Annotated in this window: 55 protein-coding genes (2 of these 55 only partly in view); 28 read left to right on the top strand and 27 right to left on the bottom strand. The window is 72.6% G+C overall.

What is annotated here, in order from left to right; all coding sequences use genetic code 11:
• From AB0K05_RS36575 to AB0K05_RS36565, 3 genes are all read right to left on the bottom strand, one after another.
• Positions 1 to 193: the 5' end (the start) of an alpha/beta hydrolase gene (locus AB0K05_RS36575; protein ID WP_364235465.1), read on the bottom strand. 584 nt of this gene lie to the left of the window's left edge; only the first 193 of its 777 coding nucleotides appear in the window; the start codon lies at positions 191 to 193; its stop codon lies beyond the left edge, outside the window.
• A gap of 411 nt (positions 194 to 604) precedes the next feature.
• Positions 605 to 1,402 carry a hypothetical protein gene (locus tag AB0K05_RS36570; protein ID WP_271276546.1) on the bottom strand — a complete coding sequence of 266 codons (798 nt, stop codon included), beginning with the start codon at positions 1,400 to 1,402 and terminating at the stop codon, positions 605 to 607.
• Between the two features lie 52 nt (positions 1,403 to 1,454).
• Entirely contained in the window at positions 1,455 to 1,670 is a 216-nt protein-coding gene (locus tag AB0K05_RS36565) for a hypothetical protein (RefSeq protein ID WP_271276545.1), read from the bottom strand.
• A 281-nt stretch (positions 1,671 to 1,951) separates the two neighbouring features.
• Between AB0K05_RS36565 and AB0K05_RS36560 the strand changes: the two genes are divergently transcribed.
• Positions 1,952 to 2,458, top strand: coding sequence for a hypothetical protein (locus tag AB0K05_RS36560; protein ID WP_271276544.1), 507 nt, complete (start codon positions 1,952 to 1,954; stop codon positions 2,456 to 2,458).
• Between the two features lie 556 nt (positions 2,459 to 3,014).
• Here the strand turns inward: AB0K05_RS36560 and AB0K05_RS36555 are convergent.
• A complete protein-coding gene (locus AB0K05_RS36555; RefSeq protein WP_364235461.1) occupies positions 3,015 to 3,560 on the bottom strand; it encodes an alpha-ketoglutarate-dependent dioxygenase AlkB in 546 nt (181 codons plus the stop codon).
• Positions 3,561 to 3,776: 216 nt separating this feature from the next.
• On the opposite strand from AB0K05_RS36555, the gene AB0K05_RS36550 reads away from it, so the two are divergent.
• Entirely contained in the window at positions 3,777 to 4,979 is a 1,203-nt protein-coding gene (locus AB0K05_RS36550) for a serine/threonine-protein kinase (protein ID WP_364235459.1), read from the top strand.
• Positions 4,980 to 5,041: 62 nt separating this feature from the next.
• On the opposite strand, the gene AB0K05_RS36545 is transcribed toward AB0K05_RS36550, so the two are convergent.
• From AB0K05_RS36545 to AB0K05_RS36530, 4 genes are all read right to left on the bottom strand, one after another.
• On the bottom strand, positions 5,042 to 5,440 hold the full coding sequence (locus AB0K05_RS36545; protein ID WP_364235457.1) for a hypothetical protein: 399 nt from the start codon (positions 5,438 to 5,440) through the stop codon (positions 5,042 to 5,044).
• Positions 5,441 to 5,627: 187 nt separating this feature from the next.
• Entirely contained in the window at positions 5,628 to 6,092 is a 465-nt protein-coding gene (locus AB0K05_RS36540; RefSeq protein WP_364235454.1) for a VOC family protein, read from the bottom strand.
• Positions 6,093 to 6,251: 159 nt separating this feature from the next.
• Positions 6,252 to 6,917: a lytic polysaccharide monooxygenase gene (locus AB0K05_RS36535; RefSeq protein ID WP_364235452.1), complete on the bottom strand. Its 666-nt coding sequence runs from the start codon at positions 6,915 to 6,917 to the stop codon at positions 6,252 to 6,254.
• Between the two features lie 180 nt (positions 6,918 to 7,097).
• The gene (locus AB0K05_RS36530) at positions 7,098 to 7,424 is read right to left on the bottom strand and encodes a DUF6285 domain-containing protein (protein ID WP_364235449.1); all 327 of its coding nucleotides are present in this window, start codon (positions 7,422 to 7,424) and stop codon (positions 7,098 to 7,100) included.
• Positions 7,425 to 7,470: 46 nt separating this feature from the next.
• On the opposite strand from AB0K05_RS36530, the gene AB0K05_RS36525 reads away from it, so the two are divergent.
• From AB0K05_RS36525 to AB0K05_RS36500, 6 genes are all read left to right on the top strand, one after another.
• Positions 7,471 to 8,652 carry an acyl-CoA dehydrogenase family protein gene (locus AB0K05_RS36525; protein WP_148032001.1) on the top strand — a complete coding sequence of 394 codons (1,182 nt, stop codon included), beginning with the start codon at positions 7,471 to 7,473 and terminating at the stop codon, positions 8,650 to 8,652.
• Positions 8,649 to 9,602, top strand: coding sequence for a phosphotransferase family protein (locus AB0K05_RS36520; RefSeq protein WP_364235445.1), 954 nt, complete (start codon positions 8,649 to 8,651; stop codon positions 9,600 to 9,602). Before AB0K05_RS36525 ends, AB0K05_RS36520 begins: the two co-directional genes overlap by 4 nt.
• A gap of 27 nt (positions 9,603 to 9,629) precedes the next feature.
• Positions 9,630 to 10,349 (top strand): ABC transporter ATP-binding protein, encoded by a 720-nt coding sequence (locus AB0K05_RS36515; RefSeq protein ID WP_364235442.1) that lies wholly within the window; start codon positions 9,630 to 9,632, stop codon positions 10,347 to 10,349.
• Positions 10,346 to 11,167 (top strand): ABC transporter permease, encoded by an 822-nt coding sequence (locus AB0K05_RS36510; RefSeq protein ID WP_148032004.1) that lies wholly within the window; start codon positions 10,346 to 10,348, stop codon positions 11,165 to 11,167. Before AB0K05_RS36515 ends, AB0K05_RS36510 begins: the two co-directional genes overlap by 4 nt.
• Positions 11,168 to 11,199: 32 nt before the next feature.
• Complete coding sequence (locus AB0K05_RS36505) at positions 11,200 to 11,892, top strand: class I SAM-dependent methyltransferase (protein ID WP_271277448.1); 693 nt, start codon at positions 11,200 to 11,202, stop codon at positions 11,890 to 11,892.
• A gap of 88 nt (positions 11,893 to 11,980) precedes the next feature.
• On the top strand, positions 11,981 to 13,393 hold the full coding sequence (locus AB0K05_RS36500) for an NAD(P)/FAD-dependent oxidoreductase (RefSeq protein WP_271277447.1): 1,413 nt from the start codon (positions 11,981 to 11,983) through the stop codon (positions 13,391 to 13,393).
• Here AB0K05_RS36500 and AB0K05_RS36495 read toward each other — a convergent pair.
• The 3 genes from AB0K05_RS36495 to AB0K05_RS36485 are packed head-to-tail and all read right to left on the bottom strand — an operon-like array spanning position 13,381 to position 16,690.
• On the bottom strand, positions 13,381 to 14,034 hold the full coding sequence (locus AB0K05_RS36495; RefSeq protein ID WP_148032007.1) for a TetR/AcrR family transcriptional regulator: 654 nt from the start codon (positions 14,032 to 14,034) through the stop codon (positions 13,381 to 13,383). The genes AB0K05_RS36500 and AB0K05_RS36495 overlap by 13 nt on opposite strands.
• Before the next feature lie 37 nt (positions 14,035 to 14,071).
• The gene (locus AB0K05_RS36490) at positions 14,072 to 15,835 is read right to left on the bottom strand and encodes a TIM barrel protein (RefSeq protein ID WP_364235438.1); all 1,764 of its coding nucleotides are present in this window, start codon (positions 15,833 to 15,835) and stop codon (positions 14,072 to 14,074) included.
• A 12-nt stretch (positions 15,836 to 15,847) separates the two neighbouring features.
• The gene (locus tag AB0K05_RS36485; protein ID WP_364235435.1) at positions 15,848 to 16,690 is read right to left on the bottom strand and encodes a shikimate dehydrogenase; all 843 of its coding nucleotides are present in this window, start codon (positions 16,688 to 16,690) and stop codon (positions 15,848 to 15,850) included.
• A gap of 195 nt (positions 16,691 to 16,885) precedes the next feature.
• Between AB0K05_RS36485 and AB0K05_RS36480 the strand changes: the two genes are divergently transcribed.
• From AB0K05_RS36480 to AB0K05_RS36460, 5 genes are all read left to right on the top strand, one after another.
• The gene (locus AB0K05_RS36480) at positions 16,886 to 18,229 is read left to right on the top strand and encodes an MFS transporter (RefSeq protein WP_219544367.1); all 1,344 of its coding nucleotides are present in this window, start codon (positions 16,886 to 16,888) and stop codon (positions 18,227 to 18,229) included.
• Positions 18,230 to 18,334: 105 nt separating this feature from the next.
• Positions 18,335 to 19,120, top strand: a complete 786-nt coding sequence (locus AB0K05_RS36475) for a hypothetical protein (protein WP_364235431.1) — start codon at positions 18,335 to 18,337, stop codon at positions 19,118 to 19,120.
• Positions 19,117 to 20,214 carry a hypothetical protein gene (locus tag AB0K05_RS36470; RefSeq protein ID WP_148032011.1) on the top strand — a complete coding sequence of 366 codons (1,098 nt, stop codon included), beginning with the start codon at positions 19,117 to 19,119 and terminating at the stop codon, positions 20,212 to 20,214. Before AB0K05_RS36475 ends, AB0K05_RS36470 begins: the two co-directional genes overlap by 4 nt.
• On the top strand, positions 20,211 to 21,638 hold the full coding sequence (locus tag AB0K05_RS36465) for a hypothetical protein (RefSeq protein WP_364235428.1): 1,428 nt from the start codon (positions 20,211 to 20,213) through the stop codon (positions 21,636 to 21,638). Before AB0K05_RS36470 ends, AB0K05_RS36465 begins: the two co-directional genes overlap by 4 nt.
• Positions 21,635 to 22,918 carry an AAA family ATPase gene (locus AB0K05_RS36460; RefSeq protein WP_364235425.1) on the top strand — a complete coding sequence of 428 codons (1,284 nt, stop codon included), beginning with the start codon at positions 21,635 to 21,637 and terminating at the stop codon, positions 22,916 to 22,918. The genes AB0K05_RS36465 and AB0K05_RS36460 overlap by 4 nt, the downstream gene beginning before the upstream one ends.
• Here the strand turns inward: AB0K05_RS36460 and AB0K05_RS36455 are convergent.
• On the bottom strand, positions 22,915 to 23,853 hold the full coding sequence (locus tag AB0K05_RS36455; protein WP_364235421.1) for a GNAT family N-acetyltransferase: 939 nt from the start codon (positions 23,851 to 23,853) through the stop codon (positions 22,915 to 22,917). The genes AB0K05_RS36460 and AB0K05_RS36455 overlap by 4 nt on opposite strands.
• Positions 23,854 to 23,918: 65 nt before the next feature.
• On the opposite strand from AB0K05_RS36455, the gene AB0K05_RS36450 reads away from it, so the two are divergent.
• The gene (locus AB0K05_RS36450) at positions 23,919 to 24,239 is read left to right on the top strand and encodes an STAS domain-containing protein (protein ID WP_271279209.1); all 321 of its coding nucleotides are present in this window, start codon (positions 23,919 to 23,921) and stop codon (positions 24,237 to 24,239) included.
• A 72-nt stretch (positions 24,240 to 24,311) separates the two neighbouring features.
• Positions 24,312 to 24,743: an ATP-binding protein gene (locus AB0K05_RS36445; RefSeq protein WP_148032014.1), complete on the top strand. Its 432-nt coding sequence runs from the start codon at positions 24,312 to 24,314 to the stop codon at positions 24,741 to 24,743.
• A 5-nt stretch (positions 24,744 to 24,748) separates the two neighbouring features.
• Here the strand turns inward: AB0K05_RS36445 and AB0K05_RS36440 are convergent, their stop codons facing one another.
• Positions 24,749 to 24,922: a hypothetical protein gene (locus AB0K05_RS36440; RefSeq protein ID WP_187281195.1), complete on the bottom strand. Its 174-nt coding sequence runs from the start codon at positions 24,920 to 24,922 to the stop codon at positions 24,749 to 24,751.
• An 80-nt stretch (positions 24,923 to 25,002) separates the two neighbouring features.
• The gene (locus AB0K05_RS36435) at positions 25,003 to 25,962 is read right to left on the bottom strand and encodes a Ppx/GppA phosphatase family protein (protein ID WP_148032015.1); all 960 of its coding nucleotides are present in this window, start codon (positions 25,960 to 25,962) and stop codon (positions 25,003 to 25,005) included.
• A 124-nt stretch (positions 25,963 to 26,086) separates the two neighbouring features.
• On the opposite strand from AB0K05_RS36435, the gene AB0K05_RS36430 reads away from it, so the two are divergent.
• Both AB0K05_RS36430 and AB0K05_RS36425 read left to right on the top strand, forming a co-directional pair.
• Complete coding sequence (locus tag AB0K05_RS36430; RefSeq protein WP_308248874.1) at positions 26,087 to 27,010, top strand: formylglycine-generating enzyme family protein; 924 nt, start codon at positions 26,087 to 26,089, stop codon at positions 27,008 to 27,010.
• Between the two features lie 4 nt (positions 27,011 to 27,014).
• Positions 27,015 to 28,160: a UDP-N-acetylglucosamine--N-acetylmuramyl-(pentapeptide) pyrophosphoryl-undecaprenol N-acetylglucosamine transferase gene (locus AB0K05_RS36425; protein ID WP_364235415.1), complete on the top strand. Its 1,146-nt coding sequence runs from the start codon at positions 27,015 to 27,017 to the stop codon at positions 28,158 to 28,160.
• Here AB0K05_RS36425 and AB0K05_RS36420 read toward each other — a convergent pair.
• From AB0K05_RS36420 to AB0K05_RS36380, 9 genes are all read right to left on the bottom strand, one after another.
• Entirely contained in the window at positions 28,157 to 29,050 is an 894-nt protein-coding gene (locus AB0K05_RS36420; protein WP_148032018.1) for a hypothetical protein, read from the bottom strand. The two genes, AB0K05_RS36425 and AB0K05_RS36420, sit on opposite strands and share 4 nt — an antisense overlap.
• A gap of 101 nt (positions 29,051 to 29,151) precedes the next feature.
• Positions 29,152 to 30,021, bottom strand: coding sequence for a hypothetical protein (locus AB0K05_RS36415; RefSeq protein WP_364235412.1), 870 nt, complete (start codon positions 30,019 to 30,021; stop codon positions 29,152 to 29,154).
• 72 nt (positions 30,022 to 30,093) lie between these two features.
• Positions 30,094 to 30,987 (bottom strand): hypothetical protein, encoded by an 894-nt coding sequence (locus AB0K05_RS36410; RefSeq protein WP_271279207.1) that lies wholly within the window; start codon positions 30,985 to 30,987, stop codon positions 30,094 to 30,096.
• Between the two features lie 48 nt (positions 30,988 to 31,035).
• On the bottom strand, positions 31,036 to 33,012 hold the full coding sequence (locus AB0K05_RS36405; RefSeq protein WP_364235408.1) for an MMPL family transporter: 1,977 nt from the start codon (positions 33,010 to 33,012) through the stop codon (positions 31,036 to 31,038).
• Positions 33,013 to 33,259: 247 nt separating this feature from the next.
• Complete coding sequence (locus AB0K05_RS36400; RefSeq protein WP_271279211.1) at positions 33,260 to 33,907, bottom strand: response regulator transcription factor; 648 nt, start codon at positions 33,905 to 33,907, stop codon at positions 33,260 to 33,262.
• The gene (locus AB0K05_RS36395; RefSeq protein WP_364235406.1) at positions 33,904 to 35,004 is read right to left on the bottom strand and encodes a sensor histidine kinase; all 1,101 of its coding nucleotides are present in this window, start codon (positions 35,002 to 35,004) and stop codon (positions 33,904 to 33,906) included. Before AB0K05_RS36395 ends, AB0K05_RS36400 begins: the two co-directional genes overlap by 4 nt.
• Complete coding sequence (locus AB0K05_RS36390; RefSeq protein ID WP_364235403.1) at positions 35,001 to 36,413, bottom strand: hypothetical protein; 1,413 nt, start codon at positions 36,411 to 36,413, stop codon at positions 35,001 to 35,003. Before AB0K05_RS36390 ends, AB0K05_RS36395 begins: the two co-directional genes overlap by 4 nt.
• A gap of 128 nt (positions 36,414 to 36,541) precedes the next feature.
• Complete coding sequence (locus tag AB0K05_RS36385) at positions 36,542 to 39,571, bottom strand: AAA family ATPase (protein WP_364235401.1); 3,030 nt, start codon at positions 39,569 to 39,571, stop codon at positions 36,542 to 36,544.
• 71 nt (positions 39,572 to 39,642) lie between these two features.
• The gene (locus tag AB0K05_RS36380; protein ID WP_148032020.1) at positions 39,643 to 41,505 is read right to left on the bottom strand and encodes a propionyl-CoA synthetase; all 1,863 of its coding nucleotides are present in this window, start codon (positions 41,503 to 41,505) and stop codon (positions 39,643 to 39,645) included.
• 141 nt (positions 41,506 to 41,646) lie between these two features.
• Here AB0K05_RS36380 and AB0K05_RS36375 point away from each other — a divergent pair, with 141 nt between their 5' ends.
• The 3 genes from AB0K05_RS36375 to AB0K05_RS36365 are packed head-to-tail and all read left to right on the top strand — an operon-like array spanning position 41,647 to position 46,424.
• A complete protein-coding gene (locus AB0K05_RS36375; protein ID WP_364235397.1) occupies positions 41,647 to 42,285 on the top strand; it encodes a nucleotidyltransferase domain-containing protein in 639 nt (212 codons plus the stop codon).
• The gene (locus AB0K05_RS36370) at positions 42,282 to 43,013 is read left to right on the top strand and encodes a nucleotidyltransferase domain-containing protein (protein WP_364235395.1); all 732 of its coding nucleotides are present in this window, start codon (positions 42,282 to 42,284) and stop codon (positions 43,011 to 43,013) included. The genes AB0K05_RS36375 and AB0K05_RS36370 overlap by 4 nt, the downstream gene beginning before the upstream one ends.
• A 15-nt stretch (positions 43,014 to 43,028) precedes the next feature.
• The gene (locus tag AB0K05_RS36365) at positions 43,029 to 46,424 is read left to right on the top strand and encodes an AAA family ATPase (RefSeq protein ID WP_364235393.1); all 3,396 of its coding nucleotides are present in this window, start codon (positions 43,029 to 43,031) and stop codon (positions 46,422 to 46,424) included.
• Between the two features lie 246 nt (positions 46,425 to 46,670).
• On the opposite strand, the gene AB0K05_RS36360 is transcribed toward AB0K05_RS36365, so the two are convergent.
• Entirely contained in the window at positions 46,671 to 47,447 is a 777-nt protein-coding gene (locus tag AB0K05_RS36360; RefSeq protein WP_364235391.1) for an arylamine N-acetyltransferase, read from the bottom strand.
• A gap of 35 nt (positions 47,448 to 47,482) precedes the next feature.
• On the bottom strand, positions 47,483 to 48,415 hold the full coding sequence (locus tag AB0K05_RS36355) for a GNAT family N-acetyltransferase (protein ID WP_364235389.1): 933 nt from the start codon (positions 48,413 to 48,415) through the stop codon (positions 47,483 to 47,485).
• Between the two features lie 135 nt (positions 48,416 to 48,550).
• On the opposite strand from AB0K05_RS36355, the gene AB0K05_RS36350 reads away from it, so the two are divergent.
• Positions 48,551 to 49,465, top strand: coding sequence for a hypothetical protein (locus tag AB0K05_RS36350; RefSeq protein ID WP_219544352.1), 915 nt, complete (start codon positions 48,551 to 48,553; stop codon positions 49,463 to 49,465).
• 25 nt (positions 49,466 to 49,490) lie between these two features.
• On the top strand, positions 49,491 to 50,012 hold the full coding sequence (locus AB0K05_RS36345; RefSeq protein ID WP_219544351.1) for a hypothetical protein: 522 nt from the start codon (positions 49,491 to 49,493) through the stop codon (positions 50,010 to 50,012).
• A gap of 10 nt (positions 50,013 to 50,022) precedes the next feature.
• Here AB0K05_RS36345 and AB0K05_RS36340 read toward each other — a convergent pair whose 3' ends face one another.
• Entirely contained in the window at positions 50,023 to 50,817 is a 795-nt protein-coding gene (locus AB0K05_RS36340) for a methyltransferase domain-containing protein (protein ID WP_364235386.1), read from the bottom strand.
• A gap of 133 nt (positions 50,818 to 50,950) precedes the next feature.
• Here AB0K05_RS36340 and def point away from each other — a divergent pair, with 133 nt between their 5' ends.
• Genes def through AB0K05_RS36325 form a run of 3 tightly spaced genes read left to right on the top strand, consistent with a single transcriptional unit; the run spans position 50,951 to position 52,327 of the window.
• Positions 50,951 to 51,502: a peptide deformylase gene (gene def, locus AB0K05_RS36335; protein ID WP_219544349.1), complete on the top strand. Its 552-nt coding sequence runs from the start codon at positions 50,951 to 50,953 to the stop codon at positions 51,500 to 51,502.
• A gap of 59 nt (positions 51,503 to 51,561) precedes the next feature.
• Positions 51,562 to 51,978 (top strand): CBS domain-containing protein, encoded by a 417-nt coding sequence (locus tag AB0K05_RS36330; protein ID WP_148034644.1) that lies wholly within the window; start codon positions 51,562 to 51,564, stop codon positions 51,976 to 51,978.
• A gap of 10 nt (positions 51,979 to 51,988) precedes the next feature.
• Complete coding sequence (locus AB0K05_RS36325) at positions 51,989 to 52,327, top strand: MmcQ/YjbR family DNA-binding protein (RefSeq protein WP_364235383.1); 339 nt, start codon at positions 51,989 to 51,991, stop codon at positions 52,325 to 52,327.
• A gap of 25 nt (positions 52,328 to 52,352) precedes the next feature.
• On the opposite strand, the gene AB0K05_RS36320 is transcribed toward AB0K05_RS36325, so the two are convergent.
• Positions 52,353 to 53,291 (bottom strand): hypothetical protein, encoded by a 939-nt coding sequence (locus AB0K05_RS36320; RefSeq protein WP_364235381.1) that lies wholly within the window; start codon positions 53,289 to 53,291, stop codon positions 52,353 to 52,355.
• Positions 53,292 to 53,378: 87 nt separating this feature from the next.
• Between AB0K05_RS36320 and AB0K05_RS36315 the strand changes: the two genes are divergently transcribed.
• The 3 genes in view from AB0K05_RS36315 to AB0K05_RS36305 are tightly spaced (at most 53 nt apart) and all read left to right on the top strand, a layout consistent with a single transcriptional unit that may run on beyond the window.
• Positions 53,379 to 54,140, top strand: coding sequence for a DeoR/GlpR family DNA-binding transcription regulator (locus AB0K05_RS36315; protein ID WP_148032031.1), 762 nt, complete (start codon positions 53,379 to 53,381; stop codon positions 54,138 to 54,140).
• The gene (pfkB, locus tag AB0K05_RS36310; RefSeq protein ID WP_364235378.1) at positions 54,137 to 55,147 is read left to right on the top strand and encodes a 1-phosphofructokinase; all 1,011 of its coding nucleotides are present in this window, start codon (positions 54,137 to 54,139) and stop codon (positions 55,145 to 55,147) included. Before AB0K05_RS36315 ends, pfkB begins: the two co-directional genes overlap by 4 nt.
• A 53-nt stretch (positions 55,148 to 55,200) precedes the next feature.
• Positions 55,201 to 55,203 carry the 5' end (the start) of a PTS mannitol transporter subunit IICB gene (locus AB0K05_RS36305; RefSeq protein WP_364235375.1) on the top strand. Its footprint extends 1,236 nt past the window's final position, so 3 of the gene's 1,239 nt are visible here — the first part of the coding sequence; it begins with the start codon at positions 55,201 to 55,203; its stop codon lies off the right edge, out of view.

Here is a 55,203-nt window from a genome sequence, read left to right as displayed (position 1 = left end):
TGTCACTGTCGGCGAACCCCCTCAGATCAGGAGCGATGAAACGGTACTTGTGGCCCAGTCGCTCGATGATGATCAAGTACTCACGGTGCGTTTCCGGCCAGCCGTGCAGGCACAGGACGACCGGCCCCGATCCGGCGACGACGTAGTGAAGCCGGATCCCATTGGTCTCGGCACGCTTGTGTTTCAGGTCCATCAGATCCCCCTGTCCGATCTCTCCTGTCCTTAGATTCCCCGTTCCCGCCCATGCACGGGCAACGATTCGGAAACCGCTGTGCATGCACATCCTCGTGAGGTCTGTCCACTCTGCGGACCCGCAACAGTCGACGGCCGCCGCCGCCAGGGACGAATACTTACGCCCCAGCTCCATAAAGTGCATCGTGGATGGCGTGGTGCAACTCTCTCATCGCGCTTCGCTCGACTCCGGTTCTTGTCTGAAACTCCCAGTCTTCCAACTCCTGATCTGCTTCACGCAGACCCGCGATGATTGTGCGCATCTCTTTGACAGAGAGTTCGAGGACGATCGCATCGGAGCTACGGGACATTACCTGCATTCGGAGATCTCCCTCAAGGTGTTGTCACAGACGATCGGGATATGCTCTGCCCGTCAGCCAGGAAGGCGCCAATTGCAGATGCCCTCGATGCATAGCTCGGTGGTCGTCTCACCAGGGTCCGGCGCCTTGATGGAGACATTGCCACCCCACCGGCTGTAGCGGGTGTCGACGTGGAGGGTTCTGCCTACCAGTTCGTCCAGGCCGTCGGCGAATGTGAATGTGCTCCGCACCCTGCTGATCACGTTCATGGAGTTCAGAGTGATGGTGTAGGACAGTCTCGTGCCCGAATCCCAGCCGGCGTGCGTCGAGTGCTGCGCCCAGAGGGAAACCCGCTCAAGCTCCTCGAAAGTGATTACGCCCGTGATGGTGTCTCCACTCCGCTTCCCGTTCTTCAGCAGAGCGTCCAGGGTCGCGGGCTCGGCCGGGTTGACGAGTTGCTCGTCATAACCAAGCAACTCTGTGTGCCAGAGGTGCGACTGGTGAGAATCCTTCCACCAGTCGTTGCCCGTCTTCAGCCACTTTCCTACAGGGCCCCCGGAACGGTAGCCGGTGCCGCCTACGTCGTGGTTGAAGCCGATAGCACGTTCACGTCCGTGCTCACCCCCCGTGGTGGTGACGTGGAGGGCCTTGACGCCGCCGTCCGCGTTGAACTCGAAGAGCCCCGTACGCTGGCGCTCCACCCGTTCGCCGGCGCCACCTGACAGAGTGGTCACCTCGGTGAAGTGCACGCCACGTCCCGGCGCCAGAAGAGCATCAAGCGCCCGTACGGGGTCCTTGGTCACTGCGTGAGAAGAATCACCGCCTGCCAGCAGAACACCACAGGCCACCAAAGTCACGGTGATCCTTTTCATCAACGTGATGATGCCCCGCTCGGATCACATTCAGAGCACGGACAGGATGCGATCACATGCGACGGTCTCGATCCCGTTCGATCTCGCGCTGGATCCCATAGACCACGAGGGCTGCCGTGCCCACCAGGATTCCCACGGCGCCGAGGGTGCCGCCGATTCGGACCACGTCAGGATCAGGACTTGCCTTCAGAGCAAGCGAAATAGCGGCGACGACGAGAGCTACGCCTGTGAGGACAAGGGGCGTCCAATTCACCTTCACGAGATCCATCCTCTGCCATCTTCTTCAATGGACAGCATCAGGTGCTGACCCCGGCCCGCCCATTCATCCCCGCGATCTGTACCATCACAGCCTCCGAAGCGCCTCCGGCCTCGGGTGAGCCGACCTCGACTGCCCTTTCACGCCCATCTCCGTGCCTGCAGCGTCCCTCACAGCAGCAGCCAAGGTGTTGCCACATGCATGGAGGCCGACCATCGGAGATCAGGCCACCCTTGCATGCCGTCAGAGACGGGGCAAGAGCCCTGAGGCCGCCCCAACCCGGCACCAAGGCCATGGGGATCAACAGCTTCCGACACGGCGTCCGGGTCGGCCTGTCCGAGGTCCGCCGCATCCCCGGACCGGCCAAGACCGTCACCCAACTGCTCGGCAACGTCCTGCTGGAAGTCTTGCGCGACCGCGAGCACGACGTGCTGTGCTTCGCCCACGACCTGAACGTTTCCCACCACAAGCTTCCGCAGGTTGCCGGGCCGGGGAGGGCCTCCCCCAGTTCCCGCCGCCACTATCGGCACGTTCCGCGCCCCATACGCCGGGGAGTCCTTGACGGCTGCTTCCAGGATCTTCACCGCGTCCATGGCCTTCGCCCCGATTTCGAGAGGCTCGGCACTCCCTTGTCCCACCACAAGGGCGGGCTGCTGCCGGGCCTCCTGGCAGCTACCCGGGCCGGACTCCCATCGGCAAGCGACGACGAGCTTACGAACAGCAAGATCCACCGCTATGTCACGGCTTCACCTCCTGCTCTGCTGGGCGCACGAAAAAAGCCTCAGTGCTTCGCCCAGTAGATCATCCGAACGTATGGACCTAGCATCGCAGGATCGGGTGCTCCGTCATGGACAATTGGCTCGATAAGAGGACCTTCCCCAGAATGGAGAGCCTCCATGTCGAAGATTGCATCCTCTATGTCCTCGTCGAGTTCGCTCGTACGGCGTCGAACCCAGAAGCTCAATTCGATGCGATCCTTCTCCGCACGGACTGCCACGGCAATCACATCTGGGGAGATGAGGCCCAATAGCGCCTGGACCGCGTCCAGAACTGCCTCATTCTCTCGCTCGAGTTCTTCCGGGCTCATCATCGTACCCTCTGGTTCGTCGGAACCACGCTTGGACTTGTTGTGCCTTTGATCAGGAATTTAGTCGCAGGTACGCCGAATCGGCCCATGCGTGGGTTGTTGTCGTAGCCGGTGACCGAATTTATCCTGATCTTGATGTGTCCCCCTTGGTGATCCCCAGAATTTGCGCATACCCACCGCGATCTGTACGGAGCGCCTCCGTTCCCGGGCGAGCCGGCCTCGACCTGTCTCCGTGCCTGCAGCGGCCTTCACTTCAAGAGCGTCGAGATTCACCTGGAAGGATTGACGGGCCCTGTATCGAAACAACGGAACGTGAGGCTGATGCGGCGTCCGGCGGAAGTGGTGCGGGGGACACCGTGGGTCCAGGTGCACTGAGTCTTCTGTGTCATCAGGAGCAATGACCCGTGCTCCAGGACGAGTTCCGTGCGGTGGGCCCGGTCGACGCTGCGGAATACCAGGGGACGTGTCGCGCCGAGCGAGACGATCGCGATCGCGCTGGACGGAGTCAGACCCTCATAGGAATCCTGGTGGAAGCCCATGGTGTTGTCGCCGGTTTCGTAACGGTTGGCCAGGCATTTGTTGAAGGGGTGACCCGCGAACTCACCGACGCGGGCCGCGATCGCCGCGATCCGCGACGGCATCGCCATGGGTTCGTAGTGCTGGCCGGAGTAGTTGTACGGCACACCGAAGCTGGCGGTACGGCGCGCACGCATGCGGTCGTCCCAGGTCACCTCGGCGAGGAGGAAGGCCAGATCAGTGTCGGCATGGGGCAGTGCGTCCGCGAAATAGCGGACGTCGAGTGGCGGTGCGGTCATTGTTTCTCCGTCGCGGGGTTGGGGGTTCAACCAGTGGTGCGGTGTGAACTCACGTTGTCGCTGGCGACGAAGGGACGGCATGGCCGGGATCCTAGAAGGGGCTCGCACCCGCGGGCCAGCGAATAACACCGGCCCGCAGACGCGATGACCGTCGCCTTCGCATAAGCGCAAACAGGCATGCACCGATATCGGTGGCTGTACTCTGATCAACTGTTCGTGCCGAGTCCGGCAGGGCTGCCGGAGAACGAACGAGCCGAGCGGCTGGCGCGCGCCACGCGCGAGGCCCGCAACGCCGCCCGGTTGCGCAAGTACGACGGCATCGTCGCGGTCCACGACGTCGTCGTCGACGGCGGCCTTCCTTGGATCGTCATGGAACTCGTCGACGGCCGCTCGCTGAGCGAGCACCTCGCGGAGCACGGACCGCTTCCGGCGGGCAGGGCCGCCGAAGTCGCCGCCGCACTGCTGACGGCCGTCGGCGCGGCGCACCGGGAAGGTGTCGTGCACCGCGACATCAAACCCGCCAACGTCATGCTCGCCGAGAACGGGAAGGTCCTGCTCACCGACTTTGGGACCGCGATCCACAACACCGACACCGCGCTGACCGCCACCGGGATGCTCATCGGCTCGGCCGAGTACACGGCGCCCGAGCGGTTGCGCGGCACCGACGGCCTTCCCGCCGGCGATCTGTTCTCCCTCGGCGTGACCCTCTATCAGGCCGTCGAGGGCGTCTCGCCGTTCCGCCGCGACACCCACGAGGCGACGCTGGCCGCGGTGCTGCTGGAGGAGGCCCCGGCGCCGCGACGGACCGGACCGCTCACGCAGCTGATCACCCGGCTGCTGGACAAGGACCCGCAGCGCAGGCCGACCGTCGCCGAAGCACTGACCATGGCAGGGGCACAGCCCGCCGCCGAGGTCCACGTGCAGCGCGACACCAAGATCCTCCCGGCGCGGCCGAAGGCGTGGCAGCCCATGGGTGTTGCCGCGCTGATGGCGATCGTCACGGCGGTCGGCGTCGCCGGGCTCCCTGATGCCGGCGGGACGTGGGAGCACTTCGAGCACTACGGGGACGATGCCGTGCTCAGCGTCGCCTTGCTGATCGTCGCCGTTGCCGATGTCGTCCTCACCGGCTTGCTGTGTGCCGGTCTCGCGTGGTTCCTGCCGGTGCGCGTAGGCAAGACCATCACCGCGCTCGTCGGTGTCGCGGGGTTCGTCTTCGGTTGCGGTGCGGCCGCGTTCGCCTTCCACGGCGCGGGCGAGACCTTGCGGAGCACGATGGAGCTGTCAGGGCGAGAGTCGGCGACGGTGTCGCTGGCCGTGATCAGCATCGTCGTCCTCGTCGCGGCCGGGTTGGCCTGGAGCTCCCGACGCCGGGTCTGCCACGTCGCAGGTGGACTCAGACATCGATGGAACGGCTCCTGACCGATCGGTCCCGGTCAGGAGCCACGGAAGAGTTGCTCCTCATCATCACGCGACCGCGTCGGTCACTGAATCCAGTCGAAGCGGCCGGGTCCGCAGTAACTCTTCCCATTGATCTTTCCGCATACCTGGTACCAGATCTGCACACGAGGACTGACGGCCCCGGAGATCGAGAACGAGACCTCGTTTCCGGACCCGTAGAGACGTCTGATCTGCCCGCTACCGGAAACGCTGGGCCTTTCCCAGTAGAGCCCTGCCTCGGTCGCTCCCTCTTCGACCTTCAGCGTGAACGAGTTACGGCCCTTGCTCATGTTGTGAGTTCCGCTGTTGAACCATGCCTTGGCGACCGGCCGGTCATTCCAGTAGGCGGCGCTCTCACTGGTCGCCGCGCTCGCCGGTGACGCTACGAAGACAAGGGGCCGGACGATCGCGGCGGCAATGGTCGATCGGATGGAGCTTCGCATCGAGAAACTCCTGAAAGTCAGGGACTGGCACTCCCGTGTTCGGCGGATGCCTGAGGTTGCCCTCCCAAGGATTTCCAGCCTCGCGGAACCGCGCCAATCTTTTCGACCGTGACGCAAATGCGCAGGTCAAAAGAACCGGGCCCTTGCACCCATTCCAGCCAACCGGGAAAGACGAGGCTTGACGCAGTCAGGTCCCGGTGCCGAATCCGTCCATCGCTTCCCGCTCCTCCAGGCTCTGCAGTTCCTGGAACACGGTGATGTGCATGCCACCCGGCGCGTCCAGTCGGGCGTTCAGCGACTGCCAGGGCGTGACGGTCGGCGGCGCGACCTCATCCGCTCCGGCCGCCGTCAGACGGTCGACGGTCTCCCGCGTGTCGTCCACCTCGAACGCCACCCGGAACTTGGGCGCCACCTGCCGCCCCACCTCCACGTCGTCGATCATCCGCTTCTGCGCCGGATTGGCGATCTCCAGCGTCGCCCGGCCCGCATCCAGGATCACCACCTCGGCCCCGTCACCCCCGGAGAAGGCGGCCTGCTCCGGCAACCCCAGCACATCCCGATAGAAGGCGACGGCCGCTTCGTAATCCTCCGCCTCCACAACCAGCCGCAACTGCCGGACCGCCTTCGGCTGACGCTCGCTCGACATGGTCATGCCCTCCACAGAAATCCTCCGGCGTGGCCCACCCGTGTGATGCCTGGAACGCCGCGCACCCCATCGTGCTCGAACCGGATCCGGGCGTCGAATGGAGGCAAGACGTCGAGCGGCCGCGCGTCCATGCGCGCGGCCGCTCGCGGGAAAAACGACGACGGGTCAGGTGAAGTTGACGTCGCTGCAGAAGTAGTACGTCTGGTCCATGTGGGACGCCTTCCAGATCGTGTAGATCACGTGGCGGCCGGTGCGCGAGCCCTTGGTCAGGCTGGTGATCAGGTAGTTCTCGGCGGGCGCGTACCGGGGAGTCTCGCGGACGAGCTCCAGGTGGTTCCAGCCGAGCGGGGTCGTGGTGGCGTCGTAGCCCTGGCGGGTGATGTAGACCCTGATGTAGTCGGCGCCGTGGCGGGCCTGGTCGTGCAGCCGCATGCTGAACGAGCTGCCGACGTTCGTCATGGTCCAGGCGCCGGGGGTGTCCATGGAGCGGTAGCGGCCGTCCTGGGTCCGGCCGGCGCTGCAGAGCTGGCCGTTCGGGACGGCGGCCTGGTGGTTGCCGCCGACGTTGTCGCGGTAGAGGCCGTTCCAGTTCCACATCGCGTTGGTGTTGTCCTGCCAGGCCTGCCAGCACATCGGGTCCTGCTGCTGCATGGCGGGGTTCTGGAAGTCGCTGCCCCAGCGCAGCCAGCAGCCGTAGTTGCGGGAGGCGGGGTCGACGATCGAGCCGTGCGCGGAGGCGGTGCCGGTCAGGGGCATGGCGAGGAGGGTCACCGTGGCGGCGAGCAGCGCGAGGATGCGCCGCGCCCGGCGGCGGGGTCCGGCGTGGGACATAGTGCGGTCTCCGTGTTCCGGTAGGGGGCCGGTGGTGGGAGCGCTCCGTCCGGTGACGGTATCTGACCGCGGAAGGCCACGCCAATGACGGCATGATGTCAAGGGCCGAAATGGACGAACCTACCAGGGGATGAGCTGGGGAAAGGGCTTTCCGAAGCGGGCTCGTACGTGCTGAAAATTTCAGCCGTAGTCAGGGTTGGCGACGGCGAGTTTGGCGCGTACGGCCTCCTTCAGGAAGGGCGCCAGCATGGGGTTGTCGTCGAGGCGGCCCTCGCGGATCGCGGCGGCCAGCTCGGCGTCGGAGGCGACGCCGAGGGCCGCCAGGCGGGTCTCGTGGTCGAGGGCCTGGGACGGGCCGAGGTCGATCTCGCGTTCGACCATGGCGAGCACGTTGATGGCGACCCTGGTGTGGAAGCGGACCCGGCCCTCGGCCGCCGGGAGCACGTCCGTTTCGAGGAACTCACGGACCGCGGCGACCAGCTGGGCAGATGTCGGGGCGTCGTGCATGCTGTTCTCCGTTGACCGGACAGTCGTTTTCGGTTGAGATCCTTGCATGAGTTTCGCCGTGCCTGACAGGGTCCGCCCGCTGCGGGATGCCGTGTACGCGTTCATGACCGAGCGGGTGGAGCCCGCGGAGCGCGCCATCGAGGAAGGCGGCCGGGAGGCGCTCCGCGAGCTGCAGGAGGAGGCGAAGAAGGAAGGGCTCTGGGCGCTCGGGCACCCGAAGGAGCTGGGCGGCGGCGGGCTGCCGTTCCTCGACTACGTGTACGTGAACGAGGTGCAGGGGCGCAGCGAGTACGGGCAGCTCGCGCTCGGCACGTACACCTTGCAGGACTCGCTCATGCTGTACGAGCACGGGACCGCCGAGCAGCGGGAGCGCTATCTGGCGCCGCTGGTGCGGGCCGAGATCTCGCCGAGTTTCGCGATGACCGAGCCGGCGGTGTCGAGCAGCGACCCGACGCAGATCGCGACGCGGGCGGTGCTCGACGGCGACGAGTGGGTGGTGAGCGGGCACAAGTGGTTCACCACGGGCGCGTCGCAGGCGGCGTACACGACCGTGATGTGCCGGACCGAGGAGGACGCGCCGCCGCACCTGGCGTTCTCGATGATCCTGGTGCCGACGGACACGCCCGGTTACACGATCGTGCGGGAGACGCCGGTGCTCGGGCTGAACGGGTCGCACTGCGAGGTGCGGTACGAGGACGTGCGGGTGCCGGCGGCCAACCTGCTGGGGCCGCGCGGGCACGGGTTCGTGATCGCGCAGAAGCGGCTCGGGCCGGGGCGGATCTTCCACTGCATGCGGTGGCTGGGGCAGGCGCAGCGGGCGTTCGACCTGATGTGCCGCCGGCTGCACGAGCGGACGGCGTTCGGCGAGCCGCTGGCGAAGAAGCAGCTGATGCGGCAGCACGTGTTCGACTCGTACGCGGAGATCCAGGCGGCGCGGCTGCTGACGCTGCAGGCGGCGGAGGCGGTCGACGCCGGGGGCGGCGCGCGGGTGGAGATCGGCGCGATCAAGGTGGTCGGGGCGCGGATGCTGCACAACGTCATCGACCGGGCGATCCAGGTGCACGGGGCGGCGGGGCTGACTCCGGACACGCCGCTTGACCGGATGTACCGGCACGCGCGGGCCGGGCGGATCTACGACGGGCCGGACGAGGTGCACATCGACTCGGTGGGGCGGCGGATACTCGGCGAGTACGCGGGCGGCGGCAACTGGGAGTTCGGGCTCCGGTGACCGACGTCGACGCGGTGGTGCGGGAGGCCTTCGGCGGCGGGGCCTCGGTCGAGGGACGGGTGCGGCTGCCGGGCGGGGCCTCGCGGGAGACGTGGGCGCTGGACGTGGTCACGCCTGACGGGGTACGGCATCCGCTGATCCTGCGGTCGGGGGCCGAGGGCGGGCTGGGCGCCGGGCTGGCCGCCGAGGCGGGGTTGATCCGGGCCGCGCGGGAGGCCGGGGTGCCGGTGCCCGGCGTGGTGGCGGCGGCTGATGCGTACGTGCTCATGGAGCGGATCGAGGGTGAGACGATCCCGCGGCGGATCCTGCGGGACGACGCCTTCCGCGAGGCGAGGCCGCGGCTGGCCGCGCAGTGCGGTAAGGCGCTGGCGGCGATCCACCGGATGCCGCTGTCCGCGCTCCCCCAGGCCGGCGCGGCAGGCGCGGCGGACGATCCGCTGGATCAGTGGCGGGCGGCGCTGGACATGGCCGGGGAGCCGCATCCGGTCTTCGAGCTGGCCCTGCGGCGCCTGGCGGCGGCGCGGCCGGAGCGCGGCCGGCGGACCGTGGTGCACGGCGACTTCCGCAACGGCAACCTGATCGTCGGGCCCGAGGGCGTCAGGGCGGTGCTCGACTGGGAGCTGGCGCACGCCGGCGACCCGCTGGAGGACCTCGGCTGGCTGTGCGTCAAGGCGTGGCGGTTCGGGTCGCCGCTGCCGGTGGGCGGTTTCGGGTCCTACGACGACCTCGTGACCTCGTACGAGAAGGCGTCGGGACACCCGGTGGACCGGGAGGCGCTGCGCTGGTGGGAGACGTTCGGGGTGCTCAAGTGGGGCGTCATCTGCGTCGTGCAGGCCCGGCGGCACCTCACCGGCGAGTCGCGGTCGGTGGAACTGGCGGCGATCGGGCGGCGGGTGTGCGAGAACGAGTGGGACCTGCTGGCCATGCTGGAGGAAAACCCGTTGCGGTGACTCACGCCGGGGCAGCACGCTGAAGCGGTGGCCATCCTCGAGGCGATCAAGCTGGTCAAGCGGTTCGGCCCGGTCACCGCGGTCGACGAGGTGAGTTTCGGCGTAGGCCACGGCGAGGTCGTGGGGCTGCTCGGCCTCAACGGGGCGGGCAAGTCGACGACGCTCCACATGCTGCTGGGGCTGATCACTCCCGACGCGGGCCAGGTGCGGGTCTTCGGGATGGATCTGGCGCGGCACCGCGTCGAGGTGCTCAGCCAGGTCAACTTCGCCGCCAGCTACGTGGACCTCCCTGGGCCGCTGCTGGTGCACGAGGTGCTGGACGCGTTCGCCCGCCTCTACGCGGTGCGGCGGCCGAAGGCGCGGGTGGCGGAGATGATCGAGCTGCTGGAGCTGGGGCCGCTGCGCGGGCGGCGGATGATGGACCTGTCGTCGGGCCAGCGCACCCGGGTGCAGCTGGCCAAGGCGCTGCTCAACGCGCCCCGGCTGCTGGTGCTCGACGAGCCGACGGCCAACCTCGACCCCGACGCGGGCGACCGCATCCGCGGCCTGCTGTCGCGGGTGGCCCGGGAGAACGGCAGCGCGATGCTGATCACCTCGCACAACATGCGCGAGGTGGAGCGGATGTGCGACCGCATCTGCTTCATGGCGGCCGGGCGGATCGTCGCCGCGGGGACGGCCGCGGAGCTGGCCGGTCATTACGGGGCCGTGGACCTGGAAGAGGTGTTCCTGAAGGTGGCGCGCGGATGACGACTCTGACGCTGCCCCCGCTCGGGGCGGCCGCCCGGCGGCAGCGGATCCTCGGCGTGGTGCGGCGCGACTTCGCGGCGTTGCGGCGCAGCCCGATCAGGATGTTCGAGATCCTGTTCTGGCCGACGGTCGAGCTGGTGCTGTGGGGGTTCGTGACGCTTTTCCTGCAGTCGCAGCGGGTGCCGTTCGTGGTCACGTTCCTGCTCGGCGCGGTGCTGCTGTGGCAGGTGCTGCAGAAGGCCAGCAACGAGATCTCCATCGCCTTCCTGGAGGACATCTGGTCCAGGAATCTGCTGAACGTCCAGGTCAGCCCGTTGTCCAGCGTGGAGTACGTGACCGGGCTGATGCTGTTCGCGCTGGGCAAGGTGGCGGTCGCGGTCATGGTCATGGCGGGGCTGGCGTACGCGCTGTACGGGTTCGGGGTGATGACCCTGGGCGTGGGGCTGGTCCCGTTCATGGGGGTGCTGCTGGTGTTCGGCTGGTCGCTCGGGCTGGTCGGCATCTCGGCGGTGCTCAGGTTCGGCGAGAACGCGCAGGTGATCGCCTGGTCGCTGGTGTTCGTGGTGCAGCCGCTGGCGGGGATCTTCTACCCGGTCTCGGTGCTGCCGGAGCCGCTGCGGGTGGTGGCCTGGTTCACGCCCGCGTCCCACGTGTTCGAGGGGATGCGCACGGTCATGGCGGGCGGCGCGGTGCCGTGGGACCGGATGGCGTGGGCGGCGGGGCTGAACGTGGTCTACGTGGCGGCGACGCTGGCGCTGTTCGGGTGGGCGTTGCGGTATGCCCGGCGGCACGGGAAATTGTCCCGGTTCGGCGACTGACGGCGAGTCCTTCCGGGATTAGTGTCGAACGCATGAAGATCACTCCGAACAGCGGGACCGGGTCCGGGGCCATCACCCCCGACGGTTCCTCCGTCGAGGTCTACAAGAGGATCAAGCCGCGCGAGGAGCCGGACGTCGTGGCCGGCCAGGTGCCGGCCGGCGGGTCGGTGCTCGACCTGGGGGCGGGCGTGGGGCGGGTGACGCACGCCCTGATCGAACGCGGCTACGAGGTGGTCGCCGTCGACGAGTCGGCCGAGATGCTGGCCGAGGTGCGCGGCGCGGAAACCGTGTGCACCCGTATCCAGGACCTGCGGCTGGGGCGGCGCTTCGACGGGGTGCTGATGGCCTCGAACCTCGTGCACACCGCCGACGAGGAGGGACGGCACGGCCTGCTGGAGGCGTGCGCGCGGCACGTGGCCGGGGACGGGGCGGTGCTGATCCAGTGGACGCCGCCGGAGCGGCACGACGCCTGGGAGGTCGGCCGCGGCCGCACCGAGGGCGACATGCGGATCGAGATGTCGGCGCTGGAGGAGGTCGCTCCCGGCGTGGTCAACGCCACCATGCGGTCCGTGTGCGGGGAGCACGAGTGGACGCAGTCGTTCACCTCGCGGCGGCTGTCGGACGACCAGCTGGCGGCCGCCCTTGAGGCGGCGGGGCTGCGGCTGGACCGGTTCCTGACCGACGACAGAACCTGGGTGAGGGCGGTGCCCTCGACCGGTTCGTGACCGGTTCCGCCGCTCGGTGAGGGCTCTGGAGCGGGCGCTGATCGACTGGCAGACTGCCCCCAGGGGAAACGCCATCCGGGAGGTAACCGTGTCCGACGAGTTCGACGTCATCGTGATCGGAGCAGGCCCGGCCGGTGAGAACGTCGCCCAGCGGGCGGTGCGCGGCGGGCTGTCGGCCGCGGTCGTGGAGGAGCGGCTGGCGGGCGGCGAGTGTTCCTACTGGGCGTGCATCCCGAGCAAGGCGCTGCTGCGCCCGGTCGAGCTGGCCGCCGACGTGTCCCGGGTGCCGGGCCTGGAGGTGGGGCCGATCGACACGCGGGCGGTGCTGGCCCGCCGCGACGAGGCGGTCAGCCGCTACGACGACGCCGGCCAGGTGGGGTGGATCGAGAGCGTGCCCGCCACTTTCGTGCGCGGGCGCGGCAGGCTCGACGGCCCGCGCCGGGTCGTCGTGGACACCCCGGACGGCGGCGAGCGGGTGCTGACCGCCCGCCACGCCGTGGTGCTGGCGACCGGCAGCGTCGCCTCGGTGCCGCCGGTGCCGGGGCTGAGGGAGGCGGAGCCGTGGACCAGCCACGAGGTGACCGCCGCCTCCTCGGTGCCCGACCGGCTCGCGGTGATCGGCGGCGGCGTGGTCGGCTGCGAGATGGCGCAGGCCATGCACGGGCTGGGCGCCAGGCAGACGACGATGCTGGTGCGCGGCGGAGGGCTGCTGGAGCGGATGGAGCCGTTCGCGGGTGAGCTGCTGGCCGAGTCGTTCGCGGCCGCCGGGATCGACGTGCGGCCGCACACCTCGGCGGAGCGGGTGGAGCGGCCGGAGCCGGGCGGCAAGGTGACCGTCCACCTGCCGGAGGGCCCGCCGATCGAGGCCGACGAGGTGCTGGTCGCGACCGGCCGCAGACCCGCCACCAAGGGGCTGGGGCTGGAGAGCGTCGGGCTGCCGGCGGACCGGCCGGTCGAGGTGGACGACAGCCTGCGCGCCACCGGCGTGGACGGCGGCTGGCTGTACGCGGTGGGCGACGTCAACGGGCGCAACCTGCTCACCCACATGGGCAAGTACCAGGCGCGGGCGTGCGGTGACGTCATCGCGGCCCGGGCCAGGGGCGAGGCCGACGACCTGCCGGGGATGCGCGCGGTCGCCGACGGGTTCGGGCCGCCGCAGGTGGTGTTCACCGACCCGCAGATCTGCTCGGTCGGGCGCACCGAGTCGGCCGCCCGCGAGGCCGGGTTCCGGGTGCGGGCAGTCGAGTACGATCTCGCGGACGTGTCCGGCGCCTACCTGCTCGGCGACGGCTACCGCGGCCGGGCCAAGGCGGTGGTGGACGAGGACCGCAAGGTGCTGCTGGGTGTAACGTTCGCCGGGCCGGGCACGGCCGAGCTGCTGCACTCGGCGACCGTCGCGGTGACCGGCGAGGTGCCGCTGGAGCGGCTCTGGCACGCCGTGCCGTCGTTCCCGACGGTGAGCGAGGTGTGGCTGCGGCTGCTGGAGGCCTACGGTTTGTGACCGCCGCGCAGGTAGGCGACGGTCATCTCGCCCACCATGCGGCGCAGCCGGTCGCGGTGTTCGGGCGCGGCCATGTCGCGCCCGAACAGCGCGCCGAACGTGTGCTGGTTGGCCACCCGGAAGAAGCAGAACGCGCTGATCATCATGTGCACGTCGACGGCGTCGGCCTCGGTGTCGAAGTCGCCGCTGGCCCGGCCCGCCTCCAGGATGCGCTCGATGACGCCGAGCACGGGCGTGCCGAGGTTGGCCAGGGCCTGCGACTTGCGTATGTGCTCGGCCCCGTGGATGTTCTCGATCGCGACGAGCTTGATGAAGTCGCGGTGGGCCTCGTGGTGGTCGAAGGTCAGCTGCGCGAGCGTGCGGATCGCCTCGACCGGCGCCAGGTGCTCCACGTCGAGGTCGCGCTCGGCGGCGCGGACCTCGGAGTATGCCTTCTCCAGGACGGCGATGTAGAGCTTCTCCTTGCTGCCGAAGTAGTAGTAGATCATGCGCTTGGTGGTGCGCATCAGCTCGGCGATCTCGTCGACCCGCGCCCCCGCGTAGCCGCGCCTGGCGAACTCCCGCTGGGCGACCTCGAGGATCTCCGCCCTGGTGCGGTCGGCGTCGCGCCGTCGCTCACCGGTGGCTGGCTGCGAGGTCATGTGACTCCACGGGACGGCGGGGACGATACGCCTCATCCTATGACCGCTCGGCGTGCTGCACGGCCAGCCGGACGGCCGCGTTGGCGGCGCCGTACCCGTCGTAGCCGCCGATCCGCTGCACCAGCTCGAAGAACACCCGGCCCGCCGTCACCGTGTACAGGTGCAGGAACTCGCCCTCCTCGTCCCTGTCGTACAGCAGCCCCAGCTCCCTGATCTCCGGGTCCGTCCCGTACCGGGCCTCCAGGTTGTCGTAGTAGTTGGCCGGGATGGGCAGCAGCAGGCCGGGATGGTCCGCGCGCAGCCGCCGGGCGAGCGCCCGCAGGTCGCGGACGGCGAACGCGACGTGCTGCCGGGACGCCTGGCGGGCGACCGTCCTGGCGATGTTGACGACCAGGCGGGTGCCGCCGCCGGCCATGGCGCGGCTGCGCAGCAGGCCGTACGGGTCGGCGACCTCCAGGCTCTCCTGCGGGCGCAGCCCGAGCACGCCGCGGTAGAACAGCGACGCCTCGTCGAAGTGCTGCCAGGGCTGGGTGAGCGCGACGTGGTCGATCCCGGTCACGTCCCCTTCCGGTACGGGCTCCGTACGGGGGAAGTCGGCCGTCCAGTCGGGGTGGTCGGCGTGGCCGGTGCGGCAGAAGAACAGCGCGGTCCCGTCGGGGGCGGCGATGGCGTCCAGCGGCGCGTCACGGGGCGCGCGCTCGCGCGGCAGCACCGGCGCGAGCAGTTTCCCGGCCCGTTTCACCGAAGCGGCCGGGTCGGGCGTCTCCAGCCCGATCGCCACCAGCGCCGGCTCCTCGTCGGCCGATTCCGCTGGGGCCGCGTTGAGGAGGACGCGGGCGCCGCCCTGCTCCCAGAGCTCGACCGGTTTCGTCCGATGCGTGCCGGTACGGGCGAAGCCGAGGGCCGACAGGATCCCGGGGAGCTCGGCGGAGCCCTCGGTGGCCAGCTCGGCGAAGGCGAACCCGGACGGCACCACGGGCGGCACCCCGTCCGGCGTCAGCGCCTCCTCCAGCGCGATCAGCGACCGCATCGCGTCCAGCGCGGTCCGGCGGGCGTCGGACTGGCGGAAGACGTCGTTGAACACCTCCAGCGACAGCGGTCCCGCGTATCCGGTGGCCAGCACGTGCCGTACCAGGCCCGTCACGTCGAAGCCGCCCTGGCCGGGGAAGCAGCGGTAGTGGCGGCTCCACTGCAGCACGTCCATGGCCAGCCGGGGCGCGTCGGCGAGCTGCAGGAAGAACACCTTCTCCCCCGGGATCGCCTCGATGCCGATGGGGTCGGAGCCGCGCGACAGGATGTGGAAGCTGTCCAGGCAGACGCCGAGCGCGGGATGGTCGGCCGTCCGCACGATCCGCCAGGCGTGCAGATACTCGCTGACGTGCCGTCCCCAGGCGAGCGCCTCGTAGGCGACCCGGATGCCGTGCCCGGCGGCCCGCTCGGCGAGCAGGCGGAGCTGGGCGGCGGCCAGCTCGTCGTCGGGCAGGGCGTCCGGGGAGACGTTCGAGCAGACCAGCAGCGTGTCCGCGCCGAGCCGGTTCATCAGCTCGAACGTGTACTCGGCGCGGCGCAGGTTGCCCTTGAGCACGTCGTCGGGCACCGCCTCGAAGTCGCGCAGCGGCTGGTAAATGTCGATGCCCAGCCCCAGGTCGTCCGCCCGCAGGCGGATCTCCTCGGGCGGCAGCGGGCAGGCGACGAGGTCGTTCTCGAACACCTCCACCCCGTCGAAGCCGGCCGCGGCGATCGCCTCCAGCTTCTCGGTCAGCGTGCCGCTCACCGACACGGTCGCGATGGACTTGCGCATGGCGTCCTCCTGTCAGGCGGTGACGAGTTCGGTCAGGTGGGCGAGCATCCGCTCCGCGTCCGGTTTCCTGCCCGTGAACAGGTGGAAGGCGTGGGCCGCCTGGAAGACGACCATGCCGCCGCCGTGGAGGGTGCGGCAGCCCAGGGCTCGGGCCTGGCGCAGCAGCTCGGTCTCCAGCGGCCGGTAGACGATGTCGGCCACCCACAGGTCCGGGCGGAGCAGGGCGGCGGGCAGCGGCAGGCCGGGGTGCCCCGCCATGCCGGTGGGGGTGGCGTGCACCAGCCCGTCGGCGTCCGGCAGCAGCTCCGGCAGGTCGTCCGGGGCCGCCGGGCGCGCCCGGCCCGCGCCGAACCGCTCGGCCAGCTCCCCCGCCAGCGCCCGGGCCCGGCCGGGCTCGGCGTCCACCACCGTCAGCTCGCCCGCGCCCAGCGTGAGCAGCGCGTGCGCGACCGCCGCCCCGGCGCCGCCCGCGCCGAGCTGCGTCACCCGGCGGGTGGGCGCGCCGGGCAGGTCGCGCGCGAACGACTCGGCGAAGCCGGTCCAGTCGGTGTTGTGCCCGACGGCGCGCTCGCCGTCGAACACCACCGTGTTGACCGCGCCCAGCGTGGCCGCGTCCGCCGACAGCTCGTCCAGGTGCGGGAGCACGGCCCGCTTGCAGGGATGGGTGATGTTCAGCCCGTCGAAGCCGAACCGCCGCGCGGCGCGGACCAGCTCCCCCACCTCGGCGGCGTCGGCCGCCTCGATCAGGCGGTAGACGTACGGGATGCCGAGCCGGACCGCCTCCCGCTCGTGCAGGGCGGGGCTGAGTGACGGCCCGATGCCGGAGCCGATGAGCCCGATCAGGTAGGAGGTCATGCTCACCCTCATGAGTTATGTACGAACTAGTGAGTTAGTCATAACATCTCCGGAGCCGTCCCGTGAAGAGACTCTTGACATGAGATCGCGGTCACAGGAGCATGGCGAGCAATTAACTATCTAGTTCGTAACAAGTGCGGGGCCCGGACGGGGGCACGGTCCACACTGACGACGCCGCACCAACAGGGAGCCATCGTGACCGACCAACCCCCCGGCGCCCGCCAGGGCACGCCGCGCAAAGCGGCCGTCGCGGCCTGGATAGGCAGTGCGCTGGAGTACTACGACTTCTTCATCTACGGCAGCGCCGCCGCCCTCATCTTCTCCAAGGTGTTCTTCGACGAGTCCGATCCCACCACGGCGACCCTGCAGTCGCTGGCCAGCTTCGGCGTCGCCTACGCCGCCAGGCCCGTGGGCGCGTTCATCCTCGGTCACGTCGGCGACAGGTTCGGCCGCAAGCGCATCATGGTGTTCACGCTCGTGCTCATGGGCGTGTCGACGTTCCTCATCGGCTGCCTGCCGAGCCGCGACCAGATCGGCGACCTCGCCCCGGTGCTGCTGGTCGTGCTGCGCATCATGCAGGGCCTGTCGGCCGCCGGGGAGCAGGCCAGCGCCAACTCCATGACCCTGGAACACGCCCCCGAGCACCGGCGCGGCTACTACACCAGCTTCACGCTCAACGGCACGCAGTTCGGGCAGATCCTGGCCACCGTCGTGTTCATCCCGGTGGCGGCCATGCCCGAGGAGCAGTTGCTGTCCTGGGGCTGGCGGGTGCCGTTCTGGATGAGCGTGATCGTGGCCGTGGTCGGCTGGGTGATCCGGCGCAAGCTGGAGGAGACGCCGGCGTTCGAGCGCGAGGTGGCCCAGGGCACGGTGCCGCGGATGCCGCTGTCGCTGCTCTTCCGCGACCACTGGGCGAGCGTGGTACGGGTGGTGTGCGCGGCGCTGATCGCGACGGTCAGCACCATCTTCACCGTGTGGGCGCTCAACTACGCCGTCGAGAACGTCGGCCTGGACCGGGCCACCATGCTCTGGGTGAGCACCGTGGCCAACACCGCCGCACTGCTGGCCATCCCGCTGTGGGCCATGCTGTCGGACCGGATCGGGCGCAAGCCCGTGTTCCTCATCGGAGCCGTCGGCAGCCCGATCATGATCTTCGCCTACCTGGCGGCGATCAACTCCGGCAGCTACCCGATGATCTTCCTGGTCGGCATCCTCACCCTCGGCGTCGTCTACAGCGCCTCCAACGGCATCTGGCCCTCGCTCTACGGGGAGATGTTCACCACCAAGGTGCGGCTGTCGGGTATGGCCATCGGCACCCAGATCGGCTTCGCCGTCGCCGGCTTCGCCGTCGCCTCGGCGGCCGGCATCGTCTCCCCCGGAGGCTGGCTCGGCCTGCAGGGCTGGGTCGGCGTCGGCATCTTCACCGCCATCCTCTGCGCGATCAGCGCGGTGGCCGTGGCCACGGCGCGCGAGACGCACAAGGTCCCCACGGACCAGCTCGGCCTCCCGCCCGCCGACCGCGTCACCACCTCCGCCTGACCCTTCCGTACGCGGCCGCGCCCTTCCCGGGTGCGGCCGCGTACGCGTCTCCGGGACACGCACCGAAATACTGGTAATTACTGGAACCCCTGATACCCTCGCGCCATGAGTGACCGGCTGGACGAGCTCGAACGGCGCATCGACGAGCTCAGGGCCGGTGTGCGCAGGGCCATGCGGGCCAGGGACGGCTCGGCGGCCAGGGCGCTGCGGGCCGAGCTCCGCACCGCCGAGAAGGCGTGGGACTCCCTGGTGAGCGGCGAGAAGCCCAACGGGAAGACGCAAGGGCCGCGGCTGGTGACCGTGCGCGAGCAGGTGCACCAGGCGCTGGAGCTGCTGGGCGCGCCCGCGCAGGCCCGGCTGGTGGTGGCGGTGAGCGGCGCGTTCCAGGCCGGCACGATCCGCAGCTCCCAGCTCACCAGCCTGCGCAGGGACGAGGAGCGCTCGTTCCGCTCGTCGCCGTTCGGGCGGCCCTACTACCTGTGCGCGGCGCTGACCGACCGGCTCTCCCCCGCCCGCGGCTACCTCACCGTCAGCACGTGGCCGGTGGAGCGCCGGGTGGTGGGCCCGCTCAGCCCCCGCGTCGACTTCCTCACCTGCGCGATCCGGATCGCCGAGCACACCGCGGGGCGGCGCTCGCCCGACGGCGACCGGCTGTTATCCAGGATGGCGCGCAACATCCCTGGCGCCGGTGACGAGGTGCCGCCCGACCCGGCGCGGGTGGCCGAGGCGGCGCGGCGGGAGCTGGCCGTGCACGCCGGGCGCGACGCCGGCGACCGCGCGGAGCTGGCGGGACGCGCCGACACCCAGCTCGATGACGTGGCCCGGCTATTCGGGGCCACTACGCTGACCACTGTTCCAAGATCAGTCATGGCTATGGGAGGCGGCCGATGAACCGGCTCGACGCGCTGCGCGGCACCACACCGCCGAAGCCGCACGACGCCCGGGCGATCGCCGCGCTGGCGGCCAACCCCGGCTGCACGCGGCGGGCGCTCATGGACGGCGCCGGGATCGACAAGGACGCCGTCGCCCGCCACCTGGGGTTCCCCGCCCCGTTCGGCCAGTCGCCGTTCGCGATCACCCGGGGCAACGCGTTCGAGGCGCTGGTGAAGGCCGACGGGTGCGCGGAGCTGATCCGGATGCTGCGCGAGCTGCTCGGCCTGCCGATCGACGAGGTGGCCTACCACGACGTGGAGAACGTCGGCGCCCACCTGCGCCACACCCACACCCGCGCGCTGATCGACCGCGCGGCCAGGGGCGAGGGCGTGGGCACCGTCTACGACCACCCGCTGTTCACGCTGGGCATCGCCGGCCACACCGCCTATCTGGAGCCCGACGTGGTCGCGTTCCAGCTCGGCGGCCGGTTCCACATCGTGGAGATCAAGTCGTTCGCGGTGGTCGACGGGCAGGCCGACCCGGCCGCGGTGGCGGCGGCCGCGCGGCAGGCGGCGGTGTACGTGCTGGCGCTGCGGACGCTGCTGGAGGAGCTGGGCCACGACCCGCTCCGGGTGGCCGACGACGTGGTGCTGGTCTGCCCGGAGAACTTCGCGAACCGCCCGGTGGCGACGCTGGTCGACGTGCGCCGCCAGCTCGCGGTGCTGCGCCGCCAGCTCTCCCGGATGACGAGCCTGGACCGACTGCTGGACGCGCTGCCCGAGGACGTGACGTTCGACCTGGCGCCGGACGCCGACGGGCGGCCGGCCAGGCCGGTCGCGGAGCTGGCCGACGCGGTCCGCAGGGCCGAGGCCCGCTACGCGCCCGACTGCCTGTCCACGTGCGACCTGTGCTTCTTCTGCCGCGACGAGGCCCGCCAGGAGGGCGCGTCCGATCTGCTGGGCCGCGCCGTCCGCGACGAGCTCGGCGGCGTGGCGTCGGTGCGGGAGGCGCTGGCGCTGGCCGACGGCTCGCGCGCGCCCGCGCAGGGCCAGGAGGAGATCGCCCGGCTGCTGCGCGGCGCCGAGCGGCTGCGGCGGGAGTGCCTGGCGTGAGCCTGCTCACCTCGCTCGCCCGGCTGCGGGCGATCGACGAGGGCGTCGCGCAGCCGATCGCGACCGTCCGCCACTGCCACCTGTCGGCGCGGCCGATGGTGTTCATCCCGCTGAAGCTGTCGGGTGAGGCGGCGGCGCCGCTGGCCGCCATGCTGGGCACCGACCCCGCCGAGCCGCGGCTGCTGGCGGTGGCCCAGCCGCGCAACCGCGACCTGCGCTTCGCCTGGACGGCCGACCTGGCCGGGGTGCTGCTGCCGTACGTGGCGGGCTTCACGGCCGAGACCGAGACGGTGGAGCGGCGCGGCGCCGACCCGTACGAGCGGGCGCTGGACGCGCCGCAGCTGATCGTGCCGAACCGGGCCGGGGTGGCCTTCACCCGGCTGCTCGGCCGCTCCACCCGGTTCCGGCGCACCGACGGGCCGTTCCCGGTGCCGGAGGGGGTGCCGCTGCTCGGCCGGTGGCTGACGTACTTCGCCGAGCGCGCCGCGTACCCCGGCTCGTCACTCATGCTGGCCGCGACCGACGAGCTGGCCCGTCACTGGGCGAGCGGGCAGAGCGCGCTGGAGGACGCCAACCTGGCGGCGCTGCTCGCCTGGATCACCGACGGGCCCGACGACGCGGCCGAGGACCCGCTGATCTGGCCGCCGGCCGGCCCGGCCACCGATCCGGGGTTCGACGCGGAGGTGCTGGCGCCGGCGATGGAGAGCGGATCGGCCGAGCGGATCACCGAGGCGCTGCGCACCCAGCTGGAGCCGACGTGGCGGCTGGTGTGGCGGGCCGTCGAACTGCTGCGCGGCCTGGAGCCGGGCGCGAGCGTGGCGCAGCGGTGGGAGCACGACCGCGGCTCGTTCAGCGGCATGACCGCGCAGCTCGCGGAGGGGGCGCCGCCGCAGGCCCGCCGCGACGGCGCGGTGGCCGCGGCGGCCCGGCTCTCGCGGATGGAACGCGCCCAGGCCGCCTACGAGGTGCAGCGCGCCTACGACGACCCGCTGGTGATGGCCGAGTACCGGCTCACGGGCGAGGCGTTCGCGGGCGAGGTCGTCGACACGGCGCCCGGCAACACCGAGGGCGAGGGCCGCTCACGCAAGCTGCGCCCGCTGGTGACGGTCAAGACCGACGATCCCGTACGGATCCCGCCCGGCACCTCGCTGGGCACGCCGGAACGGCGCGGGCAGGGGGCCGAGCTGGTGTCGGCGGGCGACGGCCTGGTCACCTTGAAGATCACCAAGGGCATGGGGCGGGGCAAGACCCCGGCGCCCGGCGCGGTGCCGGAGATCGGCGAGCGGGTCTGCTACAGCTCGCTGACCGACGAGTTCCAGGGCGCGGCGGCGCTGCCGGAGCCGGAGGCGACGCCGTGGACCCACGGCGGCCCGCCGCGCCCGTACGAACCTGCCGACGAGGACGCCCGGGAGGAGTGGTCGTGATCCCCGAGCCCACGCCTGAGGAGGTCATCCGGCGGGTGCTGGCCGACCTGCCGGGCCACCGCGGCGTGGTGGTCGACTCGCCGCCCGGCGCGGGCAAGTCCACGCTCGTGGTGCGGGCGGCGGCGCACTTGGCCGCCACCGGTGAGCCGCTGATGATCGTCGCCCAGACGAACGAGCAGGTGGACGACCTGGTGACGCGGATCTGCGAGAAGCATCCGCGGCTCACGGTGGGCCGGCTGTCGGCGGGCGGCTACGTGCCGCGCAAGCGGATGCTGGAGCTGCCAGGGGTGACCTTCGGCACCCGCGTCCAGGATCTCGGCGATCCGGACGTCGTCATCGCCACCGCCGACAAGTGGGCCTGGATCAGCGGCCGGACGTGGCCGTGGGCCATCGTGGACGAGGCCTATCAGATGCGCTCCGACAAGCTGCTGCGCATCGCCGGGCTGTTCGAGCGGGCGTTGTTCGTGGGCGACCCCGGACAGCTCGACCCGTTCTCCATCGTGGACGGCGACCGGTGGTCGGGGCTGTCGTGGGATCCGCTGCAGAGCGCCGTGTCGGTGCTGCTGCGGCACAACCCCGACCTGCCGGTGCACCGGCTGCCGGTGTCGTGGCGGCTGCCCTCGTCGGCGGCGCCGGTGGTGTCGCGGGCGTTCTACCCGTTCACCGGGTTCCGGTCGGGCACCGGTCCGGGCGACCGGCGGCTGGAGCTGGTCACCGGCGGCATGGGCACGGTGCACGACCGGGCGCTGGAGGAGGCGGCCCGCTCCGGGTGGGCGCTGCTGGAGCTGCCGAACCGGCACACCGTGCGGACCGACGCCGAAGCGGTGGAGGCGGTGGCGCTGCTGGCGGCCCGGCTGATGCAGCGCGGCGCGGTGGCGAGCTCGGAGCAGGGCGAGCGGCCGGTGACGGCCGACCGGATCGCGGTCGGCGCCGCCCACCGCGACCAGGTGGCGGCGATCAGGAACGCCGGGCTGCCGCCGGAGATCACCGTCGACACCGCCAACCGGCTGCAGGGCCGCGAGTACGACGTGACGATCGTGCTGCACCCGCTGTCGGGGCGGCGCGACGCGACCGCCTTCCACCTGGAGTCGGGGCGGCTGTGCGTGCTGGCGTCGCGGCACCGGCACGCGTGCGTGGTGGTGGCCAGGGCGGGCATCGCCGAGCTGCTCGACGCGCATCCGTCGGCGGAGCCGGTGCAGCTCGGGGTGCCGGTGAAGTTCCCCGACGGGTGGGAGGCCAACCAGGCGGTGCTGGACCACCTGGCGGCCCACCGGGTCTAACCGGCTTCGACGGTGCGCCGCCAGATGTCGATGACGAGGACCGGGCGCATCCCCTCCGACTCGTACAGGCCCAGCGCGGGGGTGGTGTTGTTGGTGTCGACGTGCAGGATCGTGCCCTCGCGGCCGCGGGCGGCGTCGGCGGCGATGGCGGTGCGCAGCAGCAGGCGGCCCAGGCCCCGGCCGCGGAACTCGGGCCGCACGGCGAGCGTGTCGACGTAGCCGCAGCCCTCGTCGGCGGCGAACTGGTTGTTGCCGAGCACCATCGCGGCCGCGCGGCCGTCCACCCTGGCCAGGGTGAGCTGGCTCCAGTCGGTGGTGGGGATCGCCTGCCTGCGGGCGTACCAGCGGTCGTAGTCGACGTAGGCGTGGCCGAAGTGGTCGGCGAAGCCCTCCTGGTACACCTCGTGGGCCTCGCGGCGGACCTGCTCGTTCTGGCCGCCGTGCAGGGTGACGCCGGGCGGCGGCGTCGGTGGCTCGACGGGGCCGTCGAAGTCGACGCGCATGCGGTGGAAGCTGGTGGCGGCCGCGAACCCGTACCCGGTGACGAGCGCCTGCTTGGCCCGGTCGGCCCGGTAGACGCCGACGTCGGTGACGGCGGCGGGGTGGCCCGCCTCGCGGGCGAGCGCGCCCGCGCGCTCCAGCACGAGCGGCCAGAGCCGCTCGGCGAGACCGGCCACGCCGGGGCGGACGATCACGTCGGCGTCGACGATCTCGCTCGCGCCCTGGCGGCGCGCCCACGCCCAGCCGTCGAGGCGGCCGTCCGGGCCGTGCGCGAGCCAGGCGTCGCTGTCGAGGTCGAAGCCGGGCTCGGCGAGCTCGCCCGCGATGTCGTCGAGGGTGAGGTCGGGCCGTCCGAGCACTTCGGTGTCGCAGGCGGCGCTGAGCTCGTGGATGGCCGGGGCGTCTCCGGCACCCGGTCGGCTGAAGTGATGCATGGGGTGATTGTCATGGTTGTGCCCCTCGCCGCGCGCTGTATTTTCGTGGTGGTTAGGCTGTGAGGGTGCCCGACAAGACCCCGCTGCAGATCGAGATCGACTCGTCCGACAAGACCACGGTCCAGCTCGCGGTCCGCGGTGACCTCGATTTCGACACCGCGGACGAGCTGTCGTCGGTCCTGCTGGGTGACGGATTCGAGCGGGTGGACGTCGACCTGTCGGGGCTGGGGTTCATCGACTCGTCGGGGCTGGCGGCCCTGGTCCGCCTCTACCAGCGGGTGGCCGCCGAGGACGCGGTGCTGCGGGTGGTCGCCGTCACGCCCTATCTGCGCAACCTGATGCGGATGACCGCGCTCGACCGCCTGTTCGGCCTGCCGCCGGGCTGAGCGTCTCCTTCCGTAACGAATGCTTCGCCGGATCATGGGCAGAGGCATTCTCGACACCGAAGGGAGGCGCCGGTGGAGACCACGATGGCGCTGCGGCTGCCCAGGGATGCGGCGAGCGTGCCGCTCATCCGGCAGATGCTCGACGGCACGCTGAACTCGCTGGGTGTGGAGCCGGAGATCCGGGACGACATCGAGCTCATGCTGACGGAGGCGTGCTCCAACGTGGTCAAGCATGCCGCGCCGAGCGACGAGTACACGGTGAGCGCCATGGTCTACGACGATCTGTGCGTGATCCGGGTGGTCGACACCGGCCATGGTTTCGACCCGGCGTCGGTCAGGGACGCGACGCCCGGGTCCGAGAACGGGCGGGGGCTGCAGATCATGCGGGCGCTGGCCGACGACGTCCGCTTCACCAACAAGCGGGAGAACGGCGCGGTGGTGTGCCTGGAGAAGCGGCTGCGCTACTCACCGGGCGCGGCGGGGCCGCACTTCATCCGGACGTGAGGACGTCATGGCTCACGGCCGCTCCGCCGGGCGGAGCCACCGTGTGTCAGGACGATCCCGCTCATGGAGGCCATCAGCGCCAGCCAGATGAGCACGGCCACCGCGATGCCCAGCACCGCGAGGAACGACAAGGAGAGGGCGACCAGCAGCGAGCCGATCGCGCCGAGCAACGTCCACACCCCGTCAGAGTTGCCCGCCGGTGCTCGTTCTCTGCAGTTTCATCGCGGTCAGTTGCCTGTTATGTGGCGATATATCCCTCTTACTCGGTGGCTCCGTCGGGCGCCTCCAGCCGTCCCGGCAGCGCGTCCAGCCGGCGCAGGATGACGCCCTCGCGCAGCGCCCACGGGCAGATCTCCAGCCGCTCCACCTCGAACAGGTCCATCACCGCGTCGGCCACGATCGCGCCCGCCGCGAGCTGGGCCGCCCGCCCCGCCGACACGCCGGACAGCTCGGCCCGCTCGGCGGCCGTCATGGCGGTCAGCTTGGCGGCCCAGTCGGCGGTGTCCTGCCGCGACAGCGAGCGCGGCACGTGGACGCCGTCGCTGGACGGTGCCGCCCCGGCGATCCTGGCCAGCTGCTTGAAGGTCTTGGAGGTGGCCACCGCCCGGTCGGCCCCGCCGTAGCGGACGACGGAGCCGACGGTGCGGGCGATCTCCGCGCGCACGTGGCGGCGCAGCCGGCGCACCTCGTCGGCGGACGGCGGGTCGGCGGTGAACCAGTCGCGGGTCAGCCGCCCGGCGCCGAACGGCAGCGACACCGCGACGTCGGGCTCCTCGTCGACCCCGGCCGCGATCTCCAGGGAGCCGCCGCCGATGTCGAACGCCAGCAGCCGCCCGGACGACCAGCCGAACCAGCGGCGCACCGCCAGGAACGTCAGCCTCGCCTCGTCGCGGCCCGACAGCACGTCGATGAGCACGCCGGTGTGCCGCTGGACCTTCTCCAGCACCCGCTCGCCGTTGGCGGCCTCGCGCACGGCGGAGGTGGCGAAGGCCAGCAGCTCCTCCACGCCCTTGTCCTCGGCGATGACCACGGCCTGCTCGACGAACGCGCGCAGCCGGTCCACGCCCTCGGCGGACAGCTTGTCGTCCGGGCCGAGATGCTCGCTGAGGCGCAGCTCCTCCTTGTGGGAGAACGCCGGGATGGGACGGCCGCCGCGGTGGGCGTCCACGACGAGTAAATGGACGGTGTTCGAGCCGATGTCCAGCACGCCGAGTCGCATGGCGATGACGCTACAGGCAGGCGCTTCGCCCGCGAAGCGGAGGCCGGGGGGCGACGACCGCGTGATCGTGGGCATGCCGGGGCGACTACCCTTCCTAGAGGTCGTGACACATGGGAGGAGCCAGATGAGCGCGTGCTGCGGGCCCGCCAGGGAGGCCGTCACCGGGGCGGACGCCCCCGAGGCGCCGGTCCTCGTGATGCCCGGGCCGGCGCGGCGGGAGCCGCCGCGCGGGATGGTCCGCGTCCCGGGCGGGACGTTCTCGGTGGGCGGCGACGACCCCGACGCCAACCCGGAGGACGGCGAGGGCCCGGTCCGCGAGGTGAAGCTGGATGCGTTCCTGATCGACCCGACCTGCGTGACGAACGCGCAGTTCGCCAGGTTCGTGAAGGAGACCGGATACGTGACCGAGGCCGAGCGGATCGGCTGGTCGTTCGTGTTCCGCCAGTTCGCCTCCCGCGGCGTCATGGACGCGAGCGTGCCGCAGGCTCCCTGGTGGGTCGGGGTGGAAGGAGCCTCCTGGCGCTCCCCCGAGGGGCCCGGCTCGTCGATCGGCGACCGGCAGAACCATCCGGTGGTGCAGGTGTCGTGGCACGACGCGACCGCGTACGCGCGGTGGGCCGGCAAGCGGCTGCCCACGGAGGCCGAGTGGGAGACCGCCGCCCGCGGCGGCCTGCGGCGGACCCGCTATCCGTGGGGCGACGAGCTGGCGCCGAAGGGGCGGCAGCGGTGCAACATCTGGCAGGGCCCGTTCCCCTCGGCGCCGAGCAGGGGCACGATGCCGGTCAAGTCGTTCCAGCCGAACGGCTACGGCCTCTACAACGTGGCGGGCAACGTGTGGGAGTGGACCGCCGACTGGTGGGACACCCGCTGGGAGCCGTACGCGGAGAACCCCACGGGCCCGGCCGAGGGCACCATGAAGGTGATCAGGGGCGGCTCCTACATGTGCCATGACTCCTACTGCAACCGCTACCGGCTGGCCGCCCGCACCGCCAACACCCCCGACTCGGCCACCGGACATACGGGTTTCCGGTGCGCGGCCATAGTCTGAGCCCATGTCACAAACCCTGCGACTGCTGATCACCGGCGGCGGCACCGGTGGTCACACCTACCCGGCCCTGACGACCCTGACGGCCATCCAGCGCCGGCAGGTGCCGCACGACGTGCTCTGGGTGGGCACGGCCAACGGCCTGGAGGCCAGGATCACCGCCGAGCACGGCATCCCGTTCAAGGCGATCACGACGGGCAAGCTGCGCCGCCGGCCCAACCTGCGCGAGCTCGGCACCAACCTGGCCGACCTGTTCCGCATCCCCGTCGGGGTGTTCCAGGCGATCGGCCACGCCGCCCGCTACCTGCCCGACGTGGTGCTGTCGACCGGGGGCTACGTGGCGGTGCCGATCGGGGTGGCGGCCAAGCTGATCCGCAGGCCGCTGGTCATGCACGAGCAGACGACGGTGGTGGGGCTGGCCAACCGGATCCTGTCCAGGCTGGCGACGCGGATCGCGCTGTCGCACGAGTCGTCGCTCGAACACCTGCCCGCCAAGGCCAGGGCCAAGGCCGTGGTGACGGGCAACCCGATCCGGCCCGAGCTGCTGCAGGGCAAGCGGGCGGCGGCCTACGACCTGTTCGGGCTGACGTTCGAGGTGCCGCTGATCTACGTGACGGGCGGCGCGCAGGGCAGCAAGCAGATCAACACACTGATCGCGGAGGTCCTGCCCAGGCTGCTGCCGCACGCCCAGATCGTCCACCAGTGCGGCCCCGCCTGGATCGAGCAGATGCGGGCCGTGGAGCTGCCGCCCGAGCTCGCCGACCGCTACCACCCGGTCCCCTACGTGGGGTCCGAGCTGGCCGACCTGTACGCGGCGGCCGACGTGGTGATCTCGCGCAGCGGAGCCGGCACGGTGTCGGAGCTGACCGCGATCGGCAAGCCGTCGCTGCTGATCCCGCTGATCCCGACGGGCGGCGACGAGCAGCGCAAGAACGCCGGCTATCTGGTGTCGGCGGGCGCGGCGCGGGCGCTGCTGGAGCCGAACCCTGCGGCCGACCAGCTGCTGGCCGAGCTGATGCCGCTGCTGGCCGACCCGGGCCTGCGGGCGGCGATGGGCGAGGCGGCCCAGAAGCTGGGCCGCGTGGACGCCGCCGACGTGCTGTGCGACCTGCTGCTGCGGACCGCCCAGCCCGCCCGGCCCGCCGCGGCCTAGGACCGCTCGCCCGGCTCCAGGTGGCGGAAGGCCTCGTGCGCGGAGCTGAGGCTGCGCCGCAGCGCCTGCTCCAGTTGGTCGGCGTCCTCGGCGAGCCGGGCGATCTCCGGCACCGCGAACGCGTCGGCCCCGGTCTCGGCGACCAGTTCCTCGTACTGGTGGATCCGGCCGCGCAGCTCCTCGACCTGCTGGTGGGCGCGGAAGGCGCGCTCGGCCTCGGTGACGTTGGCCGCGTAGCGTTCCAGCGCCTCGACCCGCGCCACCACGGCCTCCTCGCTGCTGTCGAGGGCCCGGGCGAGCGGTTCGGCGACGGCCGCCACCTCGGGGGTGACGGCGCCGGTGACGGTCTCGCGGTGTCTGGTGCGCAGCGCCGACAGCTTGGCCAGCAGGCGGGCGATCTCCCACTCCTGGGCGGGCAGCATCACCGCGTTACGCACCCCGTCGAGCAGCCCTTCGGCGTTGACCGACGACTCGTTGACGGTGGCGATGGCCCGTTGCGCACGGGCCAGCAGCCTGCGCGAGGCCTCGTCGAGGTCGTCGGTGAGCACGTAGCGGCCCTCGTACCAGCGCAGCTGCTCGTAGACCTCGCGGGCGAGCACGGCCTCCTCGTCCTCGTCGGTGAGGTCGTTGCGGATGAAGGCGACGAGCAGCACGGGCACGCCGACGAAGGCGAGCAGCAGCAGGCCGATGCCGCGGCTCATCAGGCCGAGCGCGATCAGCAGCACGGCGACGGCGGTCACGGCGACGGCCACGCCCTTGGACTGGGCGACGCCGGCGCGGGGCGGCGGCTCGGGAACCCAGCCGCGGCGCATCCTGACCAGGACCTGGCCGCTGTCCCTGATCAGTCGCGCGTCCTCCGGTGGCACCCCTGGATCCACCACGACTTCCACAAATCCGGATCCTATGGGAACTCTGCCCTTCGAGCTCGATTCTTTGTACGACAAACGGCGTGCGACCCTCCCTGTTGGCGGACGGCGGGGTGAACGGCCGATCACCCCTGTAAGTGACGGAACGCTTCGTGGGCCGACGTGACGCTGTCGCGCAGCGCCTGTTCGAGCCGGTCGGCGTCCTCGCTGAGCCGGCTCAGCTCGGGCACGGCCGAGTCGTCGGCGCCGGACTCGGCCAGGAGCTCTTCGTAGCGGGGCAACTGGGCGCTGAGCCGCGCGATCTGGTCGCGGGCGTGGTAGGCCCGCTCGGCCTCGGCGACGTGGCCGGCGTAACGTTCCAGCGCCTCGACCCGGGCCACGACCGCGCGCTCGCTGCTGTCGAGCACCTGGGCGAGCGGCTCGGCGATCGCCGCCACCTCGGGGGTGACGCCTTCGGAGACGACCTCCCGGTGTCCGGACCGCAGCGCCGACAGCTTGGCCAGCAGGCGCGCGATCTCCCACTCCTGGGCGGGCAGCATCACGGCGTTGCGCACGTCGTCGAGCAGCCCTCCGGCGTTGACGTGGGACTCCATGACCGCGTCTACGGCGGCCTGGGCGCGGGCCATGAGCCGGCGGGCGCTCTCGTCGAGGTCCTCGCGGAGCACGTAGCGGCCCTCGAACCTGCGGGCGCTGTCGTAGACGTGCCGCTCGACCACCTGGCGCCGCTCGGCCTCGGCGTCGGGCCTGGGTTTGGCGAGCACACCGGCGATGAGCAGCGCGGCCAGCGTCATGACGACGACGAACGGGGTGTAGAGGCCGGCGAGGAAGAAGTCGAGCCCGGCGCCGACGGCGACCAGCGCGACGAGCGTGGTGGTCATCCGGGTGACGAGCCCGAGAGCCGGAGGATGACGCCTGTTCGGCGGGGTCCACCCGGCGCGGATGCGCAGCAGGAGCTTGCGATGGTCACGGAACAGGTCGGCCGTCTCGGCAGGCACCGTCGGCTCCACTACCACCTTCGCATGACGACCCGGCACATTAAGGATCCTATGTGGCGGTCTGTCCGAACGTCAGCCTTCTAAGTAGCGAAAAGCCTCATGCGCGGAGGTGACACTTCGCCGCAGGGCGCGTTCCACGGAGTCGGCGTCCTCCGCGAGGCGTTCGATCTCGGCGACGGCCATCGTGCCGGCCCCGGTCTCGGCCAGCAGTTCCTCGTAACGCGGCAGCCTGGCGCGCAGCTCCTCGATCTGCTCGCGGGCATGGTAGGCCCGCTCGGCCTCGGCGACGTGGCCGGCGTAACGTTCCAGAGCCTCGACGCGCGCGACCACGGCCGCCTCGCTGCTGTCGAGCGCGCCCTGCAAAGGCTTGAGCACGGCCGCGACCTCGGGGGCGAGACCCCGGCCGAGGAGTTCGCGATGGTCGGCGCGCAGCGCCGACAGCTTGGCCAGCAGGCGGGCGATCTCCCATTCCTGCTCCGGCAGCAGGAGCGCGTTGCGCGGGCCGTCGAGCAGCCCTTCGGCGTTGACGTGGGAGCGCAGCACGGTGCCGACGGCCTGCTGGGCCCGGTGGAGCACGGCCGCGGCCTCCTCGTCGAAGTCCTGCGGGATCAGGTAGCGGCCGTGGTGCCGGCGGGCCTTCTCGTACAGGGCCCGCTCCTGGGGCCGGTGGTCGTCGTCGACCGCCTCGCTGATGTTGGCGATCTTGACGAGGACGAGGAAGACGAACCCGCCGAGCAGCAGGAACCCGGCGGGGGCGGCCGGCGAGTCCAGCAGCACGGCCATGAGCGCGATGACGAGCGGGGTGGCGGCGAGCAGCGCCACGCTGGAGGTGTTGCGCCGCCTGGCGGGGACCGGCAGGGCGGCCGGGGGCACCCAGCCCGTCCGGATCCTCGACAGCAGCGGGGCGTTGGCGCGCAGCATCCCCGCGGTCTCCGGCGGCACCGCCGGATCGACGACCACTCCCACGCTCTGCCCTGGCACCTCGGCGCCCCCAACGCTCCTCTGTTCCGGATACTACGAAACATCCCGCTCGGGTGTCAGCCTCGCGAAGGACAGGCCGGGGAACCACCAGTTACGGTCACCGAGCACCTCCATCGCGGCGGGCACCAGGACCATCCGCACGATCGTGGCGTCGACCAGCACTCCGGCGGCCAGCCCGACCCCCATGACGCGCAGCGCCCGGTCGTCGAACGCGCCGAAGGCGGCGAACACGCAGAACATGATCGCGGCGGCGGCGGTGATCACCCGGGCGGTCCCGGCGAGCCCGGCGGCGACCGCGGCGCTGTTGCCCAGCCCGTTCCGGTACTCCTCGCGGATGCGGGAGACGAGGAACACCTCGTAGTCCACGGACAGCCCGAACGTGATCACGAACAGCATCATCGGCACCCAGGCGTCGATCGGCCCGCCGGTGCCGAGCCCGAGCACGTCCCACTGGAAGACGGCGACGACCACCCCGTACGCGGCCCCGATCGACAGCAGGTTGACCAGGATCGCCTTGACGGGCACCGCCACGCTCCTGAACACGGCCATGAGCAGCGCCAGCGAGGCCAGCAGCACCGCGCCGACCGTCCACGGCAGCCGGTCGGCGGCGTGGTCGGCGAAGTCCACGGCGGCGGCGGTCGAGCCGGTCACCAGGACGGGCTCCGGCAGCTCGGCGCGGAGCCGGCGCACCAGGCCGGCGGTGGCCTCGTCCTGCTGCGCCGTGGCGGGCACGACGAGCGCGGCCCGCTCCCCCAGCGGCGTCACGCCCGCCACTCCCGGCGTGGCGCGGGCCCGCTCGACGGCGGCGCCGAGCGGGCGGTCGGAGGCGAGCACGAGCGGCGACCCGGCGCCCGGCCCGAACGCGCCGGCCAGCAGGTCGTGGGCGCGCCTGGTGGTGTCGGTGACGGGCCGGTCGGACGCGTCCGACCAGCCGGTGCGCAGGTCCAGCGCGGGCAGCGCGAGCCCGGCGAGCAGCGCCGTCGCCAGCAGCCCCGCCGTCCACGGCCGGCGCTGCACGGCCCTGCTCCACCGCGCCGACCACGGCTCCCCGCCGGTACGGGCCGGCAGCGAGAACCGGTCGATCCGGTGTCCGATCATGGTCAGCAGCGCGGGCAGGAGGGTGAGGGAGGCGAGCATGACCATGAGCACGCCGCACCCCGCGGCGACCGCGATGCCGCCGCCGAGCCCGGGGCCGAGGAACACGATGCCGGCGCCGGTGACGATGACGGTGACGCCGGCGAACAGCACGGACCTGCCGGCGGTCCGCATGGCCGTGCCGGCGGCTGTCTCGACCTCCTGGCCCTCGTGCAGTCCGGTGCGGAAGCGGGTGACGATGAGCAGGGCGTAGTCGATGCCGACGCCGAGACCGAGCATGATCGTGAGGTACCCGGCGAAGTCCGGCGTGGCGACCAGGTGGCCGAGCAGGGCGAGCAGACTGGTGCCGGAGACGACGCCCACGACCCCGATGGCGATCGGGAGGGCGGAGGCGAGCAGCGACCGGAACGCGTACAGCAGGATCACCGCCGCGGCCACCAGCCCGACCCCCTCGGTCAGGCCGCCGGGGGTGAAGTCGGCGAAGTCGTCGCCGGCCAGCTCGGCGGTGACGGCCCCGGCCTCGAAGCCGTCACGGACCTCGGCCAGCTCGCGGGCGGCGGTCTCGTCCGGGTAGTCGATCGGGATCGTGCCGACGGTCCCGTCCGGCGAGACGCGTGCGTACGAGGTCTCGGCGCGGACCCCCGGGACCTCGTTCATCCTCGTGAGAAGCCCGTCCACGGCTTGGCGGGCGGCCGGGGACTCGACCCCGGCGGGGGCGGACACGACGAGCGTGCCGGGCGGTTCGGCGGGTGCGGGCCCGAGCAGCTCGGCGGCCCGCCCGCTCTCACTGCCGGGCAGCGCGAACTCACCGGCCACCGGCGCCGGGTTCCAGGCGGCCCCGGCGACGAGCGCGGCGACCAGCGCCAGCCAGCCCAGCAGGACCAGCCGCCGGTGGCGGATACAGAATCGGATCATGCCGCCGACGCTAGGAACGGCCTCCCGCACCGGTCGTCAGCCCACCGCGGTCCCCCGCCTACCACACCCGCGGCATCCAGCACCGAACGACGGAGAGTCAAGGGCGGGTGAGAGTCGTCCCCCACCCGCAGCATCGGACGGCGGGGTCAGAGGCGGGTGCGGGTTGCCCCCCCCCACCGCACCCGGCACCGGACAGCGAGGGGTCAGAGGCGGGTGCAGGTCGTCCCCTACCGCACCCGCTGCGTGGTCAGGGGTGGTGGCCGGGGCGGGTGAGGCCGGTTTCGTAGGCGAGGACCACGAGTTGGGCTCTGTCGTGGACGCCGAGTTTGGTCATCATGCGGTTGACGTGCGTCTTGACGGTGGCGGGGCTCATGAACAGCTCGCCGGCGATCTGGTCGTTCGTGCGGCCGTGCGCGACGCGGGCGAGGACCTCACGCTCGCGGCCGGTGAGGGGGGCGAGCCGGTCGTCGTTCACGCCGGGCCGGGCGGCGAACTCCTCGATCAGCCTGCGGGTGACCCCCGGGGACAGGAGGGCGTCGCCCCGGGCGGCCACCCGGACCGCGTGCCGGATCTCGGCCGGTTCCGCGTCCTTGACCAGGAATCCGCTGGCGCCCGATCGGAGCGCCTCGTACACGTACTCGTCCAGGTCGAAGGTGGTCACCACGACGACGCGGGTCCGCCCGGAGACGATGCGGCGGGTCGCCTCCAGCCCGTCGACGCCGGGCATCCGGATGTCCATCAGCACCACGTCAGGCCCGAGCCGGGCCACCTCGCGCACCGCCTCGGCCCCGTCGGCGGCCTCCCCGACGACGGTGAGATCGTCCTCCGGGTCGAGCAGCGCGCGCAGCCCCGCCCGGACGAGCGGCTGGTCGTCGGCCAGCAGGACGGTGATCACGCGGGCATCCACGCCGCCACCCGGAACCCGCCCGCCGGACCGGCGCCCGTGGTGAGTCTCCCGCCCGCGGCCTCCACCCGCTCGGCCATCCCCCTCAGCCCATGGCCTCCCGCGTCCAGACCGGGGGTGCCGGACGGGCCGGTGCCGTCGTCGTCCACGCGCACGCGCACGCCCGCCTCCTCGTACGCCAGCGTCACCGTGGCGCGGGTGGCGCCCGCGTGACGGATGGTGTTGGTCAGGGCTTCCTGGACCACCCGGTAGACGGCCAGGTCCACGGCGGGCGGCAGCAGCCGGGGCTCGCCGGTGGTCTCCAGCGTGACCGGCAGCCCGGCGGTCCTGGCCAGGGCGGGGAGCTGGGCGCTGCCGGGCAGGGGATGCCGGGGCCGGAGCACGCCGAGCACGCCCTTCATCTCGGCCAGCGCCTGCCGGCTGGAGTCGCGGATCACCTGGAGGGCGTCGCGGGCTTCCGGCGGCCCGCCCGCGCGGGCGACGGCCTCGGCCGCGACGGCGGCGTGCAGCGCGATCACCGACACCGTGTGGGAGGTGACGTCGTGCAGTTCCCTGGCCACCCGCAGCCGCTCCTCCTGGGCGCGGCGCAGCGCCTCCTCCTCGCGGCCGCGCTCGGCCTCGGCGGCGCGGCGCTCGACTTCGAGGGTGTAGGCGCGGCGGGCCCGCGACACCTCGGCGGGCTGCGCGGCGACGAGGACGAGCAGCGCCCAGATGACCACGGCCACCGCGTTGTCCACCCCGGGGTGGAGGACCGCCGCGACCGCCGGCACCGCGACCAGGAACGCCGCCCCCGCCCAGCCCGCCGCCCGGCGGCCGGTCGAGATGGTGGCGAAGACCGAGATCAGCGCCGGAGCGGGCCAGAACGCGTACGCGTAGCCGAGGGTGAACAGGGCGGCGACCGCCCCGGCGCTGATCGCCAGCGCGACCTCCGGCCTGCGGGGCAGCCAGGCGAGCGCGAGCACGGCCGTGACGAGCAGCGCGTAGCCGGCCGGGTCGAGGGGCGTGGCCCCGGGCTGGTTGTCGTAGGCCATGACGGTCGAATACAGGACGACCACCGCCATGCCGCAGACCAGGGCGAGCGTCCTCACATGTTCACGGTAGTGCGCTCGTCCCCCGCCGCGCGATACCGCGGTCGCGGTATCCCGTGTACGGCGAGCGCGGCGGCGACGCAGGCCGGCGGGATCGCGGGCAGCACGTACCGGTGGTCGAAGTCGAGCGCGGCGACCGGCGCCACCAGGAGGAACGCGGCGAACGCCCACGGCAGCAGCGCCGGCCGCCGCCGCCCGACGGACCCGGCGGCCCCGGCCAGCAGCAGCACCCCGAAGAGGGTCCCGTGCAGGAACCACGGGTACGGGTAGGCGGCCAGCACCGATCCCCACGGCTCCACCGACCGCATCCCCCTGATGTCCGGGTCGTAGTCGGCGCGGACCGCGCGCACCAGCTCGTTGTCGGGCACGGTCCAGACCCCGTACGGGAACGTGGAGGTCGGCGTCATCCGGTCGGGGTGCGGCACCGGCTCCCAGGTGAAGGCGAGCGCGGTGTCCCCGGCGATCTGCCGCAGGTAGTCCAGGGGCTGGGCGGCGATGGCGCGCAGGGCGAAGGACCTGGCCAGGTCGTTGTGCGCGAACCGGTCGCCGGGCAGCAGGTTGAGCGAGGCGCCGGGCGCCCACACGTACTCGGAGGCGGCGTCCATCACGGTGCCGTTCGGGCAGAGTCGCGCCTCGGCGGGCGGCGGCTGGATGACCGAGCAGTCGGCGAACGTCATCGTGCGGGCCCATAACGCCACGCCGTCGGAGCCGCTGAGCGCGAACCGGTCGTGGTGGCGTTCGTACCATCCGGCGTAGGCGAGCAGCGGCAGCGCGCCGGCCACCAGCAGGACGGCCGCCCGCCGGCGCCGGCCCCGCCTGAGCAGGAGCCAGAGCGCGGCCAGGCCGATCAGCGGCACGGCGGCGGTGCGGGTGAGCCCGGCCAGGGCGAGCAGCAGGCCGGCCCCGGCCGCCGCCCGCGCGGTGACCTCCTCCCGGCGGCCCAGCACGAGCAGCGCGGCCATCACCAGGAAGATCGCCTGCAGGTCGGACAGGATCGCGTGCTCCAGCCGGACGAACGACGGGTCGAACAGCACCGGCAGCGTGGCGAGGGTGGCGCCCCAGCCGGGCAGCCCGCGCGAGCGCAGCAGCGCGTACATCAGCACGGCGACGCCCAGCCCCATCGCGTGCTGCACGCCCGCCACGAGTTCCACGCTGTGGAAGGGCCGCAGCAGCCACAGGAAGGCGGAGTATCCGGCGGGGTGGAAGGCCCCGTTCGGCCGCATGCGCACGGCGGTGTCGAGGTACGTGAACGAGTCGTACCAGTACACCATCGCGGTGTCGTACCCCAGCATGACCAGCACGCGCAGCGCGGCGGCGAGCACGAGCACGGCCGCGAACAGGCGGTGGCCGGCCGGTCGCGCCACGGCGGAGCGGCCTGGCGGGACACGGAAGGCGAGGACGGACGCCATGGCAGAGGTTCCCCCGGACGGGCCGGGCGGATCCCGGCGCGGAACCGCGGTTCAGCGGTCGGCGGATACCCTAGCGGTACTTGATCAAGCTATGTCGGCATTTATCCCGCAAAGTCCGGGCGAGCCGGTCAGGGGCTGTGGATCTTGCGGAGCACGTCCTCGGGGATGCCCGCCTCGACGAGGCTCTCCCAGCTCTCGAACCGTTCGGCGATCATGGCTTCCACGAGCGGCCGCAGCAGCGCGTGGTCGGCGCCGGCGTGCAGCAGCTCGCTGACGATGCGGCCGCGGCCCGCGAACGGCAGCCGGGCGCCGTCGATCGTGACCGCGTGGGCGATGAGCGCGAGCAGGCGGGCGTCGGGCGGCAGGCCGGGTGCGGTGGCGGCGGTGATCGCGTCGAGGTAGCGGGCGAGCCGGTCGTCGGGGTTCAGGGGCTCGCCGGTCAGCAGGTCCCGCAGCAGCCGGGGCAGGCTGGCCACCCGGCCCCGCGGGCGCAGCAGGAGCGGCGGGTCGGCGCCCTCGTCGAGCAGGTCGGCCAGCAGGTCGGTGTCGGGGTTGAGCAGGTACGCGCGCTCGGCGAACACCCTGATCCGGTGGCGCAGCACGGTGGCGCGCCGCCCGAGGCCGTGACCGAACCACCAGCCGAGCCCGTCGCCGCCCGGCGGTTCGGCCGGCCCGCCGAGCAGGATGTCGCGCTCGCCGTGCTCGGAGACCCGCAGCGCGGGCATGGCGGCCAGCAGCCCGCTCCAGCCGCCGTCGCCGAGCTGGCTGCGCCACAGGTGGGCGTGCGAGGTCCACCGCGCCAGCGGGTCGGGGCCGCCGAACAGCTCTGACACCCGTACGGGCGCCGCGGACGCGGCCACGATGAGCAGGGTGAGGTTGGCGGAGTAGGCGGCCAGCCGCCGCGTGACCGGCCGCCGCACCGGCTCGAACGCGGTGAAGGAGCGCCGCCGCCGCTCGTACAGCGACTCGCGCAGCAGCACGCCGAGCAGTTCCACGGCCCGCTCGCGCTCCCGCGCGGGCAGCCCGGCGAGCAGTTCGACGGCGAAGCCCACGATCGGCCCGCGCTCGGCCAGGCAGGAGAACGAGGTGACCGCGTACAGCAGGTCGTCGTCCAGGTCCTGGGCGGGCGCGGCGGCCAGCTCGCCGCCGGTCAGGTCGTGTCTCCTGACCAGCTCGCGCACCGCGAACACGGCCAGCCAGCCGACGAGGAACTCGCCGAACGTGGCGTGCGCGAACTCGTAGCCGTCTGTCCCGTTCCCCGTACGGTGCGCGGACGTACGGCGCGCGAAGAAGAACCGCCTGGTGGCCCGGTCCGCCCCGCTGCCCGGCCCGCACAGCGCCGCCAGGTCGGCGTCGAGCGCGGCCGCCGCGGCGACCGGCCGGCCGCGGGCGAACATCGACAGCGCGACCGCCCCGAGCCGCACCAGCTCCCGGTCGACGAGGGCGCGCAGCCGGGGCGGCGGCAGCCCGACGGCGGAGGCGTCCCTGGCGACCTCGCGGCGGGCGAAGCCGCGGATCAGCGCCTCGTACAACTGGGCGCGGCCGATGGGGCCGGCGCCGCGCACGCCGTCCCCCGTGGCGTCGTGCAGGGCGAGCAGCAGCAGGAGCAGCGGCTGCGTGGCGAGCTCCGGGTGGGCCAGCGCGTCGCCGGCGGACAGCGGGGCGCGGTCACGGCGGGCGAGCACCGCCCGGTTGGCCTGGTCCCAGATGTCGAGCCAGCGCCGCACCTGGTCTTCCTCGAACGGGCGCAGCTGCAGCACGACCAGGCCGTCGGGGAAGCGCACCCGGTCGGCCACGACGGTGCGACCGGTGACGACGACGGCGACGGGCCGGCCGACGCGGTACTGCCTGGCCTGGAACTCCTGGATCTGCTCCAGGTAGTCGTGGCGGCCCTCGCCGACGGCCTGGACCAGCTCGTCGAACCCGTCGAGCAGCACCACCGGCAGGGCCTCCTGCCCGGCCTCGACCAGCTCCTCGAAGCGCACGTCCTCGCCGAGCGAGGTACGCAGCCCCTGGTCGATCTGGGACAGCACGGTGGACTCCGCCACCACGTCGTGCAGCCGCACCCGGATCGGCAGGAACTCCGACCCGGCCAGCCGCGCGGCCAGTACCTCCACCAGCGTGGACTTGCCCGCGCCCGGCTCGCCCAGCACGACCAGCGGCGCCTGGGTGGCGCCCAGCGAGGTGAGATGACCGACCAGGAACGCCTCGGTGTCGGGCAGCGCCCGCTGCCCGGCCCACCAGCTCCTGGCGGCCGGCCTGGGCGGCTCGGCGGCGGTCCCCGCCAGCTCAGCGACCCGGCAGCGCGGGGTGATGTAGCCCTCGCCGAGCAGCGGCAGCGTCACGTCATCCGGCGGCTCCCGGCCGGCCATCAGCGGCTGGTCGAGCGCGCCGGCGGCCAGCCGCACCAGGTGGATGACGGGCCGGTCGCCGGTGCGCGGCGGGGCCAGCTCCGCCAGCAGCCGCGCCACCCGCGACAGCCCGGCGCCGGGCGGCGGCTGCTCGGCGGCCAGGCTCCACCTGCCGAACTCGGGGCGGTCCAGGGCGAGCAGCCGGTAGTCCTCGTCGTAGACGCGCAGCGCGTGCGCCTCCGGGCCGTCGGTGAACAGCGCCGGCAGCCGGGCCCGGTCGCCCGCCGGCAGCTCGCCCCACACGGGCAGGCCGCGCGCGTACGACAGGAGCGCCTCCGACATCCGCCGGTGGACCAGCCGCACGGCCCGCCGGGTCTCCTCGTACGGGCGATGCGGCTCGGGCGTCGGCAGCCCGGTGGCGAGCAGGCTCCTGACGAGGGCGGCGTACCGCTCGGCCGCCTCCGGGTGGCGGGTGTGGTCCAGTCGCTCCAGCGTGACCGGGGGCCTCGCCTCCTCGCCCAGGGCCTCGAAGTACGCGGAGGCCACGATCACGGCGTGGGCCGCGGCCAGCCGCCGGGTCCTGACGAACCGGGTGTCGCCGCCGCGCCGGGCGGCGACCCCGCGCACCGTGTCCTCGGTGTAGCGGACGATCTCGCCGCGCAGCTCCACCAGGCCCGCGGCGGGCACGGCGGCGCCGCCCCAGCCGGTCGGAGGCACGGCCGCGGCCCGCTCGACGGCCTTGGCCAGCCGGGGCCGCTCACAGCCGAGGATGTCCAGCGCGCCCGCGTAGCTCAGGATGTCCGTCATCGGCGTCTCCGAAGAGCGTGAGAGCTCCCATCATGACGCCGTTGGTCCGGCTTTGGAGGGTTGTCGGATGCTCAGCCCTTGAGCGCGTCGGTGATCTCCGTGAGGGCGGCGGGGTCCTCGATGGTGGACGGCACGCGGTAGGGGGTCCCGGCGGCGATGTCGCGCATGGTGCCGCGCAGGATCTTGCCGGAGCGGGTCTTCGGCAGCCGGCTCACGACGACGGCCCTGCGGAAGGCCGCGACGGGACCGATCCGCTCGCGGACCAGGGCGGTCAGCTCGCGCTCGACGTCGGCGGGGTCGCGTTCCACACCCGCCTTGAGCACCACGAGCCCGACCGGGAGCTGCCCCTTCAGCTCGTCGGTCACGCCGATGACCGCGGACTCGGCGACGTCCGGGTGGTCCGCGAGCACCTCCTCTATGGCCCCGGTGGACAGCCGGTGCCCGGCCACGTTGATGACGTCGTCGATGCGGCCCATGACGAACAGGTAGCCGTCCTCGTCGATGCGGCCGCCGTCGCCGGTCAGGTAGTGGCCGGGGTAGCGCGACAGGTAGGCCTCGGTGAAGCGGTCGTCGTCGCGGTAGAGGGTCGGCAGGCAGCCGGGGGGCAGCGGCAGCCGGACCGTGACGGCGCCCTCGACGCCGGGCGGGCACTCGTTCCCGTCGTCGTCGAGGATGCGCATGTCCCAGCCGGGTACGGGCTTGGTGGGCGAACCCGGCTTGACCGGCAGTTCCTCGATGCCGACGCAGTTGGCGGCCATCGGCCAGCCGGTCTCGGTCTGCCACCAGTGGTCGATGACCGGGATGCCGAGCAGGGCCGAGGCCCAGTGGTAGGTGTCGGGGTCGAGCCGTTCGCCGGCGAGGAAGAGGTAACGCAGGCTGGACAGATCCCACTTTTTGGCGAAACTGCCGGACGGGTCTTCCTTCTTGATCGCGCGGAACGCGGTGGGCGCCGTGAACAGCGTGCGCACCCCGTACGTCGACACCACCCGCCAGAACGCGCCCGGGTCGGGCGTGCCGACGGGCTTGCCCTCGTACAGGACGGTCGTGCAGCCCGCGAGCAGCGGGGCGTAGACGATGTAGGAGTGGCCGACGACCCAGCCGACGTCGGAGGCGGCCCAGTAGACCTCGCCGGGCGCGGCGCCGTACACGTTGGCCATGCTCCAGTGGAGCGCGACCGCGTGGCCGCCGTTGTCGCGGACCACGCCCTTCGGGGCGCCGGTGGTGCCGGAGGTGTAGAGGATGTAGAGCGGGTCGGTGGCGGCCACGCTGACGCATCCGGCGGGTTCCGCGTCGCGCACGGCGCTCTCCCAGTCGAGGTCGCGGCCCTCGGTGAGGTCGGCGGGGTGCTGCTCGCGCTGCAGGATCACGCAGTGGGCGGGCCGGTGCGACGCCCGCTCCAGCGCGGCGTCCAGCAGCGGCTTGTACTCCACCAGCCGGGACGGCTCGATCCCGCACGACGCCGACAGCACCACCTTGGGCCTGGCGTGGTCGATGCGGACGGCCAGCTCGCTGGCCGCGAACCCGCCGAACACCACCGAGTGCACCGCCCCGAGCCTGGCGCAGGCGAGCATCGCGACCACGGCCTCGGGCACCATCGGCATGTAGATGACCACGGTGTCGCCGGTCCCGACGCCGAGCCCGCGGAGCATCCCCGCGGTGCGGGACACCAGGTCGAGCAACTCCCGGTAGGTGTAGCGGCGCGCGGACCCGGTGACGGGGCTGTCGTAGATCAGCGCGTCCTGGTCGCCCCGGCCCGCCGCGACGTGCCGGTCGACGGCGTTGTGGCAGGTGTTGAGCCGCCCTCCGGGGAACCACCGCCCGCCGTCGTGGGCCCGCTCGGGCTCCACGTCCCAGTCGACGCCCCGCGCCGCCTCGCGCCAGAACTCCTCCGGCGCCTCGATGCTCTGCCGGTAGACGGACTCGTAGCTACGCATTTCCGGAGCACTTCCCACGACTCAAGACTGTGTCAGCAATCGACGATCATCAACCCGGAACGGGCAACAAAGCCCTAAATTGGGGGATTCGGGCTTCGTGCGGGGCTCGGTGCCGACCACTGGAGGTAGGAGTCGATCCTCATGGGCGATGACCTGATCCTGTCCGTGGTGACCGGTTCGCGCGCGTACGGGCTGGAGACCGAGGCGTCCGACATCGACCGGCGTGGCGTGTTCGCGGCGCCGACCGAGGCGTTCTGGCGGCTGGACAAGCCGCCGACGCACCGCGACGGGCCGCTGCCCGAGCAGTTCTCGTGGGAGGTCGAGCGGTTCTGCGTGCTGGCGCTGCAGGCGAACCCGACGGTGCTGGAGTGCCTGTGGTCGCCGCTGGTCGAACTGGTCACGCCCGCCGGGCGGCGGCTGCTCGACCTGCGCGGCGCGTTCCTGTCGGGCCGCGCCCAGGAGACGTTCGCCGGGTACGCGGACGCGCAGTTCCGCCGGCTGGACCCGGAGGCGCCGAAGTGGAAGCAGGCCATGCACATGATCAGGCTGCTGCTGAGCGGCCTCCATCTGGTCCGGCACGGCGAGCCGCGCGTCCGGATGGGCGACGACCGCGAGCGCCTGCTGGCGGTCAAGCGGGGCGAGGTGCCGTGGGCGGAGGTGGACGCCTGGCGCGCGCGGCTGGTCGCCGAGCTGGCGGCGGCCGACTCGGTGCTGCCGGAGCGGCCGGACCGGGACGCGGTCGAGGAGTTCCTGATCGGCGTGCGGAGGGAGAACCTGTGAACCTGCCCGCCTGGTTGCCGGAGATCCCGGGTGAGCAGCCGTACCCGCTGGTGTTCGCCACCGTGAGCGGGGCCCATCTGTACGGGTTCCCGTCGGCGGACTCGGACGTGGACCTGCGCGGTGTGCACGTGCTGCCCGCCCGGGAGGTCGTCGGGCTGGTCACCGGGCCGGAGACGCTCGACGCGACGTGGACGCGGGACGGCGTCGAGGTGGACCTGGTGACCCACGACCTGGCCAAGTTCTGCCGGCTGCTGCTGAGCCGCAACGGCTACGTGCTGGAGCAGCTCCTGTCGCCGCTGGTGGTGGCGTCGTCGCCGGTGCACGAGGAGCTGGTGGCGCTGGCGCCCGCGTGCCTGACGCGCCATCACGCCCACCACTACCTGGGGTTCGCGCGGACGCAGTGGCGGCTGTTCGGGAAGACGGGCGAGCTGAAGCCGCTCCTGTACACGTTCCGGGTGCTGGCCACCGGGATCCACCTGATGCGGTCGGGCGAGCTGCGGGCCGACCTGACGCAGCTGTACGGGTACGGGCCCGCGTACCTGCCCGAACTGGTGGCCGCCAAGCGGGAGGCCGAGCACGGCGCCGCGCCCGTGATCGCCTCGGCGGCCGCGGACGTGGCGAGGATGACCGCGGAGCTGGAGCGGGCCGGGGACGGCTCGGCGCTGCCCGGCACCGCCTCCGCGCACGCCGCCCTGCACGACCTCGTGGTCCGGATCCGCCTGGCGTAGCGCAGAATCGGTGCCATGACGTTCGTCGGCAGGCGGGAGGCGCTCGCGGCGATCAGCGGCGTGCTGGCCGCGGGTGCGGGATGCGTGCTGGTGGAGGGTCCCGCGGGGATCGGCAAGACCCGGCTGCTCGCGGAGGCCGCCCGCCTCGGCCGCGCACGCGGCCTGACGGTGGCCGCCGGTCGTGCCACCGAGCTGGACCGAGTGGCCCCCTTGTCGACACTGCGCTCGGCACTGGCCGGAGTAGTCCCCATCGACGTCACCGGTAGTGCCGATGTCCGGCGGGCCGCCGAGACAAACCCCACCGACCGGCCCCACCCCTCCAGAACCACCCGCGACCACGTCCGGCAGGCCGCCGAGACGGACCCCACCGGCCACCCCCTCGACCAGCCCCATCCCCTCACGATCACCCACGACGACGTCCGGCGGGCCGCCGATTCGGACTCCATCGGCTATCCCGTGGATCGGGTGGAGATGATCGGGGACGCGCTGGAGCGGTTCGCCGGGCCGTTGCTCGTGGTGCTGGACGACGTGCAGTGGGCCGACGAGCTGAGCCTGCTGGCGCTGCGCCGGCTGGTGCCGGGCGGGTCGCCGGTGGTGTGGCTGCTGGCCCGGCGGCCGCTGCCCGAGCAGGAGTCGCTGGACCGGCTGGAGGCGGTGCGGGTGCCGCTGCCGCCGCTCAGCCAGGAGGAGGCGGCGGAGCTGAGCGGCCACCTGCTGGGATCGCCGCCGTCGCGACCGGTTCTGGAGCTGGTACGGGCGAGCGGCGGCAATCCGTTCCTGCTGGAGGAGGCGCTGTCGGCGGCGCGTGAGGACGGCCGGGTCAGGATGGACGGCGGCTTCCCTGAGGCGGTGGAGCGGCGGCTGCTGCCGCTCGCGGTGGGGACGCGGCGGCTGCTGGGGGTCGCGGCGGTGCTGCGGCGGCCGTTCTCGGTGCACGAGGCGGCAGGGGTGCTCGGCACGCCGGTGGCCGGGGCGGTCGCGGCGGTGGAGGAGGCGGTCAGGGCCGGGGTGCTGGTGGACGAGGGCGGGCGGCTGGCGTTCCGGCACGACCTGATCAGGGAGGCGGTGTACGGAGGGCTGCCGGAGGCGGTCAGGAGCGCGTGGCACCGGGAGGCGGCCGCCGTGCTCAGGGCCGAGGGCAGGCCCCCGGCGGAGCTGGCCGAGCACCTGCGGCACGGCGCCCGCCGGGGAGACGCCGCGGCCGTGGCGGAGCTGCGTGCGGCGGCGGCCGGCCTCAGGGCCACCGCCCCGTCGGCCGCCGCCGACCTGATGACGCGAGCCCTCGACCTCTCGGACAGCTGGGATCCGGCATTGGTCGCGGACGCCGTACGCCTCCTCGCCTCGGCGGGCCGCCTCGCCGATGCCCGCGCCCTCGCCGACGACTGCTCCACGAGACCGTACGCCCGTCCCCGGTCGCCTGACACCCCGGCTCTCCCAGGTGATGAGAACGACCCGATGGACGGCCCCACCCCCCGGCGGCACACGCCCAGAGAGCCGAGCACGAGAACGGCGACGGCACCGTTGGACGCGCCGAGCCGGCAGACGGAAACCGGACAGCTGGACGCGCCCGAAAAGCCGAGCGCGCAGACGGCGACGGCACCGGCGGACGCGCCGAGCCGGCAGACGGAAACCGGACGGCTCGACGCACCCGAAGAGCCGGGCGGGAGGACGGCGACGGCACGGTTGGGCGCGCCGAGCCGGCAGACGGAAACCGGACGGCTGGACACACCCGAAGAACCGGGCGCGCAGGCGGTGACGGCATCGGCGGATGCGCTGGGCGGGCGGCTGAGTGCTGGGGAGGAGGCGGCGATCTGTCTCGGGCTGGCGGAGGCGCTCAAGCATGCCGGTGACGACGCGGGTGTGGTGGAGCGGACAGGGCGGGCGCTGGCGCGGGCCGGGGTGCCGGTGGAGGCGCGGGCGCGGCTGCTCGCGGTACGGGCGCACGCGCTGATGATGACCGGACGGATCGACGAGGCCGACGCGGCGGCGGCGGGAGCGGTGGCCAGTGGGGAGCCGTTCGGGCAGGTGGTGGCGTTGCAGGCGCGTTCGACCGTGGCGCTGTTCCGGGGCGAGCCTCGGGTGGCGCTGGAGCATGCCGAGCGGGCGGTACGGATCGCGGACGCGGCCGGGGGTGAGGTGGCGCACAGGCATCCACGGCTCTGGCTGGGCGCGGCCCTGACCGTGCTGGACCGGTTCGAGGAGGCGGACGCGGTGTACGCGGCGGTCGCGCGGGAGTCGGGCGCGGCGGGCACGGCCTGGTCGCTGCCGTTGCGTCACCGGTTCAGGGCGGATCTGCTGCTGGCGTGGGGCCGGTTGGACGACGCGGAGGCGGAGGCGGAGGCCGGGCTGCGGGTCACCGCCGAGCTGTCGGCGATGGCACTGGCGCCGGCGCTGCTGGCGGTGCTCGGCCACGTGGCCGCGCTGCGCGGCGACTCGGAGGCCGCCCGCCGCCACTTCCGCGAGGGGGCCGAGCTGGCGGGAAGCGGCCCCGGCCTGGTCCACGACGAACTGCGCTTCCGTACGGCACTCTTCGAACGGTCGCTCTACGGGCACGGGACGACGGGCAGGCGGACGAAGAGAGGCGCGGGGCCGGCCGACCGCGATCAGCGGGCTGGCGGAACGCCGACCCATCGCGATCAACTCACTCACGGAACACCGACCCACCCTGATCAACCCACCCACGGAACACCGACCCACCCTGATCAACCCACCCACGGAACACCGACCCACCCCGATCAACCCACCCACGGAACACCAACCGACCGCGAACAGCCCACCCCCGAATCACCGCTTAACCGCGATCCGGCAGCCCGGGAAACACTGCCCCACCGCGATCGGCGGGCGCTTGGGACGTCGGATGGTCTGGGTCGGGGTCGTGACGCGCCGGGGCTGGGGTGGCTGGATGAGGAGGGGAGTGCGCTCGCGTACCTGTTGTTGCAGGAGCCGTGGGCGGCGGCGCGGCTGCGTGGGGAGCCGGGGGTGGTCGCGGGCATCCGGGCGCTGGCCGCGCGCAACCCGGAGGTGGTGTCGTTACGGGCGGCGGCCGCGCACGCGGAGGGGCGGCTGGCCGAGGCCGTCGAGCTGTACCGGGCGGCGCCGCGACCGCTGGGGCTGGCCGCGGCGCTGGAGGAGGCCGGGCGAAGGGACGAGGCGCTGGAGGTGTACGCGGCGTGCGGCGTCAGGAGGGACGCCGCCGGGCGCCCGCCGACCGGATGGGCCGCGCTGACCACGGCCGAGCTGCGGGTGGCGCGGCTGGTCGCCCGGGGGTTGACGAACCGGGAGGTGGCCGCCGAGCTGTTCGTGTCCCCGCACACCGTCGACAGCCACCTCCGGCACGCCTTCGCCAAGCTGGGCGTCAGCAGCCGGGTCGAGCTGGCCCGGCACGCCCTGATCAGCGAGGGCCTCACCTGACCCCCGCCCAGCCCGGCGGGGCCCGCGCCCGGCCTGAGGCCTCGCTGACCCGCGCCCGGACAGCGAAGGCGGCTCCGGGCCCGCGCCCCGGCCGGAAACCTCGCTGACCCGTGCCCCGACAGCTAAGGCGGCCCCGCGCCGGAGGCCTCTCTGACCCGCGCCCAGACCGGCGGGGGCGTCCCCTTGCCCCGGCCGGAAACCTCTATGGCCCGTGCCCGGACAGCGAAGGGATGCCAGGCGAAGGCCTCAGTCCGGACGGCCCTCGGGATGGATCAAGGGCAGCAGCGCCGCGGCGTCCGCTTCGGAGATCGTGATGCCGATGCGGTCGCGCAGGCCGTCCCGCAGTTCCCCGGCCGTCCGCGCGCCCAGGTGCTCGATCCGTACGCGCTCGCCGATCGCCGTGCGCTGGGCCAGCACGTGGGAGAGGAACGGGGAGCGCGGGTGGGTGGCCACGTAGTGGTTGGCGACCTCGAAGTCGCTCGGGTAGTGGGGTTCGTCCGTGCGGAACCCGTACAGCTGCTCCTCCCCCGCGTGCAGGATCCAGAGGTCGCCGTCCCGGGCCAGGCGCCACCGCCAAGGGCCCGCCGAGGCGGTCGCCTCCTCGGCGAACGGCATCGGCTCCACCAGCCCGTCGCCGCCGAACCCCACGTCGGCCAGCCACCGCCGCCCGTCCGCAATCACCAGCAGCATGGCGTGCGAGCGCGGCAGGTGGGAGCGGCCGCCGAGCCGGATGCGGGCCAGCAGCCGCGTCACCGGGAACCCGAGGCGTTCCAGGGCGGCCGCGAACAGCAGGTTGTGCTCGTGGCAGTAGCCGCCGCGGCCCCCGGTCACCATCTTGTCCTGCAGGGACTTCGGGTCGAGCGGGATGCCCCTGCCGAGCACCACGTCCAGGTTCTCGAACGGGATGGCGGTGACGTGCGCGCGGTGGACCGCGCGTAGCGTCGCGGCGGACGGGGTGCGCGGGCCGCCGTGGCCGATCCGGTCGAGGTACGCGTCCAGGTCGAGATCATCGATGTGCCACATGGCTCAACCGTGCCGGAGCGGGCGGCCCGCGCGCATCACGCGTTCACGGGATTCGCGGAGAGCACGAGCCTGACGGCGAAGAGCTCGTACCCGGCCCGCTCGAACGCCCGCGCCATCGGCACGTTGCCCGTGTCGGTGTCGGCGACGACCCGGTCCGCGCCGCGCCCGGCGTGGCTGCGGGTGATCTCGGCGAGCAGGTCGCCGGCGTAGCCGCGGCCGCGGTGCTCGGGCAGCACGCCCAGGTAGCCGACCACCGGCCCGGAGGGGTTGGCGGACGGCAGCGCGAACCCGGCGAGCTCGCCGGAGCGGGTGTGGGCCAGCCGCCACCACGACCGGTCGCCCGGCATCGCCAGGTAGTCGGCCAGGTCCTCCCTGGCCTGCGCCTCGGCGTCCTTGACGAGCAGCGCCTGCCGGGTGTGGTGGTCGAGGCTGCCGGCCGACGCGGCCGCGAAGGCGGCGACGAACGCCTCGTCGTCGGGCTCCTCCCGGAAGACGAGCCTGCCGGACGCCTCCGGCAGCGGCCGGTCCGGCGTCCACGCGTACCGGAGCCGTTCCAGCTCGTCGGTCAGGCCGGCGCGGCGGCAGGCGTCCTGCCGCCAGCCGACGGCGGCGGTGACGGCGTCGTTGCCGCGCCAGCCGACCGGCAGGAACACGTGGTAGGCGGGACGTGCGCCGAACGCGTCATGGGCGTGGCGCAGCAGCTCGGCCGCGAGCGCGACGCGGTCGGTGACCGAAGGGTGGGTGTGGAGGCAGTCGAGCGCGAGCGGCCCGGCGCCGGGGAAGCCCCACCAGACGGCGCGGGCCAGGATCTCGCCGTCCTGTTCGGCCACCCAGATCCGGTCGTGGTGGTAGTGGCCGTCGGCGAGGAAGGAGCGCAGCCGTTCGGGATGGGCCCAGCTGACGGGCTCGTCGACGGCGCAGTCGAGCAGGCGGCCGAGATCAGGCGCGGCCGTGGGACGGAAAAGCACGAGTCCTCCGAAGAGCGGGGTCGGACGCGGTGAGCGTCCGGAAGGAGCGGGACATCTCAGCGCCTCCTTTCTTCCGGTCTTACGGGGTAGGGGGACCATATCGCACTTGTCAGAAAGGTCCGACAGGATAGGGGAATGCCCGCCTACGAAGACGTTTTCCCGCTCCAGCCGCCCGTCCGTCTGCCGCCTCAGGACGAGCTGGTCGCCGCCGTGCGCGCGGCGCCGCTGGCGGCCGAGTTCCTCGACGGCCAGGAGGACGTGCTGGAGGCCTGGGGCGAGGTGTGCAGGGACCGGCTCGACGAGGGCCTGCTGCTGGAGGTGGTGCGCCTGTTCGTGGCGCGCGAGCCCGCCGTCGGCGACCCTCCCGCCGAGCTGGTGGCCTTCGGCCTGGTGAAGGGCGCGAACCCGTACGAGGCGACGCCGGTCGGGCTGTGGATGGGCCGGAGGCTGATCGGGGAGCTGACCGGGCAGGAGGTGCCCGTCATGGGCTCGCTCGCGGAGCGCGACGGGGCGGGGCTGCTGCTGGGCCTGCGCTCGTACCCGGAGGCGGACCGCGACGAGGAGCTGGCCGGCTGGCTGGCCCGCCGTGACGCGGCGGGGGCGGCCAGGGAGATCGCGGGCGTGCTGCCTGCGGTGAGCCCGCTCAGCCGGGCGATCGGCATCGAGCTGCTCGGCTTCCAGCTGGGCGACGAGGGCCGCCGGGCGCTGGACGACCTGGTGATCGAGCCCAAGGTGGGCGCGGTGATCGCCGCCCGGCTGAGCCGCGACGACCGGCAGCCGGCCACCGAGGAGATCGGCTGGGTGCTGGTGGACATGGCGGCGGCGCTGCTGGAGTTCGGCGGCGAGCCGTCCGAGGTGGTCGAGTCGGTGGCGGCCGGCATGGAGACGGACGAGCAGGCCAGCACGATCACGCTGCTGGCGCTCTGCGACCACCCGGCCACCGAGCCCGTGCTGCGGGTGTTCATCGACTACCACCCGGACGCGGGGGTGGCCGCCGCCGCCCGCAAGGCGCTGCGCCGCCTGCACGGGCTCGCCGCGGCCCGCGGGTGAGGGGCCGGGGGTAGAGTCGGCGACGATGACGAAGCATACGATCACCCGCCAGACCGGGACGATCCTCGGCGACACTTACGGCTGCGACTGCGGGGCCCAGCTGGGCGGGCGGATGGCGGCCGAGGTGCACGCCGCCGAGCACCACCAGTGCTCGGTCTGCCTGGGTTCGGCCGAGGAGGAGCCCGCGCCCGGCCTGACGCGTCCCTGCACCTCCTGCGCCGGCACCGGGCGGCGGCGCGAGCAGATCAACTGGCAGCTCGCGCACGCCGAGGCGGAGCGGCTGGTCACGCCTGTGGTGGTGCGCTCGGTGGTGGACGCCTTCGACGGGCCGTTCCGCCTGTCGGAGGTCGCCGACGCGGTGCGCGACGGGTTCGGGCTGCCGCCGGGCCGCCTGCCGGTGGGGCCGCGGGTGCGCGACCTGCTGCTGGAGATGCAGGCGGCGGGCGAGATCACCATGGTGTCGGCGCCGGACGAGCTGATCGACGGCACCGACGTGGTGCTCTTCCGCGACCCCCAGTGGCAGCGGGCGCGCACGCTCGGGCTCTGACCGCCGGTCGTCAGGCGCGGCAGATGATCTCGCCGTGCAGGATCGACATCCAGCCGTCGTCCGACCCGGCCCATGCGCGCCAGCCGTCGGAGACGCGCCGCAGGTCCTCCGCGGTGGCGGCGCCGGTGGCCAGGGCCTGCTCGGCCATCGCGGAGCGCAGGATCCGGTCGGCCCACATGCCGCCCCACCAGGCGCGGTCTTCCGGGGTGGCGAAGCACCAGGTGGACGAGGTGGCGGTGACGTCGGTGAACCCGGCGGCGCGGGCCCATGACAGCAGCCTCCGGCCGGCGTCCGGCTCGCCGCCGTTGCCGCGCGCCACCTTCTGGTAGAGCTCCATCCAGGTGTCGAGCGCGGGCACACGCGGAAACCACGCGAAGGCCGCGTAGTCGCTGTCGCGGGCGGCCACGACGCCGCCGGGCCGCGCCACCCGCCGCATCTCGCGCAACGCCTGCACGGGGTCGCCGACGTGCTGGAGCACCTGGTGGGCGTGCACGACGTCGTACGACCCGCCGGGGAAGGGCAGCGCGTGCACGTCGGCGACGGCGAAGCCGACGTTGCCCGCGCCTCTGGCCGCCGCCTCGGCCCTGGCCAGCTCCAGCGCCTCCTCGCTCACCTCGGTCGCGGTCACACTGGCCACCCTGGCGGCCAGGTCGGCGGTGATGGTGCCGGGGCCGCTGCCGACGTCGAGCAGGACCGCCTCGGGCCGGAGGTGGGGCAGGAGGTAGGCGGCCGAGTTGCCGGCGGTGCGCCACCGGTGGGAGCGCAGCACGGACTCGTGGTGGCCGTGGGTGTAGACGGCGTTCATCGGAACTCCCTCGTCTCGGCTGATGTCCGGCACGCTACCATTCATCTCGCTATACGAGAGAATATGTCTCATTATATGGATATGTGGCGCTCGACCGTACACTGTTCCGGACGACTACGGAAGGGCGGTCGCCATGGGAGAGGTCCGGCCGATCGTGCGCGTGGGCGACCCGGTGCTGCACGCGCCGTGCGAGCCGGTCACCCGGTTCGACGACGCGCTGCGGGCGCTGGTCGACGACATGTTCGCGAGCATGTACGCGGCCGACGGCGTGGGGCTGGCCGCCAACCAGATCGGCGTGCCCCTGCGGGTGTTCGTCTACGACTGCCCGGACGACGACGGCGTCCGCCACCGGGGCGTCGTCGTCAATCCGGCGCTGGAGCTGCCGGGCGTGGGCGAGCGGCGCCTCGACGCGGGCGAGGAGGGCTGCCTGTCGGTCCCCGGCCAGTACGCCCCGCTCCCCCGGTCCGACCGGGCCACGGTGCACGGCTCCGACGCCGAGGGCCGGCCCGTCACGGTCGAGGGCACCGGCATGCTCGCGCGCTGCCTCCAGCACGAGACCGACCACCTCGACGGCCACCTCTACATCGACCGCCTCCCGGCCAAACGCCGCAAGCAGGTGCTGGCCGCGTACGAGCAGTCCCTCACCACAGGGCAAATTCCGACAAACAACCCACCCAGCACGTGAGCGACGGCAAATCGGGTAGATGGTGCTCCCCCGGAAGCAATCCATCGAGGAGACACACCATGGCCAGAACCGTGGCAGACGTGATGACCAGCCACCCCGCGACCGTCGACGGCGACCAGCCGGTCAGCGTCGCCGCCGCGCTCATGCGCGACAACGACACCGGCGCGATCATCGTCAACGACCACGGCCGGATGGCCGGCATCGTGACCGACCGCGACATCACGATCAGGTGCGTCGCCGACGACAAGGGCCCCGACACGCCCGTGCGCGAGGCGTGTTCGCCAGGCGTCGAGGCCGTCTGCCCGGACACCAGCATCGACCAGGCCGTCCAGCTCATGCGCCAGCACCACGTACGCCGCCTCCCGGTGCTCGAGGACGGCCGCGCGGTCGGCATCCTCAGCATCGGCGACCTCGCGATGGAGCGCGACCCGGACTCGGCGCTCGCCGACATCTCCGCGGCGGAGGGCAACCGCTAACGTTGACCACGTGGTCACAGTCGAGGACGTGCGGCGGCTCGCGGCGACTTTCCCGCGGTCATCGGAGCACCTGATCAGGGACCGGATCAAGTTCCGGGTGGGCTCCATCGTCTACGTCGCGTTCTCGCGCGACGAGACGCTGATGGGGTTCGCCTTCCCGAAGGAGGAGCGGGCCGCGCTGGTCGCCGCGGAGCCCGACAAGTTCCTCCTGCCCCCCGAGTCCGATCTGCGCTTCAACTGGGCCGTCGCGCGCCTGGCCGTCCTCGACCCGGACGAGATGCGCGAGCTGGTGCTGGAGGCGTGGCGGATGGTGGTGCCGAAGAAGGTGTACGCGGCCTACGTCGGCTAGCGCGACGGGGCCGCCCTTCAGCCGTTCAGGTGACGCTGCGATAGAGCCCCGCGGTGAGCTTCGTGATCCGGTTCACCGAGCCCCGCCACGCGCTGCCCGCCGGGTGCGCCGTCAGCACCGCCATCACGTACCTCTCGTCCTTGCCCACGAGGCCGGTCGTGTAGAGCACCGGCCGGCCGTAGTCGGGCACGCGCGCGTCAGCGGCGCGCGAGGCGACCAGGGAGATCGACGCGCTCTGCGTCCTGGCGTCACATCTGACCGGCGGCGTCAGCCCGAAGCCGGACCAGCCCTGCTTGACCGCCTTGCGGCCGGGCACCCCGTCGGGGATGCCGAAGGTCTGGTCGAAGCCGTCGCTGCCGCACGGCGTCGCCGCGCGCAGGTGGCCCAGGATCGTGTCACGCACCCGGGGCGAGGCGGTGTCGAGCAGGTAGCGGTAGGTCCGCACGACGTCGTGCGCGCTCAGCGTGGCGTAACCCCAGAAGCCGGGCTTGGACGCGGGCGGCGGCGTGGTGTCCGGCAGCCGGAGCTTGCGCGCCATGCGGGTGACGATGGCGCCCTTGCCGCCCCGGTCCCAGAACGTGGAGGCGGCGTCGTCGTCGCTCTCTCTCAGCATGATCTTCAGCAGCCTGGCGTCGGCCGCGGAGACGGTCCTGCGCGACTCCAGGAAGTCGATCGCGATCAGGATCTTGATGACCGAGGCGGAGCGGTACTTGCGGTGCGCGTGCCGGGTCGCGACGAACTTGCCGCGCTGCCGGTCGAACACCAGCCAGGACGCGGTCGTGCCCGGCGGGACCTTGGGCGGCCGCGCCGTACGTGACGCCGTGGCCCGGGCGGGCGGACTCTCGGCCGACGAGCTCTGCGAGGTGCCGCTCGACGCGCGGGCGGGGCCCGCCGCGGGGCCGGCGACGCATCCCGCCGCGAGGGGTACGGCCGCGGCGACCGCGGCCCAGGGCTTCAATCGCATCGCACATACCTATCAGAGTCTTGACCAACCACAGAAACGGGGATAAACAAAGGGGAAACCAACCCGAAACGGCGGTGAACCAACATCATGTACGCCGAGGAGCGGCAGCAGGACATCCTGCGCAGGGCGCGCGTGGCGGGCCGCGTCGACGTGGTGTCGCTGGCGGCCGAGCTCGACGTCACCACCGAGACCATCCGCCGCGACCTGACGGCGCTGGAGCGGGCCGGCGTGCTGCGCCGCGTGCACGGCGGCGCCATCCCCGTGGAGCGGCTCGGCTTCGAGCCCGCGCTCGCCACCCGCGACGAGGTGATGACCGCGGAGAAGGAGCGCATCGCCAAGGCCGCCCTGGCCGAGCTGCCCGACGACGGTTCGGTCATCATCGACGCGGGCACCACGACGGGCCGCCTGGTCGGCGTGCTGCCCGCCGACCGCGAGCTCACCGTGGTGGTCAACTCGCCGCCGCTCGCCACCGTGCTGGCCGCGCGGAGCAACCTCAACGTGATCATGCTCGGCGGGCGGGTACGCGGCCGCACCCTCGCGACGGTGGACGACTGGGCGCTGCAGCCGCTGGCGCACCTGCACGTGGACGTGGCGTTCATGGCCACCAACGGCTGCTCGGCCGAGAAGGGCCTGACCACGCCCGACCCGGCCGAGGCGGCGATCAAGCGGGCGATGGTGCGGGCCGCCGAGCGCAGCGTGCTGCTCGCCGACCACACCAAGTTCACCAACACCTACCTGGCGAGCTTCGCCGCGCTGAGCGAGATCGACGTGGTGATCACCGACGCCGGAGTGGACGACGCGCTCGCCGCCGAACTGTCCGCCGCCGGACCGCAGGTGGTCCGCGCATGATCGTGACCCTGACGCTCAATCCCAGCCTGGACCGCACGATCGAGATCGCCGCGCTGGACCGCGGCGCGGTCATCCGCGCCGCCGCCGCCCGCCTCGACCCCGGCGGCAAGGGCGTGAACGTCTCCCGCGCCCTGCTGGCCAACGCGGTCGCCTCGCGCGCCGTGGTGCCGTTCGGCGGCGACGAGGGACGGCAGCTCGTGCACCTGCTCCGGCAGGAGGGCCTGGACATGGTGACCGTGCCGGTGGCCGGGCGGACCAGGTCGAACGTGACGCTGGCCGAGCCCGACGGGACCGTCACCAAGATCAACGAGCCGGGCACGGCGCTCTCCCCCGGCGAGCTCGACACGATCGCCGACTCCGTGCTGGCCGAGGCGCGCGAGGCCGACTGGGTGGTCGCCTCCGGCAGCCTGCCGCCCGAGGTGCCCGGCGACGTCTACGCCCGGTTGTGCCGCCGGTTCGCCGGGGCGGGCATCCACGTCGCGGTCGACACCAGCGGCCCGCCGCTCACCCGCGCGCTCGGCGCCGGGCCCGCGCTGATCAAACCCAACCTGGAGGAGCTGGCCGACGCCACCGGCGTGGCGATCACCTGCGTCGGCGACGTGGTGGCGGCCGCGGCCAAGCTGCGGGCGGCGGGCGCGCGTACCGTGCTGGCCAGTCTCGGCGCCGACGGCGCCGTGCTCGTCGAGGACGGCGGGTGCTGGTACGGGGAAGCGCCCGTCGCCGAGCCCCGCAACGCGGTCGGCGCGGGCGACGCCATGCTCGCCGGGTTCCTCGCGGGCGGCGGAAGCGGCGAGACGGCGCTGGTGGAGGCGCTCGCCTGGGGCGCCGCCGCGGTCAGCCTGCCGGGCAGCCGCATGCCGGGGCCCGCGGACATCCGCCGCGACGCCGTCCGCGTCTCCCGCCCCGACCCCGCCCGCCTCCTCACCTCGCCGCTCCCCCGCACCCCCGTGACGGTTCGCGCGGCGGCCACCGGGGCGGCGCCGCATCCGCCGCCGTCCCCCCGCTGACTTACGGCTCACCCACGCACGAGCCTGCTCACCCCCCGAAGGAGCAATGTCCCATG

The sequence above is a fragment of the Nonomuraea sp. NPDC049486 genome (assembly GCF_040676925.1).
Classification (GTDB): Bacteria; Actinomycetota; Actinomycetes; order Streptosporangiales; family Streptosporangiaceae; genus Nonomuraea; species Nonomuraea ferruginea.
Note: the sequence above shows the minus strand (reverse complement) of the source record. Positions and strands in the feature narration are given on the sequence as shown.

Excerpts from the sequence above, each read along its gene's own strand:
- AB0K05_RS36510 (WP_148032004.1), top strand. The coding sequence starts at position 10,346 with ATGACGACTCTGACGCTGCCCCCGCTCGGGGCGGCCGCCCGGCGGCAG.
- AB0K05_RS36545 (WP_364235457.1), bottom strand. The coding sequence starts at position 5,440 with ATGCGAAGCTCCATCCGATCGACCATTGCCGCCGCGATCGTCCGGCCC.
- AB0K05_RS36485 (WP_364235435.1), bottom strand. The coding sequence starts at position 16,690 with ATGACCTCCTACCTGATCGGGCTCATCGGCTCCGGCATCGGGCCGTCA.
- AB0K05_RS36430 (WP_308248874.1), top strand. The coding sequence starts at position 26,087 with ATGAGCGCGTGCTGCGGGCCCGCCAGGGAGGCCGTCACCGGGGCGGAC.
- AB0K05_RS36330 (WP_148034644.1), top strand. The coding sequence starts at position 51,562 with ATGGCCAGAACCGTGGCAGACGTGATGACCAGCCACCCCGCGACCGTC.
- AB0K05_RS36540 (WP_364235454.1), bottom strand. The coding sequence starts at position 6,092 with ATGACCATGTCGAGCGAGCGTCAGCCGAAGGCGGTCCGGCAGTTGCGG.
- AB0K05_RS36385 (WP_364235401.1), bottom strand. The coding sequence starts at position 39,571 with ATGACGGACATCCTGAGCTACGCGGGCGCGCTGGACATCCTCGGCTGT.
- AB0K05_RS36405 (WP_364235408.1), bottom strand. The coding sequence starts at position 33,012 with ATGATCCGATTCTGTATCCGCCACCGGCGGCTGGTCCTGCTGGGCTGG.
- AB0K05_RS36380 (WP_148032020.1), bottom strand. The coding sequence starts at position 41,505 with ATGCGTAGCTACGAGTCCGTCTACCGGCAGAGCATCGAGGCGCCGGAG.
- AB0K05_RS36475 (WP_364235431.1), top strand. The coding sequence starts at position 18,335 with ATGAGTGACCGGCTGGACGAGCTCGAACGGCGCATCGACGAGCTCAGG.
- AB0K05_RS36340 (WP_364235386.1), bottom strand. The coding sequence starts at position 50,817 with ATGAACGCCGTCTACACCCACGGCCACCACGAGTCCGTGCTGCGCTCC.
- AB0K05_RS36350 (WP_219544352.1), top strand. The coding sequence starts at position 48,551 with ATGCCCGCCTACGAAGACGTTTTCCCGCTCCAGCCGCCCGTCCGTCTG.
- AB0K05_RS36425 (WP_364235415.1), top strand. The coding sequence starts at position 27,015 with ATGTCACAAACCCTGCGACTGCTGATCACCGGCGGCGGCACCGGTGGT.
- AB0K05_RS36320 (WP_364235381.1), bottom strand. The coding sequence starts at position 53,291 with ATGCGATTGAAGCCCTGGGCCGCGGTCGCCGCGGCCGTACCCCTCGCG.
- AB0K05_RS36470 (WP_148032011.1), top strand. The coding sequence starts at position 19,117 with ATGAACCGGCTCGACGCGCTGCGCGGCACCACACCGCCGAAGCCGCAC.
- AB0K05_RS36565 (WP_271276545.1), bottom strand. The coding sequence starts at position 1,670 with ATGGATCTCGTGAAGGTGAATTGGACGCCCCTTGTCCTCACAGGCGTA.
- AB0K05_RS36365 (WP_364235393.1), top strand. The coding sequence starts at position 43,029 with ATGACGTTCGTCGGCAGGCGGGAGGCGCTCGCGGCGATCAGCGGCGTG.
- AB0K05_RS36345 (WP_219544351.1), top strand. The coding sequence starts at position 49,491 with ATGACGAAGCATACGATCACCCGCCAGACCGGGACGATCCTCGGCGAC.
- AB0K05_RS36560 (WP_271276544.1), top strand. The coding sequence starts at position 1,952 with ATGGGGATCAACAGCTTCCGACACGGCGTCCGGGTCGGCCTGTCCGAG.
- AB0K05_RS36455 (WP_364235421.1), bottom strand. The coding sequence starts at position 23,853 with ATGCATCACTTCAGCCGACCGGGTGCCGGAGACGCCCCGGCCATCCAC.
- pfkB (WP_364235378.1), top strand. The coding sequence starts at position 54,137 with ATGATCGTGACCCTGACGCTCAATCCCAGCCTGGACCGCACGATCGAG.
- AB0K05_RS36530 (WP_364235449.1), bottom strand. The coding sequence starts at position 7,424 with ATGCACGACGCCCCGACATCTGCCCAGCTGGTCGCCGCGGTCCGTGAG.
- AB0K05_RS36375 (WP_364235397.1), top strand. The coding sequence starts at position 41,647 with ATGGGCGATGACCTGATCCTGTCCGTGGTGACCGGTTCGCGCGCGTAC.
- AB0K05_RS36505 (WP_271277448.1), top strand. The coding sequence starts at position 11,200 with ATGAAGATCACTCCGAACAGCGGGACCGGGTCCGGGGCCATCACCCCC.
- AB0K05_RS36390 (WP_364235403.1), bottom strand. The coding sequence starts at position 36,413 with ATGGCGTCCGTCCTCGCCTTCCGTGTCCCGCCAGGCCGCTCCGCCGTG.
- def (WP_219544349.1), top strand. The coding sequence starts at position 50,951 with ATGGGAGAGGTCCGGCCGATCGTGCGCGTGGGCGACCCGGTGCTGCAC.
- AB0K05_RS36570 (WP_271276546.1), bottom strand. The coding sequence starts at position 1,402 with ATGAAAAGGATCACCGTGACTTTGGTGGCCTGTGGTGTTCTGCTGGCA.
- AB0K05_RS36490 (WP_364235438.1), bottom strand. The coding sequence starts at position 15,835 with ATGCGCAAGTCCATCGCGACCGTGTCGGTGAGCGGCACGCTGACCGAG.
- AB0K05_RS36315 (WP_148032031.1), top strand. The coding sequence starts at position 53,379 with ATGTACGCCGAGGAGCGGCAGCAGGACATCCTGCGCAGGGCGCGCGTG.
- AB0K05_RS36535 (WP_364235452.1), bottom strand. The coding sequence starts at position 6,917 with ATGTCCCACGCCGGACCCCGCCGCCGGGCGCGGCGCATCCTCGCGCTG.
- AB0K05_RS36495 (WP_148032007.1), bottom strand. The coding sequence starts at position 14,034 with ATGACCTCGCAGCCAGCCACCGGTGAGCGACGGCGCGACGCCGACCGC.
- AB0K05_RS36360 (WP_364235391.1), bottom strand. The coding sequence starts at position 47,447 with ATGTGGCACATCGATGATCTCGACCTGGACGCGTACCTCGACCGGATC.
- AB0K05_RS36525 (WP_148032001.1), top strand. The coding sequence starts at position 7,471 with ATGAGTTTCGCCGTGCCTGACAGGGTCCGCCCGCTGCGGGATGCCGTG.
- AB0K05_RS36435 (WP_148032015.1), bottom strand. The coding sequence starts at position 25,962 with ATGCGACTCGGCGTGCTGGACATCGGCTCGAACACCGTCCATTTACTC.
- AB0K05_RS36555 (WP_364235461.1), bottom strand. The coding sequence starts at position 3,560 with ATGACCGCACCGCCACTCGACGTCCGCTATTTCGCGGACGCACTGCCC.